Below are 57,671 nucleotides of genomic sequence, written 5' to 3'. Positions count from 1 at the left end.
CCAGCGAACTCAACGGTATTCCGCGCCTGGTGGATACCGATGAGCAGCCGCGCGTCGACCCCAGCGCAGAAGCGCTGGCCAGCCTGCTGCCGACCTTTGACCAGCAGGGCTCGGTCACCGCCGGCAATGCCTCAAGCATTAACGATGGCGCGGCGGCGGTGATGATGATGAGCGAAGCTAAAGCCGAGGAGCTGGGGCTGCCGATTCTGGCGCGGATCCGCGCTTTTGCCAGCGTGGGGGTCGATCCGGCGCTGATGGGGATCGCGCCGGTCCATGCCACCCGTCGCTGCCTTGAACGCGCGGGCTGGAAGCTGGATGAAGTCGATCTTATCGAAGCCAACGAAGCCTTTGCCGCTCAGGCCATTTCGGTGGGCAGGGTACTGGAATGGGACGAGCGGCGGGTGAACGTGAACGGTGGCGCCATTGCGCTGGGCCACCCGATTGGCGCTTCCGGCTGCCGCATTCTGGTTTCCCTGGTGCACGAGATGATTAAACGCGATGCCCGCAAAGGGCTGGCCACGCTATGCATCGGCGGCGGCCAGGGCGTGGCGCTGGCAGTTGAACGCGAATAAGCCCCTTCTGATATATGCGTTAACTGAGCCTCCCTGTGGAGGCTTTTTTTTGCTTCCCGCCAGCCGTTACCCTGCCAAAAATTCCTTTCTGACGCGCTATTTTGTTGAGCGTTGTCACGTCTTTCTGTGCCACCTTTTTTGAAACAAATATTTACGATCGCGATCACTAAAACATTATTGCCTAAAAAATAAAATACGGTTTTATAAAAACGAAACGATATTTTAATTATGAGGGGTAATTTATGTTCGCAAGATCTCTGGTCCTTGCTGCACTCTGTGGCATGTCTTTCGCGGCTTCAGCCGTCACGGTAGATTTACGTCACGAATTCATTGACGGCGGCAAATCGGATAAGAGCAACGCCGACCGCGTCTCCGTCTCCCATCGTTTCGCTAACGGCTTTGGCTTCTCCGTTGAGGCGAAGTGGAAGTCGGGCGGCGATAACACCAGCCAGCCTTATTCAGATTTCGTCGGTAATGGTCATGAAGAGAGCATTACCTGGCAGTGGAAGGCGAATAAAAACTTCTCGGTCACGCCGGGGTTCAATATTGAAAGTAACGATAGCCGCTCGATCTACAAGCCAAACCTGCGCGTGCAGTACAGCTTCGATAATGGCTTCTACGTCGCCGCCCGCTATCGTTACGACTATACCCGCTACCCGGCGAATGCAGGGAAAGATGATGACAAAGTTAACCGCGGCGATGCGTGGGCCGGTTACGTCTTCGGCGACTGGCGTACGGAGCTGAACTACGTTTATGCGCGCAGTACCGAAGGGGTTAAGCGCAACGACAACAAACCGTACTCGCAGGAGTACAATCTCAAGGTTGCCTACAAGCTGGATAAAAACTGGGCGCCGTACGGCGAGCTCGGCAACGTTGGCGTCAACGATCGCAGCGACCGCCAGACCCGTTTCCGCGTAGGTGTTGCCTACTCGTTCTAACTTAAAAAATGTCCTCATCGTTTACCCCGGAGCGGTCAGCCGGGGTTTTCCGTTGGTATGAATCCCTCTTCCCGGAGCGGCGCAATGCGCCCCATCGGCACGGAATGTAGCCCGGATAAGCGCAGCGCGATCCGGGGAAAACGCCGGGCATAAAAAAGCCCTCCGAAAGGAGGGCAAGGCCAGTTACAGAAACACTAACTCAAACAGTGGCTAACGCTATGCCTTCAGCATCTCAGGCTGGGGCGGCAGCTTCGCGATATACACGGCAGGTTTGCCGTCTTTATCGGAGCTGAACAAAATGGCGCTATCGTCCGGCGTAAAGGACGGGTGCGGGTGGGTAACCTGGCGACTATTGGCCACGGTTGCCCAGGAGGTATCGTGACGCGCAACGCGGAAATAGGCCTGCTTCGCGACATCGAAAGCGTACAGATACGGGTCGTTATCAATGGTGTAGCCGCTGGTGTCTTTGACGTCCACCGGTGTACCGGAACCATCGCCAACCAGCATCGTGCCGTCAAAGTTACTCATCAGATGCGAACAGGCCGGCATCTGCATCACCGCTTCATTAACGCCGGTATCCGGGTTGAAGCTGTAGATCGTCCGGCCCTGCTGGCCCTTCAGATAAGAGACGTACACCAGCGCGGAGCCGTTCGGTACCCAGAATTCGTGGGTGCAGCTTTCGCCTTCCGCATGCGCTTTGACTTTACGCACGTTGCTACCGTCTTCATTTACCATCCACATCCGCGCATCGACCAGGTCATGCGGCCCTTCATGGCAGAAGGCGACGGTATGGTCATCGAACGGACGATAAATCGGATGGCCCAGCCATTTCTTCTCTTCGTGGATCACGCTGCTTTCGCCGGTTTGCAGGTCGACGCGCAGCAGGCGGCAGTGGGGGCCTTTGTGGAAGAAATCATGGAAAATCTGCCAGTCGTTGAGCGGCGTCCAGTCGCTTTTGGCAATCTCGATGCCAACCAGTTTGGTGCAATCGCTGTTGGCCACCCAGGTACCGTAGCCCACCCAGTCATCGGCGACGCGATACACTTCACGCTCTTGCAGCGTGGTGAGGTTAACCTCCAGCAGCGTACGGTCGTTCTTCACGTAATAAAGGGATTTATCATCCGGAGAAAGGAAACCACCAAACGTGTTATCACCGGCGCCTTCCGTTAGCTGCACCGCCTCGGCCTTTGCGAGGTCCAGCAGATAGTAGTTCCAGTTGCCGTCGAATTCGCCGGCAAACAGCAGGTGGCTGCCATCGTTAAAAAAACACTTCTGATAGAAATAGTTACGATGACAGGTTACTTCCGGTGGGGTTAAGCGGGTGATCTCCGCGCCGGTGTCCGGATCGCGGCTGACGTCATAATTCAGTTTAACCCGCATGCCTTTAGCCATGATGTACTCCTTTTCCTTCCTGAGATGTTGCCCGCCTGCGTTGACCGGCCAGTGGAAGTAGATTTAAAAGATGGGTGTTAATTTATCAAAACATCGTTTCATTATTTGTGATGGCGGACGCAATTCGCAACAACTTCTTGCTATAGATCGCCTTTTTTTGCTGACAGTACGGCCGGCATCCCCGCTCTCTTTGTTTTCCTGCCGTTTTTTTTCGATCCGCCGTCTTTTTTTAAAGTTTGAATAACTCATTGTATTTTATTGAATTAAATAGGAGTTTCACGGTTTATCAATCACCGCTTCGTGATCTGTTTTGCATTTTTAACATTTAACAGTCTTAAAATTGAAACGATGTTTTAATAATAATTGAAAATGACTTTAGCCGGGGCTAAGATGTGCTCACTGTAAAACGGAACTCTGTTTTATTTTTAGAAGGGGCAATCCCTGCGAGTTCTTCAAACCATAAGGGTCTGCACAAGCCGCAGGCTGGACTATCAGAACCTTGCCTGTACCTACACAGGCTCTGAAAGATTAAGGAACCAAGTATGATTCTCGACGCATTCTCCCTGCAGGGCAAAGTAGCCGTGGTGAGCGGTTGTGATACGGGTCTGGGCCAGGGCATGGCGGTGGGCCTGGCGGAAGCCGGTTGCGATATCGTGGGTATCAATATTGTTGAACCGACGGAAACCATTGAGCGCGTCACGGCGCTGGGCCGTCGTTTTCTCAGCCTGACCGCCGATCTGCGCCAGATTGACGGTATCCCGCAGCTGCTGGAGCGCGCGGTGGCGGAGTTCGGCCATATCGACATCCTGGTTAACAACGCCGGCCTGATCCGTCGCGAAGACGCGATCGAATTCAGCGAGAAAAACTGGGACGACGTGATGAACCTGAACATTAAGAGCGTGTTCTTTATGTCTCAGGCGGCGGCGAAGCACTTTATTGCCCAGGGGACCGGCGGCAAGATTATCAATATTGCCTCGATGCTCTCTTTCCAGGGCGGGATCCGCGTACCTTCCTACACGGCGTCAAAAAGCGCGGTGATGGGCGTGACTCGTCTGCTGGCGAACGAGTGGGCGAAGCACGGCATCAACGTCAACGCGCTGGCGCCGGGCTATATGGCGACCAACAATACCCAGCAGCTGCGCGCCGACGAACAGCGCAGCAGCGAGATCCTCGACCGTATCCCGGCGGGACGCTGGGGTCTGCCGAGCGACCTGATGGGGCCGGTGGTCTTCCTGGCCTCCAGCGCTTCTGACTACATCAATGGCTACACCGTCGCGGTGGATGGCGGCTGGCTGGCGCGCTAATATTTGCCGCGTTATCAGCGCAAAATGGAACCCTGCTTCGGCAGGGTTTTTTTATGTCTGAATAACAATTGTCCATATGATGAAACTGAAATAGTCCATATGGTTTATTTGTTTTTGAGGTAAGCATCTATATGTAACAGGGGTTGTTGAAGATGAAATGCTTATTTTCTGCTCTTCTGAAAGTTGAATGTCCATCACAAAACCATTGCCTGTAGCAACTTAATCCATATCTTTGGCGTGTCCTGCCTGACACCTTACGCCGCCGATCCCGTAGTTTCATCGTATGTCTTACTTCGTCTGGCAGGAAAAAAATGACCACTCTCAGTCACGACTCTACAACCATGCCGCGTACGCAGCGCGATACCCGGCGCATGAATCAGTTTGTCTCCATTGCCGCCGCGGTGGCAGGGTTGCTGTTTGGCCTCGATATCGGGGTGATTGCCGGGGCGCTGCCCTTTATTACCGACCATTTTGTTTTATCCAGCCGCCTGCAGGAGTGGGTGGTGAGCAGCATGATGCTGGGAGCCGCCATCGGCGCGTTATTTAACGGCTGGCTCTCTTTCCGCCTCGGGCGCAAATACAGCCTGATGGTGGGGGCGGTGCTGTTCGTTGCCGGCTCCGTGGGCTCCGCGTTTGCGACCAGCGTCGAAATGCTGCTGGTGGCAAGGATCGTTCTCGGGGTCGCCGTGGGGATCGCCTCTTATACCGCGCCGCTGTACCTGTCGGAAATGGCGAGCGAAAACGTGCGCGGCAAGATGATCAGTATGTATCAGCTGATGGTGACGCTGGGTATCGTGATGGCGTTTCTCTCCGACACCGCGTTCAGCTATAGCGGCAACTGGCGGGCGATGCTTGGCGTACTGGCGCTGCCGGCGGTGGTGCTGATTATTCTGGTGATCTTCCTGCCGAACAGCCCGCGCTGGCTGGCGGAAAAAGGGCGTCACGTGGAAGCGGAAGAGGTGCTGCGGATGCTGCGCGACACGTCAGAAAAAGCCCGTGACGAGCTCAACGAGATCCGCGAAAGCCTGAAGCTGAAGCAGGGCGGCTGGGCGCTGTTTAAGGTCAACCGCAACGTGCGGCGGGCGGTATTCCTCGGCATGCTGTTGCAGGCGATGCAGCAGTTTACCGGTATGAATATCATCATGTACTACGCGCCGCGCATCTTTAAAATGGCGGGCTTCACCACCACCGAACAGCAGATGGTCGCGACCCTGGTGGTTGGCCTGACCTTTATGTTCGCTACCTTTATCGCCGTCTTTACCGTCGATAAGGCCGGACGTAAGCCGGCGCTGAAAATCGGTTTTAGCGTGATGGCCATCGGCACGCTGGTGCTGGGCTACTGTCTGATGCAGTTTGATAACGGCACCGCCTCCAGCGGTCTCTCCTGGCTGTCAGTGGGGATGACCATGATGTGTATTGCCGGCTATGCGATGAGCGCCGCGCCGGTGGTGTGGATCCTGTGTTCGGAAATTCAGCCGCTGAAGTGCCGCGATTTCGGCATCACCTGCTCAACCACCACCAACTGGGTGTCGAACATGATTATCGGCGCGACCTTCCTGACGCTGCTGGACGCGATCGGCGCGGCAGGAACCTTCTGGCTTTACACCGCGCTGAACGTCGCCTTTATCGGCGTGACGTTCTGGCTGATCCCGGAAACCAAAAACGTCACCCTGGAGCATATTGAACGCAGGCTGATGTCCGGCGAGAAGCTGCGCAATATCGGCAATTAATTACAACGACTCGCGCGGCAGCCACGGGCTGGTTACTTTCACCGTCTCCCGATGGCTGTCGCCGTTAATAATGTGCTGGGCGCTCAGGCGCCCGATATCATAGTGCGGTAGCTGCACCGTTGAGAGCGACGGGAAAAACAGATCGCCAATCCCCACCATATTGTCATAACCCACCACCGCCACATCCTGCGGAATGCGCAGCCCGCGCGCCAGCAGCGTCTGATAGACCATAAACGCGATGCGGTCGTTGCCGCAAATCACCGAGTCGAACTGCGGCTTGCGCTGTTGAATATGGGCCAGCACGACAGCGGGAATATCGCGATAGTGCTCATCGCCGTAGGCCATATAGCAGTGAGCGAGCGTATCCGGGTCAATACCCGCTTCCCGGCAGGCGCGTTCCAGCCCCTGACGGCGGCGGACGGTCGCCAGATGATTCGCCGGCAGATGCAGGCACAGCGGCCGGCGATAGCCCGCGGCCAGTAGAGCCTGCACCGCCGTATACTGACCCTGTTCGTCGTCCGGGATATAGCTGGCCACCGGGTCGTGCAGGCTTTCGCAGTTGGCCAGCACGCAGGGGAGGGTTAACAGCTTGGCCGGTAGCGGTACCTGACGCAGACCCATCGTGGTGTAGATAATGCCGTCCGGACGATGGGAGAGCAGCAGGTCGACGATAGCGTCCGGGCTATCGTCAGAGAACATGTTGACCACGAAGCTGTTCCAGCCGTGCGCTCGCGCGGTCTCTTCGATGGAGAGCGTAATCTCCACCGAAAACGGCGTGGTGACGGTATCCAGCGCCAGTACACCGATGGTGTTTGGCGTCGCGTGAGCGCCGCGGATTTTCTTCGCCGACAGGTCGGGGACGTAGTTGGTCTCTTCGATAGCCGCCTGGACCCGAGCCAGGGTCTCCGGCTTGAGCCTTTCCGGGCTATTAAGCGCCCGGGAGACCGTCATTAGCGAGACATTCGCCAGCTTTGCTACATCCTTCAGAGATGCCATATTAAGTGCTCCACCCTTGCCGCCAGCAGCGGGGTCAACTAAGTTACTGATGTAAAAGGATCATACAATATTCTATCGTACACGTAGCGCGAGCGAAGAAGGTGAATATTTGATCGAGATCTCATCTCCTTTATGTTAACGTTAACTTTTGTGATTAACATCATGAATCGCAACAAAACGAAGTGAGTTTCGCTTTTTGTTAACGTTACCATAATAGCATTACTCCAACATGAGAATGTCATGATGAAAGCGCATCACTCTCACAGCTATCCGTTACTCAGTGCGTTACTCTTTTTCTTTTTCGTGACCTGGTCCTCTTCAGGTTCGCTGCTCTCTATCTGGCTACATCAGGAAGTGGGACTTAAGCCGGGGGATACGGGAATTATCTTCTCAGTGCTTTCCGTCTCCGCGCTTTTCGCCCAGGTGTGCTACGGCTTTATTCAGGACAAACTCGGCCTGCGTAAAAATTTGCTCTGGTACATCACCGTACTGCTGATCCTCTCCGGCCCGGCCTATATGGCGTTTGGCTACCTCCTCAAAATTAACGTCTTACTCGGCAGCATCTTCGGCGGGATTTATATCGGACTGACCTTTAACGGCGGTATCGGCGTGCTGGAATCCTACACCGAGCGCGTCGCGCGCCAGAGCCAGTTTGAATTCGGCAAGGCGCGGATGTGGGGCTCGCTGGGCTGGGCGGTGGCGACCTTCTTCGCCGGTTTGTTGTTCAACATTAACCCGCACTTAAACTTCGCGGTGGCCAGCTGCTCCGGACTGGTCTTTTTTTTCCTACTGGCGCGACTGCGGGTCTCTTCCGCGCCGCATGCCATGCAGGAGGCGGTATCCGGCGGTAAAGTCACGCTGGAAGACGCCCTGCGTCTGCTGACCCTGCCGCGCTTTTGGGCGCTGGTCTTCTTCGTCATCGGCACCTGTATCTACGGCGTTTATGACCAGCAGTTCCCGGTCTACTTCTCTTCCCAGTTCCCGACCCTGCAGGAAGGCAACGCGATGTACGGCTACCTGAACTCGTTCCAGGTGTTCCTGGAAGCCGCCGGTATGTTCTGCGCACCGTGGCTGGTTAACCGCGTCGGCGCGAAAAACGGCCTGATTTTCGCCGGAATGGTGATGGCCATGCGTATGGTGGCTTCCGGGCTGGTGGAGGGGCCGCTGCTGATCTCCATCACCAAGCTGCTCCACGCCGTCGAACTGCCGGTACTGCTGGTATCTATCTTTAAATACAACAGCTTAAACTTCGACAAGCGTCTTTCATCCACGCTGTATCTGGTCGGCTTTGCCTGCACCAGCTCGGTTATCGCGACGGTTCTGTCGCCGCTCGCTGGCTATAGCTATGAGAAATACGGCTTCGCCCAGTCCTATCTGATTATGGGACTGCTGGTGTTCTGCACCACCTTTATCTCCATCTTCTTGTTGCGCTCCAGTAAGTCCTCTTCGGACCCGCTAATGCCGCAAACTTCCGCTATCTGAATCAAAAGAGTAATGAATATGACGTATTCAATTTCCCGGGCTGAGCAAGAACTGCAGGCTAAACATGAACAGCTGAACCTGCGCTGGTATCCGCGCTATCACCTGGCCGCCCGTGCGGGCTGGATCAACGATCCCAATGGCCTGGTCTGGTTTGACGGCTGGTACCACGCGTTTTACCAGCACCATCCGTACTCCACCAAATGGGGGCCGATGCACTGGGGCCACGCGCGCAGTAAAGATCTGGTGCACTGGGAGCATCTGCCGGTGGCGCTGGCCCCGGAAGGCCCGGAGGATAAAGACGGCTGCTTCTCCGGCTCCGCGGTGGTGGATGGCGATACGCTGGCATTGATTTATACCGGGCATAAATTTCATGGCGATCCCAGCGATGAAGCCAACCTGTATCAGGTGCAATGTCTGGCCACCAGCCGCGACGGCATTCACTTCGAGCGCCAGGGGATCGTGGTCGACACTCCGCCGGGCATGCACCATTTCCGCGACCCGAAAGTGTGGCGAGAAGGGGACAGCTGGTACATGATCGTCGGCGCTCGCGATGGCGACACCGGCCAGGTGCGGCTGTATCGTTCAGCCGATCTGCGCCAGTGGCAGGATGCTGGCGTCCTCGATGAGGCGGAAAAAGAGATGGGCTACATGTGGGAATGCCCGGACTTCTTCGCCCTCAACGGCAAGCATATTCTGATGTTCTCTCCGCAGGGGCTGGCGGCTAAAGGCTATCAAAACCGCAACCTGTTCCAGAGCGGCTATCTGCTCGGTGAATGGCGGCCGGGGCAGGCGTTTGTGCGTGAGGGCGAGTTTGTGGAAATGGATCACGGCCACGACTTTTATGCCCCGCAAAGCTTCCTCACTCCCGACGGCCGCCGCATTGTCATCGGCTGGCTGGATATGTGGGAGTCGCCGCTGCCGGAGCAGCAGGACGGCTGGGCAGGCATGCTGTCGCTGCCGCGTGAACTGAGCCTGAGCGCGGATAATCGACTGCAGATGCGTCCGGCGAAAGAGGTCGAGAGCATGCGCGGCGCCAGCTTCCCGTGGCCGGTGACGACCCTGAAAAACCAGCAGACCACGATGGTGGAGAACTGCGAAGCGATGGAGGTGATCCTGCACTGGGATGGCCTGAACAGCAGCGCCGAGCAGTATGGCCTGAGCTTCGGCGAAGGTTTGCGCGTTTACGTGGATGCGCAGATGCAGCGCCTGGTGCTCGAGCGGCACTATCCGCAGCATGGCCTGTGCGGCACCCGCAGCGTCCCGTTGAATGAAGGCGCCGATCTGAAGCTAAGGATATTCTTCGATAGCTCTTCCGTCGAAGTGTTTGTTAATGATGGCGAGGCCTGTCTTAGCAGTCGTATATATCCGGATGCCGATCGTCGCGAATTGGCTTTATTTGCCTGGAGCGGTTCGGCTTATTTAACCGAAGCCGGCGCCTGGCAGCTGGAATAAGTTTTACTGAATAGTTGTTAATAACCCGTCTTCGACGGTGGACGGGTTATTATTGTCGAGCTTTACCCATAAATAAAAAATACTATTTAACTAAATAATAAAGGGTTATTCCGATGAATAAAATCTGGGTCGGGTGTGTTCTGACGTCTTTATTTACCCCTCTGGCTAATGCACAGGCGCCGCTATCCCTTGAGGAGCGGCTGGCGCAAATGGAACAACGGCTAAAGGCGACAGAGCAGCGGGCGGCCAGCGCGGAGGCGGAAATCCGCGCGCTAAAAAAACAGGAGGCACAAGCGACGACGGTGGCCAGCGCCGCACCGGCTAAACCCGCTTTACAACTTAATGATTATGGTGAATTAAAATTCTATGGCGACGTTGAGTTTAATATGGACGGCGCCAGCCGCACCGGTAGCCTGACGTCGGTGAAAACCAGCGCCAATAAAAACTGGGCGCCGGGAGATAAAGAGCGCTGGGATATTAACGGCCGTATTCTTCTCGGCTTTGATGGATTACGCAAAGGGGCTAACGGTAAATATGCCGGATTCAGCGTGCAGCCGCTGGCGGATATGAACGGTAAAATGAATCTTGATGATGCGGCCTTTTTCTTCGGTAAGCAGGACGACTGGAAAATTAAAATAGGTCGCTTCGAAGCCTACGATATGTTCCCGCTTAATCAGGATACGTTTGTTGAATATTCCGGCAACACGGCGAACGATCTGTATAGCGACGGCTACGGCTATATTTATATGATGAAAGAGGGGCGCGGACGCAGCAGCAGCGGCGGCAACTTCCTGCTGAGTAAAAATCTCGATAACTGGTATTTTGAGGTGAATACGCTGGTGGAGGACGGTAGCTCGCTGTTTGTGGACCAGAATTATCACGGCAACGCGCTGGATAATCGTAAAAATGTGGTTTACGTGCGTCCGGTCGCGGCCTGGCAATCCGGCGCCTGGTCGGTGGCGGCGGCGATGGAGAGTAATCTTGTTAATAATGCTTACGGTTATGAGAATCAGAATGGACGTTGGGTCGACCAGTCCAGCCGCACCGGCTACGGCATGACGATGAGCTGGAACACGCTGAAAACCGATGCCGAGGACGGTGCGGTGGTGAACTTAAGCACCGCGTATCTGGACGCGGCGGACGAAAAGGATTTCAGCGCCGGTATCAATGCGTTATGGCATCGCGTGGAGCTAGGCTATATCTATGCGCATAACAAAATCGACCAGTTTAATATGTCCGGCGTCAACGCGGAGTGCGATAGCGACTGCGCGATTCTGGCTCCGGGGCGCTACGACATTCACACCATTCATACCTCATGGCATCTGCCGAATATTATGGATATGCCGAACTTTAATATTTATCTCGGGGCCTATGCGTCATGGCTCGATTCATCGGCAGCGAAAAGCGGCAATACCGATGAACGCTACGGCGCGCGGGTGCGGTTTAAATATTTCTTCTGACGGTCTTCCCGGGTCGCGGCGTAAACGCCTTACCCGGGCTACTGGATCGCAGACGGCTGTGAACATGTAGCCCGGCTAAGCACCGCGCGAGCCGGGACGTTGCAGAATCACTACACCTCCACCAGATACAGCGCTGGCATACCCTCTTTATCGGAGGTAAACAGCACCCAGCGGTTATCCGGTGAAAATGAGGGATGCGGATGCGTCGCCTGGCGCTCGCCTTCAATCACTTTCCAGGTGGAGTCGTGGCGGCACACCGCAGTCTGCTTATCGGCGGCAATATCAAACACCCAGATAAACGGATCGTTAAGCTGTATATCGCCGGTGCTGTGCGGCGCGCCGTCGCCGACCACCAGGCTGCCATCGTGATTGCTCATCAGATGTGAGCAGGGAGGAATGGCCATCAGCTGGCGATTTTCCAGCGTTGCCGGGTCGGCGCGATACAGATAGCGATGCGGATCGTTTTCCTGATGCGCGACATAGTAAAGCGCGGAACCATCCGGCACCCAGAATTCGTGGGTAAAGCTCTCTCCCGACCGGTGCTGGCGAACCTTGCGCATATGGCTGCTGTCAGCGTTGATAAGCCACATTCGGGCATCGATAGCATCGCGCGGGCCTTCGTGGCAGAAGGCGATGGTGCCGTCATCAAACGGGCGGTAAATCGGGTGGCCGAGCCAGCGTTTTTCCTGCAATACCACGCGCTGTTCGCCGCTGTGCAGGTCGATATTAATCAGCCGGCACTCCGGCTCGGTGAAGTAGAATGCGCGGAACTTGCCCCAGTCGGTCAGCGGCTGCCAGTCGCTTTTTTTGATTTCGATACCCACCATCTGGCTGCAATCGCTATTGGCGACCCAGGTCCCGTAGGCCACCCATTGGTCATCCACCTGATACACCACCTGCTCCTCCAGCGAGGCCAGATCCACGCGGCGCAGCTGCTGGTTGTTTTTCACGTACCACAGCGACCGGTCGTCGGCGGAAAGGAAACCGCCAAAGGTGTTATCGCCCGGCCCGTCGGTGAGCTGGGTGGCCTGCTGCCCGGCGATATCGAGTAAATAGTAGTTCCAGTGGCCTTCAAACGCGCCGCCGAAAATCAGCTTGCTGCCGTCCCGGGTAAAGCATTTTTGGTAGAAGTAGTTGCGGTGGCAGATAACATGCGGTGGCGTCATCCGGATCACCTGGTGACCGGTTTCGCTGTCCTGCGTATGCAGAAAGCTCAGCGGGATGATTTTGCCTTTCATGATTCATTCACTCCTTGCTAAAAAAATACCCCGCAGCCGGAGCTGCGGGGTAGGGACCGATAACGGGTTGTTAGCGCATCGCGCGGCGCAGGATACGGTCAGACTGACGCTGGAAGTCAATTGCCGTCTCTTCTACGGTTTTCTGCCCGTAGTCGATGTACTGCAGAGAGGTGCCGAACTGGGCCACGATCTGCGGGTCATCAAAGTATGGCGACACCGAGAGTTTGGCCGGCAGGGACTGCGCCAGGCGCAGGCCTGATACCGCCGGATCGTCCTCTTTAATAGCGCCGTTTTCGGTCAGGTATTGAACCGCGACTTTGCTCAGCGGCACGCCGCGCTCAAGTCCCAGCGTCTCAACGCCTTCTTTGCTGTTCAGCAGGAAGTTGATCACCTTCGCCGCCGCTTCCGGATTTTTGGTGGATTTACCAATGGAGAGCATCTGCGCAGGTTTAAAGAACAGACCCGCGTCGGTAGCGCCCGGCAGCATCGGATAGCTGCCCAGCTCCAGCTTCGCCGGCGGCTTCAGGTTGTCGGAGTATTTGTTAATGGTGGAGTTCCACATATAGGTCCCCGCCCACTCGCCCTGAATCCACGGCTTCATTTCATACATATTGCTCTTACCGAACGAGGCATAGTACTTGGTGTCCGGCATGACGTGGCTGTCGATAAGCTTTTTATACATCTGGAAAAATTCGACCCACTGCTCTTTGCTGTAAGAGAATTTCTTGGTTTTTTCGTCGATAGCCGGCTGGTTGTACTTCTGAATCATATATGAATTGAGCAGCGCCAGGGTGTCCTGGTGCTCCAGCACCACCGGGTAATACTGTTTACCCAGCTTGCTCTCAAAGGTTTTACCCGCCGCCATCAGCTCGTCCCAGGTTTTCGGGTACTCGACGCCGGCTTTTTTCCAGGTCTCGTCGTTGAAGTAGAACACGCGCGCGGTGACGGAAATAGGGATACCGTTAAGCTTGCCGTCCACCGTGGTGGTTTGCAGCTCTTTGGCATCAAACTGGCTCAGGTCGATTACGTCCTTCATCTTATTCAGATCGTAGAAGCCTTCGCCGTTTTTCGAGAAGATCGGCAGCCAGTTCCAGTTAGTTTGCATCACGTCCGGCTCCGTGCCGCCGGCGATTTGCGTGGTCAGGCGCGAAAGATGGCCATCCCAGCCGGTATATTCCGCTTTAACATTAATATCCGGGTTTTGTTTATGAAACTCTTCCAGCGCCTTCAGGGTTACCTGGTGGCGGCCGTTGCCGCCCCACCATGACATACGCAGGTCGACATCCTTCGCCATGGAAGGTAACGCGGTAAGGCCCAAAGTTGCGGAGATTGCGGCGCTTAAAAGCACTTTTTTCATTTTAATACTCCAGGGTTCACAGAGAGATGTTCTGTTCAGTTTTGGCGTCAAAGATATGACACTTGTTGAGATCGAACTTGAAATGCACCGTGCGATGAAGCCCTTTCTCAATCATTGGCTTCGCTTCATCGGACGGCACGCGGGCGGTCAGTTCATAATCGGCAACCTTCAGGTAGACGAAGAATTCATGGCCCATGTTTTCCACCCGCACCATTTCACCGGCGCAGGAGCCTTCAGCAAACGGTTCATCGGAGATGGAGACGAACTCCGGGCGGACGCCAAAGAACACCTGCTGGTTCTTATGGGTCTCGACCTTACTCTGCAATCTGTCGTTTAGCGGCAGCAGCCCGTCGCCAACGGTCAGATGCAGGCGACCCGCTTGCTCAACCAGCTTGCTGGGACGAATATTCATCTCCGGCGCGCCGATAAACCCGGCCACAAACATGTTTTTCGGCTTGTGATAGAGGTTGTCCGGGGTATCCACCTGCATGATATGGCCCAGCTTCATCACGCAGATGCGGTCGCCCATGGTCATCGCCTCGGTCTGATCGTGGGTAACGTACACGGTGGTCGCCGGTTTACCGGATTTCTTCAGCTGCTTATGCAGGTCGGAAATACGGATGCGCATCGAGGCGCGCAGCTTGGCGTCAAGGTTAGAGAGCGGTTCATCGAACAGGAATACATCCGGTTTCTTCACAATCGCGCGGCCAACCGCCACGCGCTGTGCCTGGCCGCCGGAGAGCTGACGCGGCAGGCGGTCCAGCAGCTCTTCCAGCTCAAGGATTTTCGCCGCTTCGTTTACCTGGGCCTCAATCTGATCTTTCGGCAGCTTGCTCAGCTTCAGGCCGAAGGCAAGGTTTTCGCGCACCGTCATATGCGGATAGAGCGCGTAGTTCTGGAAGACCATCGCGATACCGCGCGCTTTTGGCGCGAGGTTATTCACGATTTTCTCGCCAATCCGCACTTCGCCGCCGCTGATGGTTTCCAGACCGGCCAGCATGCGCAGGGTAGTGGATTTGGCGCAGCCGGACGGCCCAACGATAACCATAAACTCGCCGTCCGCGATTTTCAGATCGATACCATGTACCGCCTTGAAGCCGTTGGAGTAGACTTTTTCCAGTTTGTTGAAAATAACTTCAGCCATGATATTTCCCTCTTAACCTTTAATTCCGCTGCTGGTAACGCCCTGTACGAAGTAGCGTTGTGCCAGGAAGAACACGATGATGGACGGCAGAATGGAGATGCTCGCCATTGCCAGAATTTCGTTCCACGGAGCGCCTTCCGTGACGTCGATGGACATTTTCAGCGCCAGCGCGATGGGGTATTTATCCACGCTGTAGACGTAAATCAGCGGACCGATAAAGTCGTTCATGGACCACATGAACTGGAACAGCGCCACCGAGATAATCGCCGGTTTCAGAATCGGCACCACCACGTACCACAGCACCTGAATAGAGTTGCAGCCGTCAATCTGCGCCGCTTCTTCCATGTCGCGCGGAACGCCGCGCAGGAACTGAATCAGCATGAAGACGAAGAACCCCTGAGTGGCGAAGGCCAGCGGCAGGTACAGCGGCAGATAGCTGTTCAGCATGCCCATTTCACGGAACATCAGATACTGCGGGATCAGCAGTACGGTGCTCGGCAGGAGCATGGTGGTGATCAGCGTGGCGAACCAGAATTTCTTCCACGGAATTTCGAAGCGGGCAAAGCCGTAGGCCACGATGGTGGAGGAGATAATGGTCAGCAGCACTTTCGGGATCACATACTTGAAGGTGTTCAGCATGTAGTGGCCGAAGTTGTACTCGGTGCCGGTTTTCCAGCCGTTGATAAAGCCATCCCATGTCGCGTGGGCAGGCCACAGGCTCAGGGTGGTGAAGATCTCGTGGTTCGGTTTGAACGACGCCGAGAACATCCATACCAGCGGGTAGAGCATCAGCAGGCCGACGAACAGCAGGATCACGTAGCGAATTGAGCGGCTGACTTTTTCACGACGCAGCGTCCGCGCGACTTCACGTTCGGCGATGTCCCTTGCTTCAGAGATTTGTTGGATATCAGCCATTTTTGCCTCCCTTATCGGCGGAGTAGAACACCCAATATTTTGAAGACTTAAACGCAATGGCGGCAAAGACCGCGACCACCAGGAACAGTACCCACGCCAGCGCCGCGCCGTAGCCCATATCGAAGTACTTAAAGGCGGTGTCGTAGATATAGAGCGAGAACAGATAGGTGGAGTAGGTTGGGCCGCCGCCGGTGATGACGTACGGGCCGGTAAACTCCTGGAACGCCTGAGTGGTCTGCATGATGAAGTTGAAGAAAATCACCGGCGTGATTAGCGGCACCGTGACCTTCATAAACATCTGCCATTTTGACGCGCCATCGATCATCGCCGCTTCATATTGTGATTGCGGAACGTTCTGCAGCGCCGCAAGGAAGATGACCATCGCCGAACCGAACTGCCAGACGCGCAGCAGGGTGACGGACATCAGGGCCAGCGAAGGCTCGCCGAGCCAGTTGACCGGGTCGAAGCCAAGTACACCGATAAAGCTGTTCAGCAGGCCGTCGATAGCAAACAGCGCGCGCCACAGAACGGCGATCGCCACCGAGCTACCGAGAATGGACGGGATATAGTAGGCGGTACGGAAAAAACCGATGCCGCGCAGCTTAAAGTTGAGGACAAAAGCGATCCCCAGCGCGAAAGCCAGCTTTAACGGGATGGTTAAAAAGACATACGCAAACGTCACGCCCATTGATTTCCAGAAGAGGCCATCTTCGGTCAGCATGTAGCGATAGTTTTCGATGCCGTTAAACACCGGTGGACTCATCAAATCGTACTCAGTGAAACTGAGGAAGAAAGATGAAACAAAGGGAAAGGCGGTAAAGACTATCAACCCTATGATATAGGGGGATATCCATGCCAATCCCAGCATTCTGTTTTCATTCATACATACCTACCTGGCTTACGAGTTTGTAATACGGATTCGGGGTTACTGCCTTTCCCGCGGCCCGTGCCGCCGGAAAGTTAATGCGTTCCTGGTATGTCAGCGGTAAATCATTCCTTGTTAACGGTGCGTGTGTTGAGCGCTTTTGCGCGCTTGTCGTCCCTGGAGAACATCTGTTTTTTGATTTTGTCTTACCCGGCGTCCTGATTTTGTAAAACGCCGTTTTAATTTTATTTTATTGCTATTTATTACGGAGTCATTCGGTTGATCGCGGAAATGTGATCAAAGTCGAAACGATGTTTCAAAAAGGTGCTGGCGCGCGCATTTTGCAGGAAGCCAAGTCATAGAAAAGGATGAGCGGCAGGCGCAGTGAGGCTATTCAGGCGGGATTAATTGCTCTGCTAATCATTATGCTACGACATACTTTATGACAATTATTATTAGCGGAAAAGTTCAGAAAATGGTGGGCACGCCTGGCATGCCCTGGGGCAGGAGAAATTACTTTTGCAGAAAATCCTGACGAACGGGAGTAAAGGTATCAAGAAGCGTGCCCGGCTTCAGGCAGACGCAGCCGTGCATAATTTCCGGCTTCTTATAGAGCGTATCGCCGGCGCTGACCACGTGCTTTTCATCACCGATGGTGAACTCAAACTCGCCGGAGAGCACATAGGTGAGCTGCTCGTGCGGGTGATTATGCATCGGCCCGATAGCGCCCGCTTCGAAGTTCACTTCAACCGCCATCATCTTGCCATCGTGCGCAAGGATGCGGCGGGTGACGCCATTGCCCAGATCTTCAAGGGTGGTCTCTTTATGAAAAATAAACATCCGCTGGTCCTGTAATTAAATGAAACAATGTTTCATTTAATCTATCGCATAATCTTCTAAAAGGAAACGATCGTCGGGAGAAGTGGAAAGTCGATCACAACTTTGTTTTACTGAAAACCTCACACAAGGAGGGATGATGAAAACGATTGGTCTGTTAGGCGGCATGAGCTGGGAATCGACGATTCCTTACTACCGGCTGATTAACGAAGGTATTAAAGCGCGCCTCGGCGGCCTGCACTCCGCCAGCCTGCTGCTGCACAGCGTGGATTTCCACGAAATTGAAGCCTGCCAGTCAAGCGGCGACTGGCAGCGCGCGGGCGAGATCCTCGCCCAGGCGGCGGCCGGCCTGCAGCAGGCGGGCGCCGAGGGGATTGTCCTGTGTACCAACACTATGCATAAAGTCGCGCAGGCGATTGAAACGCGCTGCGATGTGCCGTTTTTGCATATTGCCGACGCGACCGGACGGGCGATTACCGCGAAAGGGCAGAACCGCGTTGCGCTATTAGGGACCCGCTATACCATGGAGCAGGATTTTTATCGCGGGCGCCTGCAGCAGCAGTTCGCTATCGACACGCTGATCCCGGAGGCTGAAGATCGTGAGCGGATTAACCAGATCATTTTTGATGAACTGTGCCTCGGCGTCTTTAGCGAGCATTCACGCGACTACTATCTTCAGGTCATCGAGCTCCTGGCGGAGCAGGGGGCGGAAGGGGTGATTTTCGGCTGTACCGAAATCGGTCTGCTGGTGCCGGAAGAGAGCAGCCCGCTGCCGGTGTTTGATACGGCCGCGATCCACGCGGCGGACGCGGTGGCGTTTATGCTGTCGTGAGTACCGCTTCGAGCGGCGTCAGGATACGCGACATGCTGTTTTGCAAATGCAGGGCGAAGGCATCGACCAGCGCGGAGCCGGGGCGGTGCAGCGGGCGCACCAGGCTAACGGTAAAAGGCACTTCAACGCTAAAGCGGCGTACCACCACGCCGTTCCCGGCATAATCGAGGGCGGTGAGCGGGTTAACCACCGAAATGCCGACCCCGGCTCTTACCATCGCGCAGATGGAGGCGGCGCTGTGCGTCTCCACCACCATCCGCCGTTTGACCTGATGTTCGACAAACAGGGCATCGAGCAGCTGGCGATAGCTATCGGTGCGCGACAGGCTAATGTAGTTTTCGCCGTGAAAATCCGCAGGCGTCAGCATCGGCTTAGCCGCTAACGGATGGCCCTGCGGCAGTACGCACACTTCATTCAGGGTCAGCAGCGGCGTACGCTCGGTTCCGGCGGGGGTATGCAGGGTTTCCGTCAATCCCAGATCGTGGCGCTGGGCCGACAACCACTCCTCCAGCAGCGGTGATTCCTGGGGGACAATTTGCAGGCTGACGTCCGGGTAGCGCGCTAAAAACGGCGCCAGCAGCAGCGGCAATAGCGATTGGGAGAAGACCGGCAGACAGGCTATCGACAGCTCGCCCTGGCGGAACTCGCGCAGGCTTTCTGCGGCGCTGACGATTCTGTCCAGACCGTACCAGGATCGCTGCACCTCTTCAAACAGACGTAATCCCTGAACCGTAGGCTGCAGGCGCCCGCGCGTGCGGGAGAATAGCGTCAACCCCAGCACCTTTTCAAAACGCGCCAGCTCGCGGCTGACGGTGGGCTGCGAGGTATGCAGCATGCGTGCGGCCTCGGTCAGATTGCCGGTGGTCATCACCGCATGAAAGATTTCAATATGACGCAGGTTGACGGCGGGCATGGGGGTTCCTTAAGTGGCGCAAGCCATATCATTTTTGCATAGAGTGGCAATAAAACGATATTTTTTATTGCGTACGCGCTGTGGCGTAATCGTAAAAAACAGAAATAACGCACACACAGCACCGGAGTTCCTTATGCCACACTCGCTTTACGCTACCGATACCGACCTGAGCGCAGAAAACCTGCTGCGTCTGCCCGCCGAATTCGGCTGCCCGGTTTGGGTTTACGACGCGCAGATTATCCGCCGCCAGATTGCCCAATTGAGCCAGTTCGACGTGGTGCGTTTTGCGCAGAAGGCCTGCTCCAATATCCACATTCTGCGCCTGATGCGCGAGCAGGGCGTGAAGGTGGATTCGGTGTCGCTGGGCGAGATCGAGCGCGCGCTGGCGGCCGGGTACGATCCGCATCAGCATCCGGAAGATATCGTCTTTACCGCCGATCTGATCGACGATGCAACCCTGGCGCGGGTTAAAGAGCTGCAGATCCCGGTCAACGCCGGCTCAATTGATATGCTGAGCCAGCTGGGCGAAGTCTCTCCGCGCCACCGCGTCTGGCTGCGGGTTAACCCGGGCTTCGGCCACGGCCACAGCCAAAAAACCAATACCGGCGGCGAGAACAGCAAGCACGGGATCTGGCACAGCCATTTAACGGCGGCGCTGGAAGTGATGCGTCGCTATCAGCTCCAGCTGGTGGGGATTCACATGCATATCGGTTCTGGGGTCGACTATGGTCACCTGGAACAGGTCTGCGGCGCGATGGTGCGTCAGGTTGTTGAATTCGGGCAGGATCTGCAGGCGATCTCCGCCGGCGGCGGACTGTCGATCCCGTATCACGAAGATGAAGAGGCGATCGATACCGATCACTACTTCGGCCTGTGGAACGCGGCGCGCGAGCAGATCGCTAAACATCTGGGCCATCCGGTCGCGCTTGAGATCGAACCGGGTCGCTTCCTGGTGGCGGAGTCCGGCGTGCTGGTTTCTCAGGTTCGCAGCGTGAAGGAGATGGGCAGCCGCCACTTCGTGCTGATTGACGCCGGTTTTAATGATTTGATGCGCCCGGCGATGTACGGCAGCTATCACCATATTACCGCTCTCGCCGCGGACGGCCGCGATCTGCGCGCCGCGGCGGAGGTTGAAACCGTAGTGGCCGGGCCGCTGTGCGAATCGGGCGATGTATTTACCCAGCAGGAGGGGGGGAAAGTGGAAACCCGCCTGCTGCCTGCGGTGGCGCCGGGGGATTATCTGGTGCTGCACGATACCGGCGCTTACGGCGCGTCGATGTCTTCTAACTACAACAGCCGTCCGCTGCTGCCGGAAGTGCTGTTCGACAACGGCAAAGCGCGGCTGATCCGCCGTCGCCAGACCATTGAAGAGCTGCTCGCGCTCGAGCTGCTGTAAGGCGCTGCCCGATGGCGCTTCGCTTATCGGGCCCGCTAATTATGCGTAATACGGCCCGGTGGTGACCGACTCGCGCAGCACCAGCTTGCCGGTAAACGGCGGTATGGTCTCGATCGGCTGGCCGTTGGCCAGCTTGATGGCCTGATCGATAGCGGTGGTGATCATGTTATCGATCGGCAGATAGACCGTCGACAGCCCCGGCTCCAGCCATTTCGCGCTCGGCGCGTCATCAAAACCAAACAGCGAAATATCCTGCGGGATCCGCAGCCCTGCCTGATGCAGCGCTTTCGACGCGCCCAGCGCCATATCATCGTTACAGGAAAACAGCGCGCTAAACGGCGTTTTCTCTTCCAGCAGCTCGCAGCAGAGTTCATAGCCGCGGCTCATGGTGGAGTCGCCGTATTTCACCTTCGCCGGATCCCACTTGATGCCGTGCTTCTTCAGCGCGTTGCGATAGCCTTCCAGGCGAGCTTTACCCGTCGGCGTGTGCATCGGCACGGTCAAACAGGCAATATCGCGATGGCCCTGGGCAATGAGGTACTCAACCGCCTGAAACGCCGCGTCCTGCTGTTCGAAGAACACGCAACGCTCCCGGGCCTGGCTAACGTCGCGGTTGATCACCACCAGCGGCATGGCGATAGACTCAATAAGCGACATAATCTTCTTTTCGCTCATATGGCGCGTGTAGAGCACGATGGCATCGCACTGGCGATCGGCCAGCATCTGCACTGCCTCTTCTTCACGCTCCGGCGCATCGTGGCCGTCGGTGACGATCAGCTGTTTGCCCCAGGCTTCCGTCTGGCGAGAAGCTTGCTGCAGCAGGCGGCCAAAATAGAAGCCGTCAAAGGTGGAAACCACCAGACCGATGCTGTTGCTCGTGCGGTTCGCCAGCGAGCGGGCGAGAAAGTTAGGCCGGTAGCCCAGCTCTTCCATCGCCTTAAAAACCTGTTGGCGGGTGCTCTCTTTCACCTGACCTGTGCCGTTCAACACGCGGGAAACCGTCGCTTTAGAGACGCCTGCGCGAATTGAGACATCCAGCATTGTAGCCATTCATCCGATTCCTGATATCACGTGGTGAACCGCAGTTTATCACAGACATTCAGGGGGATATGGCTTCATGGCGCGGTAAAAAACCATCGCGATCACGCTTTTACAGGAATTGATCGCAGGGAAAAGAAAATCGCAAATGCGGTATGCCAATTATCGCCTTTCTGGAATGCCAATGAACGGGTTGGGAGCTTAATCACAGAACTTATTCTCCTCAGTGGCTATTTTTTGGTATGCCAATAGGTGTTTGGCTGTACACCTGGTGCGCTAAAAGCCCTTAAACCTGAGGTATCCTCTATGGCATTGCAGGACAAACTGATCGACTCACTGGGGAGTTTCGCCACGAAATTCAACAGCTACCGCTACATCATGGCGATAAAATCCGCTTTTATTACCCTGATGCCGGTGATCATCGTCGGCGCCTTTTCGGTGCTGATCTCCAATATGGTGCTGGATCCGAAAAACGGACTCGCCAGCTTTCAGGCGCTCTCTTTTCTGGCGGCGCTGAAACCCATTACCAGCGCGATCAACTACGCCACCCTTAACTTTCTCAATATTGGCGCGGTCTTTCTTATCGGCATCGAGCTGGGGCGGATTAACGGCATCAAGAGCCTGTTCCCCGGTCTGCTGGCGGTGATCTGCTTTATCTGCGTGACGCCGACCACCGTCGAAATGATGGTCGACGGGCAAATGCATGAAGTGAAAGATGTGCTGCTGCGCCAGTTTTCCGATACCCGTAGCCTGTTCCTCGGTATGTTTATCGCCATTCTGTCGGTGGAGATCTACTGCTGGCTGGAGGGCCGCAAGGGGCTGAAGATCAAGATGCCGGATACCGTGCCGCCCAACGTATCGGCGTCGTTCTCCGCCCTGATCCCGGCCATTATCACCACCACGGTGATTGCCACCTTTGGCTTTATTTTCCATCAGGCCACCGGCATGTACCTGTATGACGCGGTCTATCAGGTGGTGCAGCAGCCGCTGGAGCGGGTGGTGCAAAGCCTGCCGGGGATCCTGCTGCTGATGTTTGTCGCGCAGCTGTTCTGGGTTATCGGTATCCACGGCAACCAGATGATCAAACCGATCCGCGAACCGCTGCTGCTGGGAGCCATCACCGTCAATATGAGCGCCTTTGAGCAGGGCAAAGAGGTGCCTAATATCATCACCATGCCATTCTGGGACGTTTATATGAGCATCGGCGGATCGGGGCTGACGATTGGCCTGCTGATCGCGGTCATGATCGCCACCAAACGCAAAGAGATGAAAGAGATCGCCAAGCTGTCGATTGGGCCGGGTCTGTTCAATATTAACGAACCGGTGATTTTCGGCATGCCGATCATGCTCAATCCGATCCTCGCGATCCCTTTTATCATCACGCCGCTGGTGACCGGCAGCATCGGCTACTTCGCGACCGCCGCCGGCTTTGCCGGTAAAGCGGTGGTGATGGTGCCGTGGACCACCCCGCCGCTGATCAACGCCTGGCTCTCTACGGCGGGTTCGATGGGGGCGGTGGTGACGCAGCTTATCTGCATCCTGACCGCGGTGCTGATCTATCTGCCGTTCGTCAAAATAGCCTCCCGCCGCGCGGAAAACGCTCAGCGCCAGGCGGAGAACGAGCAGGCCAGCCAACAGATATGAGGACACAATGACGACAGTAAAGATGGCGATCCCCCGCGACTTTATCCTCGGCGCCGCCGCTTCCGCGTGGCAAACCGAGGGCTGGAGCGGTAAGAAAGCGGGCCAGGATTCCTGGCCGGATCTCTGGTACAAGAACGACCGCCGCGTCTGGCATAACGGCTACGGCCCGGCGGTGGCGACCGATTTTATCAACCGCTTCCGCGAAGACGTGCAGTTGATGAAGCTGGCGGGGCTGACCCACTACCGCACGTCGATTAACTGGTCGCGCTTTCTCACCGATTATGAAAACGTCACGGTCGATGAAGACTATGCGGCGTACTACGATCAGTTGTTCGATGAACTGCTGGCCAACGGCATCGAGCCGATGATCTGTCTTGAACACTATGAACTCCCCGGCTATCTGCTGGAGCAGTACGGCGGCTGGGCGTCAAAAAAGGTGGTTGAGCTGTTTGTGCAGTACGCGGAGAAAGTGTTCGCCCGCTATCACCACAAAGTCACGCGCTGGTTTACCTTCAATGAACCGATCGTGGTGCAGACCCGCGTTTATCTGGATGCGCTGCGCTGGCCTTACGAGCAGAACACCGGCACCTGGATGCAGTGGAATCACCACAAGGTGCTGGCGACGGCAAAAGTGGTCCGGCTGTTTCGCGAGAAAGGCTATCGCGGCACGGTAGGCTGCATTCTTAACCCGGAGGTCACCTACCCGCGCTCAAAAGCGTCGCACGATGTACGCGCCGCCGAACGCTACGATCTGTTTTATAACCGGGTTTTCCTCGATCCGCTGGTCCACGGCCTCTACCCGCCTGAGCTACTGGCCCTGCTCGAACAGCACGGGGTCTCCTGGGATTATGACGCGGAGGAGCTGGCGATAATCCGCGACAACACCGTTGATGAGCTGGGGATTAATCTCTACTACCCGCATCGGGTTAAGGCTCCATCGCGCGCCTGGCATCCGCAGACGCCGTTCCATCCGGCTTACTACTATGAGCCCTTTGAGCTACCGGGGCGGCGGATGAATCACTCCCGCGGCTGGGAAATTTATCCGCAAATCGTTTTTGATATGGCGATGCGGATCAAGCAGGACTACCGCAATATTGCGTGGTTCGTGGCGGAAAGCGGCATGGGCGTGGAAAACGAAGGGCAGTTTCGCAATGGCGAAGGCACCATCGCCGACGACTACCGGATCCGCTTTATCAGCGAGCATCTGTGGCAAACGCTGCGCGCGCGGGAAGCGGGGGCCAACTGTCACGGCTACATGCTGTGGGCGTTTACCGACAACGTTTCGCCGATGAACGCGTTTAAAAATCGCTACGGGCTGATTGAAATCGATCTGCAAAATAATCGTGCGCGGCGGCCCAAGGCGTCCGCCAGCTGGTTCCGTAAGCTAGGCGAGAGCCGGGAATTGACGCTGGATATTGACGATGAGTGGCGCTAGCCGGGCTGAAATTTTGCTAAGATAGCGGCCGATATTGACTCGCAGGCTCATAACGCACAGGTGATATTGTGGAGAAGGCTATCATTCCGCCGGAAAAGAAACCCTACCAGGAAATAGGTGATGATTTACGCGCACAGATTGCGCAGGGGCGCTATCCCATCGGGTCGCGCCTGCCGCCGGAACGCAATATCGCCGAGACCTACGGCGTGAGCCGGACCATCGTCCGCGAAGCGCTGCTGATGCTGGAGCTGCAGGGGACGGTCGACATTCGCCAGGGCTCCGGGGTGTACGTGATGCGCATCCCGCACGAGGACGATAGCGAGGAAGAACAGATGCTAAGCAGCGACGTCGGGCCGTTCGAAATCCTGCAGGCCCGCCAGCTGCTGGAGAGCAATATCGCCGCTTTTGCCGCCAAAATGGCCACCCGCGCCGATATCGATAACCTGAAGCGGATTATCGAGCAGGAACAGCGGGCGATTGCCGCCAACGATACCAGCCAGGATAACGCCCGGCTGTTTCACCTGGTGATGGCCGGCGCGACGCAAAATCAGATGCTGCTGGCGACGGTTGAGCGCATCTGGCTGCAGATGGACAGCAGCCCGCTGTGGCAGCAGTTCAACGTGCATATCGCCAGCCGGGCGTACCGGCTGAAGTGGCTCGGGGACCGGCAAACGCTGCTCGCCGCCCTGCGCCGACGCGATGTGATGGGGGCCTGGCAGGCAATGTGGCAGCATCTTGAAAATGTCAAAAACAGCCTGCTGGAGCTCTCCGATGAAGACGCGCCGGACTTTGACGGCTATCTCTTTGAATCGGTACCGATTTTTCAGGGAAAGCTGGTATGATTATTCACCCCCTCTACGCTGCGCCGCAGCACGCTTCATGCGTGACGGAGTGGCTCTGGCGAGAGTTTGGCGCTGACGCGCTGCCGCGGGCGTTCTTCGCCAGCATTGTCGAACATAGCCAGACGCCGGGAGCGTTGCCCATTACCTTTGTGGCCGTGGAGGGCGAGAGGCTGCTGGGCACCGTCGGCCTGTGGCGCTGCGATTTAATCAGCCGCCAGGATCTCTATCCGTGGATGGCGGCGCTCTACGTGGCGCCTGAGGCGCGCGGGCAGGGGCTGGCGGGAAAACTACAGCAGCACGTCATCGGATATGCCAGAGCGCAGGGCTATACCGAGCTATTTCTCTACTCCGCCTGCCGCGATTTTTATGAGCGTTTTGGCTGGCAGTATATCGGCGAAGGCCTGGATTATCCGGCCAGCGCCGTCAGTTTATACCGCTACGATTTATCGCTGTCGAGGGGCGCAATCACCGAGTGACGGCGGACCAGCGTGGGGCTGAAAAGGTGGGTAATCTCCGGCGGCGGGCGATGCTCCGCCAGCGCTAACGCCAGCTCCGCGGCCTGCGTCGCCATGGTGACAATCGGATAGCGTACGGTGGTCAGACGCGGGCGCACGTAGCGCGAAATCAGCACGTCATCAAAGCCAATCAGCGAAATCTCACGCGGCACATCAATCCCGTTATCGTTTAATACGCCCATCGCGCCGGCGGCCATCGAGTCGTTATAGCAGGCGACGGCGCTGAAGTTCCTGCCGCGGCCCAGCAGCTCGGTTATCGCCTGTTCTCCGCCGCTCTCATCGGGCTCGGCAAAGGTCACCAGGCGATCGTTGCACGGCAGATCGCTCTCTTTTAACGCTGCCCAGTAGCCCTGCAGCCGGTCTTCAGCATCGGAAATAGCGTGATTAGAGCAGAGATAGCCGATGCGGGTGTGCCCCTGCTGAATCAGGTGGCGGGTCGCGAGCCATGCGCCGTAGCGGTCATCCAGCGCCACGCAGCGCTGCTCGAAACCGGGCAGGATGCGGTTAATCAGTACCATGCCGGGGATTTGCTGCATCAGCGAGGCCAGTTCGTCATCGGGGATCATTTTGGCGTGGACCACCAGCGCCGCGCAGCGGTGGCGAATCAGCTGTTCAATCGCCTGGCGCTCTTTATGGAGGTTGTGATAGCCGTTACCGATCAGCAAAAAATTGCCGGTATTGTAGGCGACCTGCTCGACGGCTTTCACCATCGCGCCGAAGAAGGGGTCGGAGACATCGCCCACCACCAGGCCGACGGTTTCCGTTGACTGCTGCGCCAGCGCGCGGGCGTTGGCGTTGGGGTGATAATTTAGCGTTTCCATCGCGGCGCCTACCGACTGGCGCGAGGCTTCGCTGGCTTTCGGTGAATTGTTAATAACGCGGGAGACGGTAGCGACGGAGACTCCTGCGAGCCGGGCTACATCCTTAATAGTCGCCATACCAGGCCTTTTTTAGGGTAAGCGTTTACATGGCATTTATGTTACGGGAAAGCGCGGCAGATTCAAGGGTTGGTACTTTTGGGTTAATGCAATTGTGACGCAGATTAGCGTTGCGGGTGAAATAGTTACCCACAGGGGTGCGGAGAATGATTCCGGGAACGGACAATTCACACCTTTGCTTACACTTTGCGATTGGCTGTTGCGAATGTTCGCTGGTTTACCCATTCATTGCATTGATACTCTGGCTATCCCAGAGGTATTGATAGGTGGAGTCAACTTCAGGTTGACCACTTAATTACACCAGCCTGCGCAGATGCGCAGGTTTTTTTTTGCCCGCCGTTAGCCGTTGTTACAGTTCACGAAAAAAGTAATAACTGGTTGCACTTAGGCTCATTCCCTTGCGTTTTATGGCTGGCGCCGGCGGCGGGAAAAACGAGACAATCAGGATCCCAGAGGTATTGATTGGTGAGTTTTTTAAGTACGCTTTTCGTACTGATTATCTTGCACCGACCTGCGCGGATGCGCAGGTTTTTTTTGTCCTGAATTCCGCTCCTCCTGGTGCATTTCCCGTCCCTTCTCATGTAACCTGCTTTGACTGATTAACCGGTCAAACGGAGTTGTTATGCTTTTGGGATTTTTCAGACTACTTTTCAAAGGATTGTACCGGGTCAAGTTAACCGGTGACCCCCAGGCGCTGCAGCAGCAGAAGGTGCTGATTACGCCAAACCATGTCTCCTTTATTGACGGCGTACTGCTGGCGCTTTTCCTGCCGGTGCGCCCGGTGTTTGCGGTCTATTCCTCAATCAGCGATCGCTGGTTTATGCGCGCGCTAAAGCCGATTATTGATTTTGTGCCGCTGGACCCGACCAAACCGATGTCGATAAAACATCTGGTCCGCCTGATTGAGCAGGGGCGCCCGGTGGTGATTTTCCCGGAAGGGCGGATCTCGGTGAGCGGTTCGCTGATGAAAATTTACGACGGCGCCGCCTTTGTGGCGGCGAAGTCGCAGGCGACCATCGTGCCGCTGAGAATCGAAGGCGCTGAATTAACCCCCTTTAGCCGCCTGAAGGGGCTGGTTAAGCGCCGCCTGTTCCCGCGCATTCAGCTGCATCTGCTGCCGCCGACGCATCTGCCGATGCCCGATGCGCCGCGCGCCCGCGACCGGCGTAAAATTGCCGGTGAAATGCTGCATCAGATCATGATGGAAGCGCGGATGGCGGTGCGCCCGCGCGAAACGCTGTATGAGTCGCTGCTGGCGGCCCAGGACCGCTTCGGCGCGCGCAAACGCTGCGTGGAAGATATCAATTTTCAGCCGGACACCTACCGTAAGCTGCTGACCAAAACCCTCTTCGTGGCGCGCATTCTGGAAAAATACAGCACCCAGGGCGAAAAAATCGGCCTGATGCTGCCGAACGCCGGAATAAGCGCGGCGGTGATTTTTGGCGCGATCGCCCGCGGACGAATCCCGGCGATGATGAACTATACCGCCGGGGTCAAAGGCCTGAGCAGCGCCATTACCGCGGCGGAAATCAAAACCATCTTTACCTCCCGCACCTTCCTCGATAAAGGCAAGCTCTGGCACCTGCCGGAGCAGTTGACGCAGGTACGCTGGGTATTTCTCGAAGATTTAAAAGGTGAGGTTACCGCCGCCGATAAGCTGTGGATTTTTGGCCATCTGCTGATGCCGAAGCTGGCTCAGGTTACGCAGCAGCCGGAAGACGCGGCGATGATTCTGTTTACCTCCGGCTCGGAAGGCAATCCGAAAGGGGTAGTGCATAGCCATAAAAGCCTGCTGGCCAACGTCGAGCAGATTAAAACCATTGCCGACTTTACCGCCAACGACCGCTTTATGTCGGCGCTGCCGCTGTTTCACTCCTTTGGCCTGACGGTCGGCCTGCTGACCCCGCTGTTTACCGGCGCGGAGGTCTTCCTCTATCCCAGCCCGCTGCACTACCGCGTGGTGCCGGAGCTGGTATATGACCGCAACTGTACCGTGCTGTTCGGCACCTCCACCTTCCTTGGCAACTACGCCCGTTTTGCGAATCCGTATGATTTTTATCGCCTGCGTTACGTTGTCGCCGGGGCGGAGAAGCTGCAGGAAAGCACAAAGCAGATCTGGCAGGACAAGTTTGGCCTGCGCATTCTTGAAGGCTACGGCGTCACTGAATGCGCGCCGGTGGTATCGATCAACGTGCCGATGGCGGCGAAAGTGGGCACCGTTGGCCGCATTCTGCCGGGGATGGACGCGCGTCTGCTGGCCATGCCCGGTATTGAAGAGGGGGGCCGTTTACAGCTTAAAGGGCCGAACATCATGAACGGCTATCTGCGGGTGGAGAATCCCGGCGTGCTGGAAGCGCCCGCGGCGGAAAATCAGCACGGCGTAGTCGAGGCCGGCTGGTATGACACCGGGGATATCGTCAGCTTTGACGAACAGGGCTATGTGCGGATTCAGGGCCGCGCGAAGCGCTTTGCCAAAATCGCCGGTGAGATGGTGTCGCTGGAGATGGTCGAGCAGGTGGCGCTGGCGGTTTCGCCGGACAAAATGCACGCCACGGCGATTAAACAGGATGCCAGCAAAGGCGAGGCGCTGGTGCTGTTTACCACCGATAATGAACTGAATCGTGAAAAACTGCTGCGCTATGCCCGTGAACACGGCGTACCGGAGCTGGCGGTACCGCGCGACATTCGCTGGCTGAAGCAGCTCCCGGTACTGGGCAGCGGCAAGCCGGACTTTGTCACCCTTAAAGGCATGGTTGAACAGGCGGAAGGTTCGGATGAGTGAGTCGGTACACACTAACACATCGCTGTATTCGAAAGGGATGATGGCGGTTATCTGCGCCCAGTTTCTTTCGGCGTTTGGCGATAACGCGCTGTTGTTCGCCACCCTGGCGCTGATGAAGCAACTGTTCTACCCGGAGTGGAGCCAACCGGTATTACAGATGTTGTTTGTGGGCGCTTACATTCTCTTCGCGCCGTTTGTCGGACAGTTTGCCGATAGCTTTGCCAAAGGGCGGGTGATGATGGTGGCGAACGGCCTGAAGCTGGTTGGCGCGGGGTGCATCTGCTTTGGCGTGAATCCGTTTGTTGGCTATACGCTGGTGGGCATCGGCGCTGCCGCCTATTCTCCGGCTAAATACGGCATTCTCGGCGAGCTGACCACCGGCGATAAGTTAGTGAAAGCGAACGGCCTGATGGAGTCCTCGACCATTGCGGCGATCCTGCTCGGCTCGATGGCGGGCGGTATCCTGGCGGACTGGCATATCATGGCGGCGCTCGGCGTCTGCGCGGTGGTGTACGCCGGCGCGGTGGTCGCCAACCTGTGGATCCCGAAGCTGCCGGCGGCGCGTCCCGGGCAATCATGGCGTTTCAGGCCGATGACCCACAGCTTCTTTAGCGCCTGTACGACGCTATGGCGCAACGGTGAGACCCGCTTTTCGTTAGTCGGCACCAGCCTGTTCTGGGGGGCGGGCGTGACGCTGCGCTTCCTGCTGGTGCTGTGGGTGCCGGCGGCGCTGGGCATTACCAGCAACGCCATGCCGACCTACCTTAACGCGATGGTGGCGGTGGGGATTGTGCTGGGAGCCGGCGCGGCGGCGAAGCTGGTGACGCTGGAAACGGTGTCGCGCTGCATGCCCGCCGGGATATTGATTGGCGTGGCGGTCATCTTTTTCGCCATCCAGCAGGCGCTGCTGCCGGCGTTTGCTCTGCTGCTGCTGCTCGGCGCGTTCGGCGGCTTCTTTATCGTGCCGCTTAACGCCCTGCTGCAGGAGCGAGGGAAACATACGGTCGGCGCGGGCAACGCTATCGCGGTGCAGAACCTCGGCGAAAACGTGGCGATGCTGCTGATGCTGGGCCTCTATTCGCTGGCGGTGAGCATCGGTATTCCTGTCGTCGGCGTAGGGATTGGCTTTGGCGTGGTGTTCGCCCTGGCGATTACTGCCCTGTGGATTTGGGGACGGCGTAAATAATCTCCCGGAGGCGGCGCGTAGCGCCTGTCCGGGCTACAAACCGCACGAACTTGTAGCCCGGACAGATGCGTAGCATCGCCTCCGGGAGCTTTTACGGCCTTACGGTGCCGGGTAGGTATAAACCTGATGCACCGCTTCAATCTCGGCTAAAACCTCTGCGCTCAGCTCCAGATGCAGGCTTTCGACGTTGGTTTTCAGCTGCTCCATGGTGGTCGCGCCCAGCAGGGTGCTGGCGACAAACGGCTGACGACGTACGAAGGCCAGCGCCATCTGCGCCGGGTCAAGGTTGTGCCGCTTCGCGATATCGACATAGGCTGCCACCGCTTTTTGCGTCTGCTCGCCGCTGTAGCGCGTAAAACGGCTGAACAGCGTATTGCGTGCGCCTGCCGGTTTTGCGCCGTTGAGGTATTTCCCGGTCAGCGTGCCGAACGCCAGGCAGGAATAGGCCAGCAGCTCCACGCCTTCATACTGGCTGACTTCCGCCAGGCCCACTTCAAAGCTGCGGTTCACCAGGCTGTACGGGTTCTGGATCGTCACGATGCGCGGCAGGTCGTGCTTGTCCGCCAGATGAAGATAGCGCATCACGCCAAACGCCGTTTCGTTAGAGACCCCGATATAGCGAATCTTGCCGGCGCGCTGGAATTCGGCCAGCGCGTCCAGCGTATCCAGCAGGGTGACGACCGGGGCGGAATCGGCCCAGGTGTAGCCCAGCTTGCCGAAACAGTTGGTCGGGCGCTGCGGCCAGTGTACCTGATAGAGGTCGAGATAATCGGTCTGCAGGCGCTTCAGGCTGTCGTGCAGCGCCTCGCGGATATTTTTACGATCCAGCTTGTGGTCAGGACGAATGCTGCTGTCGTTATTGCGGGCAGGGCCGCTCACTTTAGAGGCGATAATCAGCTTTTCGCGATTGCCGCGCTTCGCCAGCCAGTTACCGATGTAGGTTTCCGTCAGGCCCTGGGTTTCCGGGCGCGGCGGGACGGGATACATTTCCGCGACGTCAATCAGGTTAATGCCCTGACTCACCGCGTAATCGAGCTGCTCGTGCGCGTCTGCCTCGCTATTCTGCTCACCAAACGTCATTGTGCCCAGCCCCAGCGTGCTGATTTCAAGAGAACTGTGTGGGATACGGTGATACTGCATAGCCGGCTTCCTTTTTTATCAACAAGGTCAGGCGTTCCCCGACAAAGGAATATAAAAATGGCAGAGGGGGAGAAAAAGGGGAAGTAAAAAAATCAAAAAAGCCGGGCTGACGGAATCCGGCCTGATGAATCCTCGCGGACAGATCAGGTGTATCCCGACTTTTCTCTGAATGCTGAAGAATAAAGAACGCTGCTCAACGGTGCGATAAAACGCTAAATCGCGACCTGACGGCGGGACTTAACGTTTAATAATCTGCGAAACGTCGTCACGATTGATCTGCATTTTATTACCCTGCTGATCTTCGTAGCTGATAAGGCCGGTGTCGTCGTCTATGGCGGGTTTGCCGTCGGTCAGAATCATGCGACCATCTTTGGTTGCCATGACGTAATCGCTGCTGCAACCGGAAACCGAGAACGCCAGTCCTACGGCGGAAATCAATACTGCCCATTTTTTCATCGCTATCACCCCTATTATAGCCGCACCTCGTACCAGTATATTAATAGCCTGATTTGTGAGACATAAAAAGCAGTTAAGTCTTAAAAAAGAATTGCAGCCCGTTTCAGGGCTGCATTTTAGCGGGCTACAGCGGATTTTTTTTATTGCGCAGCAGGTTGAGACTTTCAACCGCAATCGAAAAGAACATCGCGAAATAGATGTAGCCTTTCGGCACGTGCACGTCGAAACTTTCGAGCATCAGCGTAAAGCCGACGAGGATCAAAAACGACAGCGCCAGCATTTTCACCGAAGGATGGCGGTCAACAAAATCGCCTATCGAACGGGCGGCAACCATCATCACCAGCACCGCGATAACCACTGCCGCCATCATAATAAACAGATGATCCGACAGCCCGACGGCGGTGATCACCGAATCGAGGCTGAAAATAATATCCAGCAGCATAATCTGCACGATGGCGCCCATAAATGAATGGACGTTGGTTTTCAGCCCTTCTTCTTCGCCTTCAATGGATTCGTGAATTTCTTTACTCGCCTTCCAGATCAGGAACAGCCCGCCCAGCAGGAGGATCAGATCGCGAAACGAGATCTCCTGGCCTAGCACGGTAAAGAGAGGATTAGTGAGCTTGACGACCCACGCGATTGACGCCAGCAGCGCCAGACGCATGATCATCGCCCCCATCAGCCCAATACGGCGGGCGTGTGCCCGTTGCGCAGTGGGCAGTTTTGCCACCACCAGAGAGAGGAAAATAATATTATCGATCCCGAGCACTATCTCCAGCAGCGTCAGCGTACCAAGCGCCAGCCAGGCGTTAGGATCGGTTACCCATGCAAATAACATCGTTCAAAGTCCTGCAAAATAGAAAGATGCGATTATATGCAACCGCCACGGCAGAACAAAAAATTAATCATCTCCAGGCCGTTATTTCGAGGAGAGAAGGAAATGGCGGGCGAGCAGGGCGGCGGTAAAGTTTTTCTTCAGATAGAAACCGCGCGGTAGGGTGAGGATCGGTTCGCCGCGGGCGCCCACCGCCTCGGTCAGCGCTTTGCTGTTGGCCGCTTTCGGGCGCAGCTGCAGCACTTCGCCGTGGCGGGCGGTGATACGCTCGACCTGGCCGAGGACGATCAAATCCATCAGCTCTTCCCAATCCATACGCAGCTGGCGATCTTCTTCTTCGCTGGGGCTCCACAGCAGCGGTGCGCCGACGCGGCGTTCGGCCAAAGGAATCGCGCGATCGCCCTCTACCGGTACCCACAGTACCCGCTTGAGCTTATGACGCACGTGGCTGCTCTCCCAGGTGACGCCGCTGTTGCCGGTCAGCGGCGCGACGCAGACGAAGGTGGTTTCCAGCGGGCGACCTGATGAATCGATGGGGATGGTTTTCAGCTCGACGCCGAGGGCGGCGAAATCCTGCTCCGGCTTGCTGCCTGCGCTGGCGCCAAGCCATATCTCCAGCAGGATGCCGATCCAACCTTTATCACGTTTTAAATCGCGCGGAATCGGAATCCCGGCAAGCTGGGCCAGCTCCCCCAGCGAATAGCCTGCCAGCTGCTGCGCCTGGGCCAGAAGCTGCTCCTGGCTTTGCGGGGGGGATAAGAGCGGCGCGATGGTCGGCATAGCGTAAAACCTCTGACTAAAAAGTGAGCAGTAATTTCATCCGTTGTGGATAGAGTTTACCTTTTCTTGAGTAAGTATGACAATTTGATGATTCATATGGTTTTTTTTGCGATTTTTTGCCGCGGTGAAAATGGTGAAACCGGGTTTTCCAGAACTGGTCACCGACAATGAACAGGATCTTACACCCTGTTATCCACAGAAAAATGGGATAACTGGGGAAAAGCCCCACTACTGTTTCCATTTACAGCCTTGACGTGAGATGAAAATCGAGTTTTTAGACAAAATATGCCCAGAGCACATGCGTAATCTGTGGATAAAACCAACATTGCTCGATCTTTCATCAGTTCCAGGATCTCTTATGTGATGATCGTCACGTTATACTGTGAATTATGAAATTTTAACATGCTAACTTTATGAAAATTAGGTCATTATAATCAGGTGCTATCGCTACGCTGTTCGGATGATTCCGGGTTTTCCCTGGTTAATTCCGTACTTCTTCACAACTCTATCCACAGAAAAAGTGAATAAAATCGTCCGGGTATGGCTTTCGCTGTTTATAACTCCGGGTATTACTGTGAGTTATTCAAATGTTATTCGATCTCATCCCCCTCACAGAGTGGTTTACCGTTTCCAACGAGTGTGAAACAATCATTCACATTGAAGCTTATTTTGAGGTAGTCCGGTGATTGATGACGATGGCTACCGCCCAAATGTCGGTATTGTAATCTGTAATCGCCAGGGCCAGGTTATGTGGGCCAGGCGCTATGGTCAGCACTCGTGGCAGTTCCCGCAAGGGGGCATAAATCCAGGGGAATCAGCAGAGCAGGCGATGTATCGGGAATTGTTCGAAGAAGTTGGGCTAAGCCGTAAAGATGTGCGGATCCTTGCTTCAACCCGTAACTGGTTGCGTTACAAATTGCCTAAACGTTTGGTGCGTTGGGACACAAAGCCGGTATGTATCGGCCAGAAACAGAAGTGGTTTCTCCTGCAATTGATCGGCAGCGATGCGGATGTCAATATGCAAACCAGCAGTACACCTGAGTTTGATGGCTGGCGATGGGTAAGCTACTGGTACCCGGTGCGTCAGGTGGTGTCGTTTAAGCGCGACGTATACCGCAGGGTGATGAAAGAGTTTGCCAGCGTCACCATGGCGCTGGCGGAAAGCACGCCTAAGCCGCAAAGCGCGCCTGCATATCGACGTAAAAGAGGTTAAGCCACGCACATTATGCTCACTCGGTTGCGAGAAATAGTCGAGAAGGTCGCGAGTGCGCCGCGTTTAAACGAGGCGCTGGATATCCTGGTCACCGATATCTGCGCCGCGATGGAGACGGAAGTCTGTTCGGTTTATCTGGCTGACAATGACCGACGCTGTTATTACCTGATGGCGACGCGCGGGTTGAAAAAGCCGCGCGGGCGCATCGTTGCGCTCGCTTTTGACGAAGGCCTCGTGGGCCTGGTTGGCCGCCTGGCCGAACCTATTAACCTCGCCGACGCGCAAAAGCACCCCAGCTTTAAATATATTCCCGCGGTCAAAGAGGGCCGCTTTCGCGCCTTCCTCGGCGTGCCGATTATCCAGCGGCGTCAGCTGCTCGGCGTGCTGGTTGTGCAGCAGCGCGAACTGCGCCAGTTTGACGAAAGCGAAGAGTCCTTCCTGGTCACCCTGGCCACGCAAATCGCCGGCATTCTCTCTCAATCCCAGCTGAACGCGCTGTTTGGTCAATATCGTCAGACCCGCATCCGCGCGCTGCCCGCCTCGTCAGGCGTGGCGATTGCCGAAGGCTGGATGGACGTCAGCCTGCCGCTGATGGAGCAGGTTTATGAAGCCTCGACGCTCGATACCGCTTCCGAGCGCGAGCGGCTGACCGGTGCGCTGGAAGAGGCGGCGAATGAGTTTCGCCGCTACAGCAAACGCTACTCTGCCGGCGCGCAGAAAGAGACGGCGGCCATCTTTGACCTCTATTCGCACCTGCTTTCCGACGCGCGCCTGCGCCGCGAGCTGTTCGCTGAAGTGGATAAAGGCGCGGTGGCCGAATGGGCGGTGAAGAAGATCATCGAGAAATTCGCCGAACAGTTTGCCGCGCTCAGCGACGGCTATCTGAAAGAGCGCGCGGGCGATCTGCGCACGCTGGGCCAGCGGCTGCTTTTCCATCTCGATGACAGTATCCAGGGGCCCAATACCTGGCCGGAACGCATCGTGCTGGTGGCGGATGAACTGTCGGCCACCACCTTAGCGGAGGTTCCTCAGGATCGTTTAGCCGGCGTGGTGGTGCGCGATGGCGCGGCGAACTCCCACGCCGCGATTATGGTGCGCGCGCTGGGCATTCCGACGGTGATGGGGGCGGATATTCAGCCTTCGCTGCTGCACGGCCATACGCTGATTGTCGACGGCTATCGCGGCGAGCTGCTGGTCGATCCCGAACCGGTGCTGCTGCAAGAGTATCAGCGCCTGATCAGCGAAGAGAACGAGCTTAGCCGCCTGGCCGAGGACGATCTTGAACGCGCTTCCGAACTGAAAAGCGGCGAGCGGGTAAAAGTCATGCTCAACGCGGGCCTGAGCCCCGAGCATGAAGAAAAACTCGGCAATTTCGTCGACGGTATCGGTCTTTACCGTACCGAAATCCCCTTTATGCTGCAAAGCGGCTTCCCTTCCGAAGAGGAGCAGGTTGCCCAGTATCAGGGCATGCTGCAGATGTTCAACGAGAAATCGGTGACGCTGCGCACGCTGGACATCGGCGCGGATAAACAGCTGCCGTATATGCCGATCAGCGAAGAGAATCCGTGCCTTGGCTGGCGCGGTATTCGGATCACGCTCGATCAGCCGGAGATCTTTCTGGTACAGGTCCGCGCGATGCTGCGGGCCAACGCGGCGACCGGAAACCTCAGCATCTTGCTACCGATGGTCACCAGCCTGGATGAAGTGGATGAGGCTCGTCGCCTGATCGATCGCGCCAGCCGCGAAGTGGAAGAGATGATCGGCTACGCCATTCCCCGCCCGCGTCTTGGCGTGATGCTGGAAGTGCCGTCGATGGTCTTTATGCTGCCGCAGCTGGCGAACCGCGTTGATTTTATCTCCGTTGGCACCAACGATCTGACCCAGTACATTCTGGCGGTGGATCGCAACAACACCCGGGTCGCGAGTATGTATGACAGCTTGCATCCGGGGGTACTGCGGGCGCTGGCGATGATTGCCCGCGACGCCGAGCGTTTTGGTATCGACCTGCGCCTGTGTGGCGAAATGGCGGGCGATCCGATGTGCGTGACGATCCTGATTGGTATGGGCTATCGTCATCTGTCGATGAACGGTCGTTCGGTGGCGAGAGTGAAGTATTTGCTGCGGCGCATCGATATCAATGAAGCCCAGGAGCTTTCCCAGCGTAGCCTGGAAGCGCAGATGACCGCCGAAGTGCGCCATCAGGTCGCGGCTTTTATGGAGCGACGCGGACTCGGCGGCCTGATTCGCGGTGGCCGCTAGCGCGGGCTACGGTTCATGAATTTGTAGCCCGGGTAAGGCGTTAGCCGTGACCCGGGACTACGCTGACGAGCTTCGAGCGGCCTGAGGGTTGGGTAGCCCGGACAGGCGCAGCGCGCCGCCTCCGGGAATGCTCAGCCGCGAATTCGCATTCGTATACATATCTTTTACATGTCCGGCGCGGATCGCCCTTCGCGCTTATGCTATCATTCGCAGCCTTTGGAGCGCCCGTTTCTGACGCGCGCGAACGATCCCCGCTGTCCACTTTCGGCGGAATAACAAGTGTTTATGGTGACAGATGAATAGTGGCTACCTGCATTTTCCGGAGTTTGATCCGGTAATTTTTTCCATTGGACCGGTCTCCCTCCACTGGTACGGTCTGATGTACCTGGTTGGGTTTGTTTTTGCGATGTGGTTGGCCACCCGTCGGGCCAATCGTCCGGGCAGCGGTTGGACAAAAAACGAAGTTGAAAACCTGCTGTACGCCGGCTTCCTCGGGGTTTTCCTCGGCGGGCGTCTTGGCTATGTCTTCTTCTACAACCTGCCGGTGTTCCTCGACGATCCGCTCTATCTGTTCCGCGTCTGGGACGGCGGTATGTCCTTCCACGGCGGCCTGATCGGCGTGATTCTGGTGATGATCATTTTCGCCAAACGCACGAAGCGCACCTTCTTCCAGGTTTCCGACTTCATTGCGCCGCTGATTCCGTTTGGCCTCGGCGCCGGGCGTCTGGGCAACTTTATCAACGGTGAACTGTGGGGCCGCGTCGATCCGAACTTCCACTACACCATGATTTTCCCCGGCTCTCGGGCGGAAGATCTGGCGCTGCTGCCGTCGCATCCTGAGTGGCAATCGCTGTTTGATACCTACGGCGCGCTGCCGCGTCATGCTTCGCAGCTCTATGAGCTGGCGCTGGAAGGCGTCGTGCTGTTCCTGATACTGAACCTGTTTATCCGCAAGCCGCGTCCGGCCGGTTCGGTTTCCGGCCTGTTCCTCATTGGCTACGGTCTGTTCCGCATCATCGTGGAGTTCTTCCGTCAGCCCGATGCCCAGTTTACCGGCGGCTGGGTACAGTACATCAGCATGGGGCAGATTCTTTCGATTCCGATGGTGCTTGCGGGTATCATCATGATGGTCTGGGCGTACCGTTGTCGTCCGCAGCAACAAAATTCTTGAGGAACCATGAAACAGTATCTTGATTTGATGCAGAAAGTGCTCGATGAGGGCACGCAAAAAAATGACCGCACCGGTACCGGCACCGTCTCCATCTTCGGTCACCAGATGCGTTTTAACCTGCAGGAAGGATTCCCGTTGGTGACGACCAAGCGCTGTCATTTACGCTCCATCATCCATGAACTGCTGTGGTTCCTGCAGGGTGACACCAACGTGGCGTATCTGCACGAAAACAACGTCACTATCTGGGACGAATGGGCTGATGAAAACGGCGATCTGGGGCCGGTTTACGGTAAGCAGTGGCGCTCCTGGCCCGCGCCGGACGGCCGTCATATCGACCAGATCAGCACGGTGATGGAACAGCTGAAAAACGACCCGGATTCTCGCCGGATTATCGTCTCGGCATGGAACGTCGGCGAGCTGAACAAAATGGCGCTGGCCCCGTGCCACGCGTTCTTCCAGTTCTACGTCGCCGACGGCAAGCTCTCCTGCCAGCTCTATCAGCGCTCGTGCGACGTATTCCTCGGCCTGCCGTTCAATATCGCCAGCTACGCGCTGCTGGTGCATATGGTGGCGCAGCAGTGCGACCTCGAAGTGGGCGATTTTGTCTGGACCGGCGGCGATACGCACCTGTACAGCAACCACATGGAGCAGACGCACCTGCAGCTGAGCCGCGAACCGCGGGCGCTGCCGAAGCTGGTGATCAAACGTAAGCCGGCATCGATTTTCGACTACCGTTTTGAAGACTTCGAAATCGAAGGCTACGACCCGCATCCGGGAATTAAAGCGCCGGTGGCCATTTAACCCGGAAGTGACGACGCAAAACCGGCGCCTGCGAGCGCCGGTTTTTTTATGCCTCAGCCGAGCCGACGGCCAGCTTTATTCCGCCGACGGAACGCTTTTTTGCGAGCAGATTTCCTGCACTGTTGAAACCCGCTGCAACGCCTTTAATACTCTCCGGCGCGCGCCGCAAACCCGCATTTTACCGTTCGAATAAAGCCTCAATGCTCCGCATACTCGGCCCATGAACAGAGAACATGGCTATACCCTGATTGAAACCCTGCTCACCATGGTCGTGGTCGTCATTCTCGGCGCCAGCGGGCTGTACGGCTGGCAGAGCTGGCAACGGCAGCAGCGCCTGTGGCAAACCGCCTGCCAGGTCCGCGACTACCTGGTGCTGCTACGCGATGACGCCAACTGGCACAACCGCGACAGGGTATTAAGCGTCGGCCAAAGCGCGGAGGGCTGGTGCCTGAGCGCCAGCGGGGCGATGGCCGACTGTCTCCGCAGGGACGCTTTCACGCTGCAACCGCTATGGCCGGAGGTTTCGCTCAGCGCGATGACGCCGGGGCTGGGGTTTTATGGCCTGCGTAATACCGCCTGGGCCGGGCATATCCGCCTGCAAAGCGCGGCGGGCGGCTGGAACATTATCGTTTCTCACTGGGGGCGCATCCGCCTGTGTCGCGGCGAGGAGACGGCATCGTGTCTGTAAAACAGCGCGGCTTTTCCCTGCCGGAAACGCTGATCGCGATGGCCATCAGCTCCGTGCTGCTGCTCGGCAGCGCGCGTTTTCTTCCGGCGCTGCAGTGGGCCGCGCTTCGCCAGACCCGGCAGCAGTCGCTGGAAAATGAGCTCTGGCAGCGAATCTACACCGTCGCGAAGCATCTGCAGCGCGCCGGATACTGCCGCGGCCGCTGTTACGGGCAGGCGCTGTATATCGCAGAGGGCGGTGATTGCCTGCTGGTGAGCTGGGATAGCAACAGCGATGGCGTCTGGAATAGCGCGCCGTCATCGGAATCGGATACCACCGGGTTTCGCCTGCGCGATGGCGCGCTGGAAACCCTGCGCGGCGCAAGCGCCTGCAGCGGCAAAGGCTGGGAGAAAATGACCAACCCGGCGGCGATTCAGGTCACCGCGTTTCAGGTTACGCGCCTGGAGAGGGCGGGCTTCGCGCCTGAATTATCGATTACCCTTGCGGCGCACTCGGTCGCCGACCCGCAAATCCGCGCGCGGGCGGAATACGGCGTAACGGGATATAACCTGTGAATCGCCAGCGCGGGCTCTCTTCGCTGCTGATGGTGCTGCTGCTGTTAGCGCTCGGCACGCTATTACTCCAGGGGCTGCACCAGCAGCAGCGTTCGCTGTTAGCGCAGACGGCCAGCGAAACGCGGGCGCTTGGCGATGCCGCTGATGCGCATTCCGCGCTGCAGTGGGGAAAGGGGCTCGTCTGGCCGCTTCAGGAAACGGTTAGCTGCCAGCAGAACGCGGCGCTCGGCTGGCGCGCCTGCCTGCGAGTCTTTAGCGACGCCTCGGTATTGCTGATTGGCGGCAGCGATGGCGGCGGCATACTGCTGTGGCAGTCAGGCGTAATCGAACAAAACCGCGTCCGCTTTTCGCCTCACGGCTGGAGCGATTTTTGCCCGTTAAAGGAGGCAAGCCTATGCCAGATGCCCTGAGGCGGCAGAGAGGGTTTAGCCTGCCCGAAACGCTGCTGGCTTTAGTCTTGCTTATCGCAACCGTGACCGCGCTGGCGGGCTATCAGCGTGGGCTGGCCAACGGCTTTATGCAGCTCAACCAGTACCGTCAGCTGTGGCGCGATGCGTGGCGATTCAGTCAGCTTAGCCCACCGGTGATTCCCGCGAATCGCCAGGTATCCCGCATGCAGACATCGGTGCAAAGATGTGTCAGCATCACGGTAACGATCACGATGCCCGCAGCCAGGCGGGCGCAGATGACCCGGCTGCACTGCCCGGTCAGTCAGTAGCCAGGAGCGAATATGTTAAGGGTGTACCACTCAAACCGTCTGGATGTGCTTGAAGCCTTGATGGAGTTTATCGTCGAGCGCCAGCGGCTGGATGACCCTTTTATGCCGGAAATGGTGCTGGTACAGAGTACCGGGATGGCGCAGTGGCTGCAGATGACGCTGGCGCAGCGCTTCGGGATTGCGGCCAACATTGAGTTCCCGCTACCCGCCAGTTTTATCTGGGACATGTTCGTGCGGGTGTTAAAAGATATTCCCGGAGAAAGCGCGTTCAGTAAGCAAAGTATGAGCTGGAAACTCATGACCCTGCTACCGCAGCGGCTGAACGATGAAGCCTTTACGCTACTGCGCCACTATCTGCACGACGATAGCGACAAGCGCAAGCTGTTTCAGCTGGCCGCCAGAGTGGCGGATCTCTATGACCAGTATCTGGTTTATCGCCCCGAGTGGCTGATGCGCTGGGAGGCCGACCAGCGCGTTGACGGGCTTGGAGACGCGCAGGAGTGGCAGGCGCCGCTGTGGAAAGCGCTGGTGGAATATACCGCTGAGCTGGGCCAGCCGCTGTGGCATCGCGCCAATTTATACCAACGCTTTATCAGCGCGCTTGAGGCCGCCGAACAGCCGCCCGCCGGGCTACCGTCGCGGGTGTTTATCTGCGGGATTTCGGCGCTGCCGCCGGTATACCTGCAGGCGCTCCAGGCGCTGGGTAAGCATGTCGATGTATATGTTCTCTTCACTAACCCGTGCCGCTACTACTGGGGCGACATTAAAGATCCGGCATTTCTGGCAAAGCTGCTCTCCCGCCAGCGCCGCCACCACCGCGAAACGACGCGAGAGCTGCCCCTGTTTCGCGATACGCAACAGGCTCCGGGGTTATTCAACGATGCCGGGGAACAGGATGTCGGCAATCCGCTGCTGGCCTCCTGGGGCAAGCTGGGGCGCGACTATATCTACCTGCTGGCGGGTCTTGAGCGCTATGAAGAGCTGGACGCCTTTGTCGATATCGCGCCGGATAACCTGCTGCATAATCTTCAGGCGGATATTCTCGAACTGCGTAATGCGGCGGTGGCCGGGCGCAGCGCCGAGGAGTTTGCCAACAGCCGCAGCAAGCGGCTGCTGGCGGCGAACGACCGCAGCCTGTCGATTCATGTCTGCCATAGCCCGCAGCGCGAGGTTGAGGTACTGCATGACCGGCTGCTGGCTATGCTCGAAGAGAATCCCGAGCTCACGCCGCGCGATATTATCGTCATGGTGGCGGATATCGATAGCTACAGCCCCTATATTCAGGCGGTCTTCGGCAGCGCCAGCGGCGAGCGCTGGCTGCCGTGGGCGATATCCGACCGGCGGGCCCGCGAATCGCATCCGGCGCTGCAGGCGTTTATCACCCTGCTTTCGCTGCCCGACAGCCGCTTTGCCAGCGAAGACGTGCTGGCGCTGCTGGATGTGCCGGTGCTGGCCGCGCGCTTTAACATTAACGAAGAGGGGCTACGCTACCTGCGCCAGTGGGTTAACGAATCCGGCGTACGCTGGGGAATGGATGACGACAACGTGCGTGAACTCGATCTCCCGGCTACCGGCCAGCATACCTGGCGCTTTGGCCTGACGCGTATGCTGTTGGGCTACGCCATGGACAGCAGCGAAGGGGAGTGGCGCTCGGTGCTGCCTTATGATGAGTCGAGCGGGCTTATCGCCGAGCTGGTGGGCAACCTGGCATCGCTGCTGATGCAGCTTAATCTCTGGCGCCGCGGGCTGGCCCAGGATCGCCCATTAGCCGAGTGGCTGCCGGTATGCCGCGACCTGCTGAACGACTTCTTCCTTCCGGACAGCGAAACGGAAGCCGCCCTGGCGCTGATAGAACAGCAGTGGCAGGCGGTGATTGACGGCGGCGTCGACGCGCGGTATGGCGAAACGGTACCGCTCTCTTTGCTGCGCGATGAGCTGTCCCAGAGGCTCGATCAGCAGCGCATCAGCCAGCGCTTTCTCGCCGGCCCGGTTAACATTTGTACCCTGATGCCGATGCGTTCGATTCCTTTCAAGGTGGTCTGCCTGCTGGGGATGAACGACGGCGTTTATCCGCGCACCCTGGCGCCGCTGGGCTTCGATTTAATGAGCCAGAAGCCGCAGCGCGGAGACCGTAGCCGTCGCGACGACGACCGCTATCTGTTCCTTGAAGCCCTGATGTCGGCCGAGCAGAAGCTCTATATCAGCTATATCGGCCGTTCCATTCAGGACAATAGCGAGCGCTATCCCTCCGTTCTGGTTCAGGAGCTGGCGGACTACATCGGCCAGAGCCACTGTCTGGAAGGGGACGAAGAGCTGGACTGCGATGCCAGCGAACGGCGGGTCAAAGAGCACATCACGCATCTGCATACCCGCATGCCTTTCGATGCCGCCAATTTTCTGGCTAATGAAGATCAAAGCTATGCCCGGGAATGGCTGGCGGCCGCCAGCCAGCAGGGGGAAGCGCACGGCGCGTTCATCCAGCCGCTACCGGTACCGGACATCGATCACTTACCGTTCGAACAGCTGCTGCGCTTTTGGCAGCATCCTGTGCGCGCGTTCTTTCAGCAGCGGCTGCGGGTGAATTTCCGCTCGGAGGAGAGCGAGATCCCCGACGATGAACCTTTTACCCTCGAAGGGCTGAGCCGCTATCAGCTGAACCAGCAGCTGCTCAATACGCTGATTGAGCAGCAGGACGCCTCGGCAATGTATCGCCGCTTCCGTGCCGCCGGGGAGCTACCCTATGGCGCGTTCGGCGAACTGGCCTGGGAGACCCAGCGTCAGGAGATGCAAAATCTGGCCGAACGGGTGATCGCCTGCCGCCAGCCGGGGCAGAGCATGGAAATCGATCTGCAATGCAGCGGAGTCAACATCACCGGCTGGCTGCAGCAGGTACAATCCGACGGTTTGCTGCGCTGGCGGCCTTCGCTATTAAGCGTGGCGCAGGGGATGCAACTTTGGCTGGAGCATCTTGTCTATTGTGCTAGCGGCGGTACCGGCGAAAGTCGGCTCTTTGTGCGCAAAGAGGGCGAGTGGCGTTTTCCACCGCTGGCGCAGGAGCAGGCCCAGGGCTACCTCAACGATCTGGTTGACGGTTACCTGCAGGGAATGTCCAAACCGCTGCTGCTGCTGCCGGAAAGCGGCGGCGCATGGCTAAAAGTCTGTTATGACGCCGAAAAGGATGTCATGTTAATGGACGAAGAGACGCAGCAAAAAGCGCGCAGTAAATTTCTTCAGGCTTATGAAGGGAACATGGTGGTCAGCGGCGAAGGTGCCGACGTCTGGTATCAGCGCCTGTGGCGCACGCTGGAAGCGGAATACTATGAAGAGATCCTGACGCAAACGCAGCGTTATTTGCTACCGGTGTTTCGTTTCCATCAGTCCGAATAACATTGTAATAGTATAAAAATTGCGCACTGGATGGCAGTTCATTTATGATGCGCAACGAATCACGGACTGATGTTTATAAAGGCTGCCAATTATGCAGCGCCAGGTTTGTTAATGATGAGGTCCGTGAATGCCCCGCAGTTTATGGTTCAAGGTTATTGTTTTACTGGCCGCCCTTTGGGCGCCGTTAAGTCAGGCAGACACCGGATGGCAACCGATCCAGGAAACCATCCGTAAAAGCGAAAAAGATACCCGTCAATATCAGGCGATCCGCCTCGATAACGGCATGGTAGTGCTGCTGGTTTCCGATCCCCAGGCGGTAAAATCGCTGTCGGCGCTGGTCGTTCCCGTGGGATCGCTGCAGGATCCCGCCGAGCATCAGGGGCTGGCCCACTTCCTGGAGCATATGACGCTGATGGGCTCGAAAAAGTATCCCCAGCCTGACAGCCTCGCCGAGTATCTCAAAATGCACGGCGGCAGCCACAACGCCAGCACCGCGCCGTATCGCACCGCCTTCTATCTTGAAGTGGAAAACGATGCCCTGGACGGCGCGGTCGATCGCCTGGCCGACGCCATCGCCGCGCCGCTGCTGGATAAAAAATATGCCGACCGTGAGCGTAATGCGGTTAACGCCGAGCTCACGATGGCGCGAACCCGGGACGGGATGCGAATGGCGCAGGTTAGCGCGGAAACCATTAACCCGGCGCACCCCGGCTCGCAGTTTTCCGGCGGTAACCTTGAAACGTTGAGCGACAAGCCCGGCAAACCGGTGCTTGATGCCCTGCACGCCTTTCGCGATAGCTGGTATTCCGCCAACCTGATGAAAGCGGTGATCTACAGCAACAAGCCTCTGCCGGAGCTGGCGAGCATCGCGGCGGCCACCTACGGTCGCGTGCCGAACCACGATATCAGCAAACCGGAGATTACCGTCCCGGTGGTGACCGATGCGCAAAAGGGCATCATCATTCACTACGTTCCGGCGATGCCGCGTAAAGTGCTGCGCGTGGAGTTCCGCATTGATAACAATAGCGACCAGTTCCGCAGCAAAACCGACGAGCTGGTGACCTATATGATCGGTAATCGCAGTCCCGGCACGCTCTCAGACTGGCTGCAAAAGCAGGGGCTGGTTGAAGGGATTCGCGCGGACTCCGACCCGGTGGTGAACGGCAACAGCGGGGTGCTGGCTATATCCGCGACCCTGACGGACAAAGGTCTGGCGCACCGCGATGAAGTGACCGCGGCCATCTTCAGCTACCTCAATCTGCTGCGCAGCCAGGGAATCGATAAGCGCTATTTTGATGAGCTGGCCCACGTGCTGGCGCTCGACTTCCGCTACCCGTCCATCAACCGCAATATGGATTACGTCGAATGGCTGGCGGACACCATGATCCGCGTGCCGGTGGAGCATACGCTGGACGTTGTCAACATTGCCGATCGCTACGATCCGCAGGCAATCGAAGACCGCCTGGCGATGATGACGCCGCAAAACGCCCGCATCTGGTACATCAGCCCGAAAGAGCCGCATAACAAGACCGCCTACTTCGTCAATGCGCCCTATCAGGTGGATAAGATCAGCGAGCAGACCTTTGCCGACTGGCAGCGGAAGTCCAGCGCCATCGACCTCAAGCTGCCGGTGCTGAACCCCTATATTCCGGATGATTTCAGCTTAATCAAAAGCGACAAGGCTTACCCGCATCCGCAGCTGATTGTAGATGAACCGACGCTGCGGGTGATTTACGCGCCGAGCCAGTACTTCGCCAGCGAACCGAAAGCGGATATTTCGCTGGTTCTGCGTAACCCGCAGGCAATGGACAGCGCCCGCCGGCAGGTGATGTTTGCGCTCAATGATTATCTGGCGGGCATTGCGCTCGACCAGCTCAGCAACCAGGCGGCGGTCGGGGGGATTAGCTTCTCTACCGGCGCGAATAACGGCCTGATGGTTAACGCCAACGGCTATACGCAGCATCTGCCTGAGCTGTTTAACGCTCTGCTCGACGGTTACTTCAGCTATACGCCAACCGAAGAGCAGCTGGAGCAGGCTAAATCCTGGTACGCCCAGATGATGGATTCGGCGGATAAAGGTAAAGCCTACGATCAGGCGATCATGCCGATTCAGATGGTTTCTCAGGTGCCGTACTTCCAGCGCGAAGAGCGTCGGGCGCTGCTGCCATCGATCACCCTGAAAGAGGTGCTGGAATACCGCGATAATCTCAAGGCGAAAGGGCGACCGGAGCTGATGGTCATCGGTAATCTTACCGCCGATCAATCCACCGCCATGGCGCGGCAGATTCAAAAACAGCTGGGCGCTGACGGCAACGAGTGGTGCCGTAACAAAGACGTTCTGGTCGATCGTAAACAGCTGGCGATTTTTGAAAAAGCGGGCAACAGTACCGATTCCGCGCTGGCCGCCGTCTTCGCGCCGCCGAACGTGGACGAATACGCCAGTTCTGCCGCCAGCTCGCTCCTCGGGCAAATCGTACAGCCGTGGTTCTATAACCAGCTACGTACGGAAGAGCAGCTGGGCTACGCGGTCTTCGCCTTCTCGATGAACGTTGGCCGCCAGTGGGGGATGGGCTTCCTGCTGCAAAGCAGCGATAAGCAGCCGGCTTACCTCTGGCAGCGTTTCCAGGCCTTCTTCCCCACGGCGGAAGCCAAACTGCGGGCAATGAAGCCGGAAGAGTTTGCGCAGATTCAGCAGGCGGTGATCGGTCAGATGCTGGAAGCGCCGCAAACGCTGGGCGATGAAGCGTCGAAGCTGAGCAAAGATTTCGATCGCGGTAATATGCGCTTCGATTCACGTGATAAAGTAGTGGCTCAGATTAAACTGCTGACGCCGCAAAAGCTTGCCGACTTCTTCCATCAGACGGTGGTGGATCCGCAGGGCATGGCAATTCTCTCCCAGGTTTCCGGTAGCCAGAACGGCAAGGCGGAATATGCGCATCCGCAGGATGGCAAAGTCTGGGAGAACGTCAGCGCATTGCAGAAATCCTTACCCCTGATGCGAGAGAATGAATGACCGACACCGCCGAGTCTCTTGACCCCCTGCGCTTGCCCCTGACGGGCGAGCGCCTGATAGAAGCCTCTGCGGGCACAGGAAAAACCTTTACCATTGCCGCCCTCTATCTGCGGCTGCTGCTGGGGCTGGGCGGGGAATCCGCCTTTCCCCGCCAGGTCAGCGTGGAAGAGCTGCTGGTAGTGACCTTTACCGAAGCGGCGACCGAAGAGCTGCGCGGACGTATTCGCAGCAATATCCACGAGCTGCGTATCGCCTGCCTGCGCGAAAGTACCGACAATCCTCTCTACGCCGGGCTGCTGGCGGAAATCGCCGATAAAACCCAGGCGGCGCAAACGCTGCTGCTGGCCGAACGGCAGATGGACGAAGCGGCGGTATTTACCATTCACGGCTTCTGCCAGCGGATGCTGAGCCTTAACGCCTTTGAGTCCGGCATGCTGTTCGAACAGCAGCTGATTGAAGATGAATCCCGGCTGCGCTATCAGGCCTGCGCCGACTTCTGGCGTCGCCACTGTTACCCGCTGCCGCGTGACATCGCGGCGGTTATCCACGAAGCGTGGAAAGGGCCGCGCGATCTGCTGAAATCCATCGACCGCTGGCTACAGGGAGAGGCGCCGCAGCTCAAATCGCCGCCGCCGGCTGACGAAACGCTGGCCGAACGCCATCAGCAAATTATCGAACGCATCAACGCGCTGAAGCAGCAGTGGCTGGCACAGGTGGGCGAGGTTGAGGCGGTGCTGGAAAACTCGGGCCTCGACCGGCGCAAGTTTAATCGCGGCAATCAGGGGAAATGGCTGGAGAAAGTGACCGCCTGGGCCCAGGAAGAGACCCTCAGCTACCAGCTTCCGGATGCGCTGGAGAAGTTCTCCCAGGCCTTCTTGCTTGAGCGCACCAAAGCGGACGGCGCGCCGCCGGTACACCCGCTGTTCAGCGCGGTAGAAGCGCTGCTGGCGACACCGTTAACCTTGACCGATCTGGTGATTGCCAGGGCGATGGTTGAAATCCGCGAAGCGGTCGCGCGGGAGAAACGCCGCCGCGGCGAGCTGGGCTTTGACGATATGCTTAGCCGCCTGGATGACGCCCTGCGCGGGGAGAGCGGCGAAGCGCTGGCCAGCGCGATTCGCCAGCGCTTTCCGGTGGCGATGATCGACGAATTTCAGGATACCGACCCGCAGCAGTACCGCATCTTTCGCCGCATCTGGCGGCGCCAGGCAGACACCGCGCTGCTGCTGATTGGTGACCCCAAACAGGCCATTTACGCCTTCCGCGGCGCGGATATCTTTACCTACATGAAAGCGCGTGGGGACGTCACCGCCCACTATACGCTCGATACCAACTGGCGCTCTGCGCCGGGGATGGTTGATAGCGTCAATCGCCTGTTTAGCCTCAGCGATAACCCCTTTATGTTCCGCGAAATCCCGTTTATGCCGGTGAAGTCGGCCGATAAAAACCAGGGGCTGCGCTTTACCGTCGATGATGCTGCGGTACCGGCGATGAATATCTGGCTGATGTCGGGCGAGGCCGTCGGGGCGGGGGATTACCAGGCGTTTATGGCCCAGCTGTGCGCGGCGCAAATTCGCGACTGGCTCAGCGCGGGCCAGCAGGGCAAGGCGCTGCTGTGGCGCGGTGAAAAAGCTGAACCCGTGCGGGCTTCGGACATCACGGTGCTGGTGCGCAATCGTCAGGAGGCGTCGTTAATTCGCGATGCCCTTCAGCTGCTGTCGATTCCCTCCGTCTATCTCTCCAACCGCGATAGCGTGTTTGAAACCCCCGAGGCGCAGGAGCTGCTGTGGGTGCTGCAGGCGGTGCTGGCCCCCGAGCGGGAAAATACCCTGCGCAGCGCGCTGGCGACCGCAATGTTCGGCCTAAACGCGCAGGACATTGAAAACCTCAACCAGAGCGAACGGGCCTGGGATGAGCTGGTAGAGGAGTTTAGCGGCTACCGGCAAGTCTGGCGGCAGCGCGGCGTGATGCCGATGCTGCGCGCGCTGATGACCGCGCGGCGCATTGCCGAAAACCTGCTGGCGACCAGCGGCGGCGAGCGGCGCCTGACCGATATCCTGCATATCAGCGAGCTGCTACAGGAGGCGGCGAACCAGCTGGAGAGCGAACATGCGCTGGTGCGCTGGCTGGCGCAGCATATCGCCGAGCCGGATAGCAACGCCTCCAGCCAGCAGATGCGCCTGGAGAGCGATAAGCACCTGGTGCAGATCGTCACCATCCATAAATCGAAAGGGCTGGAGTATCCGCTGGTCTGGCTGCCGTTTATTGCGCGTTTCCGTAAACAGGATCAGGCGTTTTATCACGACAGAACCTCCTTTGCCGCCGTTCTCGACCTGGGGCAGGCTGAGGGCAGCATGGAGCTGGCGGAGGCCGAACGCCTGGCCGAAGATCTGCGCCTGCTTTACGTCGCGCTGACCCGTGCGGTCTGGCACTGCAGCCTTGGCGTTGCGCCGCTCAGCACCCGGCGCAGCGACAAGCCCGGCGCCAGCGATTTTCACCACAGCGCGCTGGGCCGCCTGCTGCAGGGCGGGGAAGCGATGGATGCCGCAGGGCTGATGGCGCGCCTGCAGGCGTTCTGCAGCGGGGAGATCGCCCTGCAGCTCCCGGATACGGCTGCGCCAACTCCGTGGCAGGCTCCGCAGGCGGCGCTTCCGCCGCTTTCAGCCCGTTTGCTCGCGCGTTCGGTGACCGATGACTGGCGGGTCACCAGCTACTCCGGCCTGCAGCAGAATGGACACAGCGCGGCGCAGGATCTTCTGCCGCGTCTGGATGTCGATGCCGCCGGCGTCGGTGAGGTCGCGGAAGAGCCGCAGCTTACTCCGCACCAGTTCCCCCGCGGCGCGTCGCCGGGGACGTTTCTCCACAGTTTGTTCGAAGATCTCGATTTTACCCAGCCGGTTCCCGCCGACTGGATGGCGGCCAGGCTCCAACTGAGCGGCTTCGAGGAAAAGTGGACCCCGGTACTGACCGCATGGCTCGACGGCGTGCTGCGTACCCCTCTGCCCGGCGCGGGGATTGCCCTTAATCAGCTGAGCGAAGGCGATAAACAGGTGGAGATGGCGTTTTATCTGCCCATCGAACAGCCGCTGGATCCCCTGCGTCTGGATGCGCTGATTCGTCAGTACGATCCGCTCTCCGTGGATACCCCAACGCTCGATTTCCGCCAGGTGCGGGGGATGCTGAAAGGCTTTATCGACCTGGTGTTTCGTCACAACGGTCGCTATTACCTGCTGGATTACAAATCCAACTGGCTGGGGGAAAATCGCGAGGCCTATACCCAGGACGCGATGCGGCAGGCAATGCGTTCGCACCGTTACGATTTGCAGTACCAGCTCTATAGCCTGGCGCTGCACCGATATTTACGCCACCGCATTGCCGATTATGATTACGAACGCCACTTCGGCGGCGTTATTTATCTCTTTTTACGCGGCATGGACGGGCAGGACGGCGGGCAGGGTATCTTCACCACCCGGCCGGCGCTGCCGCTGATTAACGGCCTCGATGCGCTGTTTGCCGGGGAAACCCAGGAGGTTGTGCTATGACCATGGATGAACTGTTACTGCAGGCGGTTGAACAGCGCCTGCTGCGCCCGCTGGACGTCCAGTTTGCGCTCATGGTGGCGCAGGAGGCGCATCCGGCGGTGAAGCTCACCGCCGCCATTCTCAGCCGCGATGCCGGTGAAGGCCACGTCTGCCTGCCGATTTCGCGTCTCGCCGAGGATGAGCTGCTGAGCGCAAAAGCGGCAGGCCTGAGTGAGCAGATCCTTGAGCTGACCGGCGCCCCGGACGGCTGGCTGCCGCTGCTTAACGATGCTGAGGCGGTCAGCGGCGGTGAGCGCCCGACGCCGATGATCCTCTGCGGCGAACGGCTTTACCTCAACCGCATGTGGCGCAACGAATTAACCGTCGCGCGCTTTTTCAATGAGGCCAATCAGGTTCTGGAGGTGGATGAAGCCCGGCTGGCTTCGACGCTCGACGCGCTGTTTCCGCCCGCTGAGGAAACGGACTGGCAAAAAGTGGCGGCTGCGGTCGCCCTGACCCGACGGATTTCGGTGATTTCCGGCGGTCCGGGCACCGGTAAAACCACGACCGTCGCTAAACTGCTGGCCGCGCTGATCCAGACGTTCTCCAGCCCGCGCTGCCGGATTCGCCTGGCGGCGCCGACCGGTAAAGCCGCGGCGCGCCTGACCGAGTCCCTCGGTGCGGCGCTGCGCCGCCTCCCTCTCAGCGACCAACAAAAGGCGCTGGTGCCCACCGAAGCCAGCACCCTCCATCGCCTGCTGGGCGCGCAGCCCGGCAGCCAGCGGATGCGCTATCACGCCGGCAACCCGCTGCATCTTGACGTGCTGGTGGTGGATGAAGCCTCAATGATTGACCTGCCGATGATGTCGCGCCTGATCGACGCGCTGCCTGAGCACGGAAGGGTGATTTTCCTTGGCGACCGCGATCAGCTGGCGTCGGTAGAGGCCGGAGCGGTGCTGGGGGATATTTGCGCCTGGGTTAATGCAGGCTATACCCCGGCGCGGGCGGCGCAGCTCGCCCGGTTGACCGGCCAGCCGGTGCCGGCGGGCGAGGGCAACGTTGCCGGTGCGCTGCGCGACAGCCTGTGCCTGCTGCAAAAAAGCTACCGTTTTGGTCGCCATTCCGGTATCGGCCATCTGGCGTGGGCGGTGAACAGCGGCGAGCGCAGCGCGGTACGCGCAACGCTGCGTCAGTCGTTCGACGATATCGCCCTGTATCCGCTGAGCGCCACCGAAGAGTATGAAGCGATGCTGAATCAGGCGCAGGCGGGCTATGGCCGCTTCCTGCAACTGCTGCGCGAGCGGGCTGAGCCCGAAGAGATGATCGCCGCCTTTGGCGAATTCCAGCTGCTGTGCGCGCTGCGCGAGGGGCCGTATGGGGTCAGCGGCGTGAACGAACAGCTGGAGCAGATGCTGAACCGCAAGCGGGCGATCGCGTTACCGCGGCATTCGCGCTGGTATGAAGGACGGCCGGTGATGATCTCCCGCAACGACAGCGCGCTGGGGCTGTTTAACGGCGATATCGGCATCGCGCTGGAAAGAGGCGATGGCCTGCGCGTCTGGTTCCCGATGCCCGATGGCAGCATCAAGTCGGTACAGCCAAGTCGTCTGCCGGAGCACGATACCGCCTGGGCGATGACGGTGCATAAATCGCAGGGGTCGGAGTTCGATCACGCGGCGCTGATCCTGCCTTCGCGCAGCGTGCCGCTGGTAACCCGCGAGCTGGTTTATACCGCTATTACGCGTGCGAAACGGCAGCTGTCGATCTATGCCGATGAGCAGGTGCTGACTCAGGCGGTGGCTGCGCGTACCGAACGACGCAGCGGCCTGACGGATATCTTTTCCGCCCAGTGAGGTTTTCCCCGGTCGGCCGCGCGCTTTCCGGGGAGAAGGGATCAGGCCAGGTCTGCCATCAGCACCTTGGAGCGGCGCTGATAGTTGTACATCTCTTTTTTGCTCTCCGGCAGCAGGTCGACGTCGACCGGCGTAAATCCGCGCTCCTGGAACCAGTGAATGCTGCGGGTCGTAAGAACAAACAGCTTGCTGAGGCCCATTTGCTTCGCCTGCGCGGCAATACGTTCGAGCAGCACTTCGCCGCGCGATGAGCTGCGGTAATCCGGATGCACCGCCACGCAGGCCATTTCGCCGATCTTCTCTTCCGGGAAAGGATAGAGCGCGGCGCAGGCGATGGTGGTGTTGTCGCGCTGAATAATGGTGAATTTATCGATTTCCATCTCCAGCTGTTCGCGCGAACGCCTGACCAGAATGCCCTGCTGCTCCAGCGGGCTAATCAGCTCGAGGATGCCGCCGATATCGTTAATGGTGGCGCGGCGGATCTGCTCGGCGCTCTCCATCACTATCTGGGTACCGATACCGTCGCGTGAGAACAGCTCCTGCAGCAGGGTGCCGTTTTCCTGATAGCTGATCAGGTGGCAGCGGCGCACGCCGCTGCGGCAGGCTTTTACCGCGCCGCGCAGAAAGCGCACGGTGCCGGAGCTGTAGTCTTCGTCCGCTTCCATCTCTTCCACCCGCGCCTGGGCTTCGTTGGGGAACAGCTCGGGGACGATCTCGCCATCCTGATTGTGAACCCCCTGCGATGAGCAGAAGCCGATCATCTTTTCGGCCTTCAGCTTAATCGCCAGCTGGGTCGCAATCTCTTCGGAGGTCAGGTTAAAACTTTCGCCGGTGACCGACACCGCAACCGGGCCCATCAGCACGATCGCGCCGTTATCCAGCTGGCGGTGAATGGCTTCTTCATCGATGCGCCGGATGCGCCCGCTGTGACAGTAATCCACGCCGTCGTCCACGCCTAACGGCTGCGCGATAATGAAGTTGCCGCTGACCACGTTGATATGGGCGCCCTGCAGCGGCGTGTTGTTGAGGCTCATCGACAGGCGAGCGGTAATTTCCAGCTGCAGCATGCCCGCCGCCTGCTTAACCAGCTCGAGCGTTTTGGCGTCAGTCACTCGGGTTTGTTTATGATAAACCGGCTCGTGACGATGCTCCGCCAGGTTGGCATCGATCTGCGGGCGGGCGCCATAGACCACCACCAGACGAATTCCCAGGCTGTGAAGCAGGCCAATGTCATTGACTATACTAGAGAAATTATCATGCTCGATGGCTTCCCCGCCCAGCATGATGACAAACGTTTTACCCCGATGGGCATTAATATAGGGGACAGAATGGCGGAATCCCTCTACCAGTTCGGTGCGACGTTCCTTCACCATGACACAACCTCAATGCATGATTATTCGTAATTACTGTATTTTTATTCTGTTTCGCCGGCAAACGCAAGCCCCAATTTTTGGCTGAGCCGGGAAAACAGTGTGAGCCAAATCAGGGTGTCAAAGATTGTTTACCCTTTTATAGATGACAGGTTATGCGCCTTTCGTTAAAGTTTCCGGTCAATCTGTTTGTTTTAAATACGAATGATTTCTTACTGCTTGGGAGTGGCATGTCGGGATACAAGTCAGGATTAAGCCGCCGCCGATTTTTACAGGGGGCGGGCGCCATGTGGTTAATGAGTGTGAGTCCGGTTGGGTTGGCTGCCGCGGCGCAGGTGGTTGCCGTACGCGTCTGGCCATCATCGACCTACACGCGCGTCACCGTGGAGTCCAACCATATCCTGAAATATCGGCAGTTTGCGCTCAGCAATCCTGAACGTGTGGTGGTGGATCTGGAAGGGGTTAATCTCAACTCCGTACTGAAAGGTATGGGGAGTCAGATTCGCGGTGACGATCCCTATATTCAATCCGCTCGCGTGGGGCAGTTCGATCCGCAAACCGTGCGCATGGTGTTTGAGCTCAAACAGAACGTGAAACCGCAGCTGTTTGCGCTGGCTCCGGTCGCCGGGTTTAGAGAGCGTCTGGTCATGGACCTCTATCCCGCTAACGCCACCGACGTGCAGGATCCGCTGCTGGCGCTGCTCGAAGATTACAACAAAGGCGATCTTCAGCGGCAGGTTCCGCCTGCGGAGAGCGGGCCTAAACCGGGTAAAGCCGGGCGCGATCGGCCCATTGTTATCATGCTCGATCCCGGCCACGGCGGCGAAGACTCCGGCGCGGTGGGAAAATACCGCACCCGCGAGAAAGACGTGGTGCTGCAGATTGCCCGATGGCTGCGCGCGCTGATCGAGAAAGAGGGCAATATGAAGGTCTATATGACCCGCAACGAGGATGTCTTTATCCCGCTGAAGGTCCGCGTCGCCAAAGCGCAGAAGCAGCGCGCCGACCTGTTTGTCTCTATTCACGCCGACGCGTTTACCAGCCGCCAGCCCAGCGGATCGTCGGTGTTTGCCCTGTCAACCAAAGGGGCCACCAGTACCGCGGCTAAATATCTGGCGCAGACCCAGAACGCCTCGGATCTGATTGGCGGCGTCAGCAAAAGCGGCGATCGCTACGTCGACCACACGATGTTCGACATGGTGCAGTCGCTGACCATCGCCGACAGCCTGAAGTTCGGCAAGGCGGTGCTGGAAAAGATGGGCAACATTAATAACCTGCACAAGAACCGGGTTGAGCAGGCGGGCTTCGCGGTGCTGAAGGCGCCGGATATTCCATCGATTCTGGTGGAAACCGCGTTTATCAGTAACGTCGAAGAAGAGCGTAAATTGAAAACGGCGAAATTCCAGCAGGAAGTTGCAGAGTCGATTCTGGCAGGGATTAAAGCCTACTTCGCCGACGGCGCGACGCTGGCAAGGCGAGGGTAACGCAACAGGAAAGGTAAATGGCTCTACTTAAGAGCGCGCACGGCGGCAATATTCGCGAGGCCGCCGCGCTGTTGGGCATCTCTGCGGAGCAGCTGCTGGATTTTAGCGCCAATATTAATCCGCTGGGGATGCCGGAAAGTTTAAAGCGCGCCATCCTCGACAATATGGCCTGCGCCGAACGCTACCCTGACGTTGAGTATCAGCAGCTGCACCTTGCGCTGGCGGAACACCATCAGATCCCCGCCTCGTGGATCCTCGCCGGAAACGGCGAAACCGAAGCGATCTTTACGCTGGTTCAGGGGCTGAAGCCGCGCCAGGCGATGATCGTCACCCCGGGCTTTGCCGAATACCGCCGGGCGCTGCAGTCGGTGGACTGCGCGGTGCGGGAATTTCTGCTGCGCGAGGCGGATGGCTGGCAGCTCACCGGGGCGATTCTTGACGCCCTGACGCCGGATCTGGACTGCTTATTTCTCTGCACGCCGAACAATCCTACCGGCCTGCTGCCCGAGCGCCGTCTGCTGGAGATGATTGCTGAACGCTGTCGGTCGCTGGGCATTGCCCTGATTCTCGATGAAGCGTTTATCGATTTTATCCCCGACGAGCCGGGATTTATTCCGCTGCTGGGCCACAACCCGCACGTGTGGGTACTGCGTTCGCTGACCAAGTTTTATGCTATTCCCGGCCTGCGTCTGGGGTATCTGGCCAATGGCGATGCGCGGGCGGTGGCGAGAATGCGCGAGCGCCAGATGCCGTGGTCGATAAACGCGTTTGCCGCCCTGGCGGGGGAAATCATTCTCCAGGATAGCGCCTACCAGCAGCAAACCTGGCAGTGGCTGGCGGAGGAGGGGCAGCGCTTTTACCATCAGCTGCGCCATATTCCCGGCCTGACGGTCTATCCCGGGCGGGCAAACTATCTGTTTCTGCGCTGCGACGTGGCGGATCTGGATCTGCAATACGCGATGCTGCAACAGCACATCCTGATCCGCAGCTGCGCCAACTACCCGGGGCTCGACGGGCGCTACTTCCGCGTCGCGATCCGCAGCCAGCAGGAAAATACCCGGCTGCTGACGGCCTTCAGGCGGGTATTTAACGAGTAGATGTCTGCCGCCATTGTTCGTCTGCGGTTCTTCCCGGTGGCGCTGCGCTGACCGGGCTACGGGTTTACAGCCATCTGCGGACCGGTAGCCCGCCTCCGGGGAAGGTGCACAGCATGAGGTTTTGTTGC

45 protein-coding genes and 1 pseudogene (1 of these 46 running past the window's edge) are annotated in these 57,671 nt (G+C 57.8%); 29 read left to right on the top strand and 17 right to left on the bottom strand.

The window, feature by feature from the left end:
* Both ABLU67_RS24240 and ABLU67_RS24235 read left to right on the top strand, forming a co-directional pair.
* Positions 1–572, top strand: the 3' portion of a protein-coding gene (locus ABLU67_RS24240) for an acetyl-CoA C-acetyltransferase (protein ID WP_009651683.1). 607 nt of this gene lie to the left of the window's left edge; the window shows 572 of its 1,179 coding nt (coding positions 608–1,179); its start codon lies beyond the left edge, outside the window; its stop codon occupies positions 570–572.
* A 242-nt stretch (positions 573–814) separates the two neighbouring features.
* Positions 815–1,510: a porin gene (locus tag ABLU67_RS24235; protein ID WP_348852569.1), complete on the top strand. Its 696-nt coding sequence runs from the start codon at positions 815–817 to the stop codon at positions 1,508–1,510.
* 216 nt (positions 1,511–1,726) lie between these two features.
* Here the strand turns inward: ABLU67_RS24235 and ABLU67_RS24230 are convergent, their stop codons facing one another.
* Positions 1,727–2,902, bottom strand: a complete 1,176-nt coding sequence (locus ABLU67_RS24230; protein ID WP_004853909.1) for an oligogalacturonate lyase family protein — start codon at positions 2,900–2,902, stop codon at positions 1,727–1,729.
* A 542-nt stretch (positions 2,903–3,444) separates the two neighbouring features.
* Between ABLU67_RS24230 and kduD the strand changes: the two genes are divergently transcribed.
* The gene (gene kduD / locus ABLU67_RS24225) at positions 3,445–4,206 is read left to right on the top strand and encodes a 2-dehydro-3-deoxy-D-gluconate 5-dehydrogenase KduD (RefSeq protein WP_004124661.1); all 762 of its coding nucleotides are present in this window, start codon (positions 3,445–3,447) and stop codon (positions 4,204–4,206) included.
* Between the two features lie 311 nt (positions 4,207–4,517).
* Positions 4,518–5,936 carry a sugar porter family MFS transporter gene (locus tag ABLU67_RS24220; protein ID WP_014226687.1) on the top strand — a complete coding sequence of 473 codons (1,419 nt, stop codon included), beginning with the start codon at positions 4,518–4,520 and terminating at the stop codon, positions 5,934–5,936.
* On the opposite strand, the gene ABLU67_RS24215 is transcribed toward ABLU67_RS24220, so the two are convergent.
* The gene (locus ABLU67_RS24215) at positions 5,937–6,932 is read right to left on the bottom strand and encodes a LacI family DNA-binding transcriptional regulator (protein ID WP_049083394.1); all 996 of its coding nucleotides are present in this window, start codon (positions 6,930–6,932) and stop codon (positions 5,937–5,939) included.
* A 240-nt stretch (positions 6,933–7,172) separates the two neighbouring features.
* Between ABLU67_RS24215 and ABLU67_RS24210 the strand changes: the two genes are divergently transcribed.
* The 3 genes from ABLU67_RS24210 to ABLU67_RS24200 all read left to right on the top strand — a co-directional run bounded on the left by ABLU67_RS24210 (position 7,173) and on the right by ABLU67_RS24200 (position 11,326).
* On the top strand, positions 7,173–8,414 hold the full coding sequence (locus tag ABLU67_RS24210; RefSeq protein ID WP_014226685.1) for an MFS transporter: 1,242 nt from the start codon (positions 7,173–7,175) through the stop codon (positions 8,412–8,414).
* An 18-nt stretch (positions 8,415–8,432) separates the two neighbouring features.
* A complete protein-coding gene (locus ABLU67_RS24205; protein ID WP_025107404.1) occupies positions 8,433–9,866 on the top strand; it encodes a glycoside hydrolase family 32 protein in 1,434 nt (477 codons plus the stop codon).
* A gap of 113 nt (positions 9,867–9,979) precedes the next feature.
* Positions 9,980–11,326, top strand: coding sequence for a carbohydrate porin (locus tag ABLU67_RS24200; RefSeq protein ID WP_148849925.1), 1,347 nt, complete (start codon positions 9,980–9,982; stop codon positions 11,324–11,326).
* A gap of 110 nt (positions 11,327–11,436) precedes the next feature.
* Here the strand turns inward: ABLU67_RS24200 and ABLU67_RS24195 are convergent, their stop codons facing one another.
* From ABLU67_RS24195 to ABLU67_RS24170, 6 genes are all read right to left on the bottom strand, one after another.
* Positions 11,437–12,564, bottom strand: a complete 1,128-nt coding sequence (locus ABLU67_RS24195; protein ID WP_116279881.1) for an oligogalacturonate lyase family protein — start codon at positions 12,562–12,564, stop codon at positions 11,437–11,439.
* A 70-nt stretch (positions 12,565–12,634) separates the two neighbouring features.
* A complete protein-coding gene (locus ABLU67_RS24190; RefSeq protein WP_004105307.1) occupies positions 12,635–13,921 on the bottom strand; it encodes an ABC transporter substrate-binding protein in 1,287 nt (428 codons plus the stop codon).
* A 16-nt stretch (positions 13,922–13,937) separates the two neighbouring features.
* Positions 13,938–15,065 (bottom strand): ABC transporter ATP-binding protein, encoded by a 1,128-nt coding sequence (locus ABLU67_RS24185; RefSeq protein ID WP_014226681.1) that lies wholly within the window; start codon positions 15,063–15,065, stop codon positions 13,938–13,940.
* Between the two features lie 12 nt (positions 15,066–15,077).
* Complete coding sequence (locus tag ABLU67_RS24180; protein WP_014226680.1) at positions 15,078–15,980, bottom strand: carbohydrate ABC transporter permease; 903 nt, start codon at positions 15,978–15,980, stop codon at positions 15,078–15,080.
* Complete coding sequence (locus tag ABLU67_RS24175) at positions 15,973–16,863, bottom strand: sugar ABC transporter permease (protein ID WP_014226679.1); 891 nt, start codon at positions 16,861–16,863, stop codon at positions 15,973–15,975. Before ABLU67_RS24175 ends, ABLU67_RS24180 begins: the two co-directional genes overlap by 8 nt.
* A gap of 495 nt (positions 16,864–17,358) precedes the next feature.
* Positions 17,359–17,685 (bottom strand): cupin domain-containing protein, encoded by a 327-nt coding sequence (locus tag ABLU67_RS24170; protein ID WP_004853896.1) that lies wholly within the window; start codon positions 17,683–17,685, stop codon positions 17,359–17,361.
* Positions 17,686–17,821: 136 nt separating this feature from the next.
* On the opposite strand from ABLU67_RS24170, the gene ABLU67_RS24165 reads away from it, so the two are divergent.
* On the top strand, positions 17,822–18,514 hold the full coding sequence (locus ABLU67_RS24165; protein WP_049103136.1) for an aspartate/glutamate racemase: 693 nt from the start codon (positions 17,822–17,824) through the stop codon (positions 18,512–18,514).
* On the opposite strand, the gene ABLU67_RS24160 is transcribed toward ABLU67_RS24165, so the two are convergent.
* Positions 18,501–19,427: a LysR family transcriptional regulator gene (locus tag ABLU67_RS24160; protein ID WP_025107408.1), complete on the bottom strand. Its 927-nt coding sequence runs from the start codon at positions 19,425–19,427 to the stop codon at positions 18,501–18,503. The two genes, ABLU67_RS24165 and ABLU67_RS24160, sit on opposite strands and share 14 nt — an antisense overlap.
* 133 nt (positions 19,428–19,560) lie before the next feature.
* On the opposite strand from ABLU67_RS24160, the gene lysA reads away from it, so the two are divergent.
* Entirely contained in the window at positions 19,561–20,823 is a 1,263-nt protein-coding gene (gene lysA / locus ABLU67_RS24155; protein ID WP_348852568.1) for a diaminopimelate decarboxylase, read from the top strand.
* Positions 20,824–20,862: 39 nt separating this feature from the next.
* Here lysA and ABLU67_RS24150 read toward each other — a convergent pair whose 3' ends face one another.
* The gene (locus ABLU67_RS24150) at positions 20,863–21,864 is read right to left on the bottom strand and encodes a LacI family DNA-binding transcriptional regulator (RefSeq protein ID WP_162140818.1); all 1,002 of its coding nucleotides are present in this window, start codon (positions 21,862–21,864) and stop codon (positions 20,863–20,865) included.
* A gap of 303 nt (positions 21,865–22,167) precedes the next feature.
* Between ABLU67_RS24150 and ABLU67_RS24145 the strand changes: the two genes are divergently transcribed.
* From ABLU67_RS24145 to ABLU67_RS24130, 4 genes are all read left to right on the top strand, one after another.
* On the top strand, positions 22,168–23,505 hold the full coding sequence (locus ABLU67_RS24145) for a PTS transporter subunit EIIC (protein WP_014226668.1): 1,338 nt from the start codon (positions 22,168–22,170) through the stop codon (positions 23,503–23,505).
* Positions 23,506–23,512: 7 nt separating this feature from the next.
* Complete coding sequence (locus ABLU67_RS24140) at positions 23,513–24,940, top strand: glycoside hydrolase family 1 protein (RefSeq protein WP_201162163.1); 1,428 nt, start codon at positions 23,513–23,515, stop codon at positions 24,938–24,940.
* Positions 24,941–25,008: 68 nt separating this feature from the next.
* Positions 25,009–25,782, top strand: coding sequence for a GntR family transcriptional regulator (locus ABLU67_RS24135; protein WP_348852567.1), 774 nt, complete (start codon positions 25,009–25,011; stop codon positions 25,780–25,782).
* On the top strand, positions 25,779–26,258 hold the full coding sequence (locus tag ABLU67_RS24130) for a GNAT family N-acetyltransferase (protein ID WP_049078713.1): 480 nt from the start codon (positions 25,779–25,781) through the stop codon (positions 26,256–26,258). The genes ABLU67_RS24135 and ABLU67_RS24130 overlap by 4 nt, the downstream gene beginning before the upstream one ends.
* On the opposite strand, the gene galR is transcribed toward ABLU67_RS24130, so the two are convergent.
* Positions 26,219–27,235 (bottom strand): HTH-type transcriptional regulator GalR, encoded by a 1,017-nt coding sequence (gene galR, locus ABLU67_RS24125; protein ID WP_014839434.1) that lies wholly within the window; start codon positions 27,233–27,235, stop codon positions 26,219–26,221. The two genes, ABLU67_RS24130 and galR, sit on opposite strands and share 40 nt — an antisense overlap.
* Before the next feature lie 622 nt (positions 27,236–27,857).
* On the opposite strand from galR, the gene aas reads away from it, so the two are divergent.
* Together aas and lplT are read left to right on the top strand one after the other, a co-directional pair.
* A complete protein-coding gene (gene aas / locus ABLU67_RS24120) occupies positions 27,858–30,017 on the top strand; it encodes a bifunctional acyl-ACP--phospholipid O-acyltransferase/long-chain-fatty-acid--ACP ligase (RefSeq protein WP_348852566.1) in 2,160 nt (719 codons plus the stop codon).
* A complete protein-coding gene (lplT, locus tag ABLU67_RS24115; protein ID WP_032751086.1) occupies positions 30,010–31,203 on the top strand; it encodes a lysophospholipid transporter LplT in 1,194 nt (397 codons plus the stop codon). The genes aas and lplT overlap by 8 nt, the downstream gene beginning before the upstream one ends.
* Positions 31,204–31,302: 99 nt before the next feature.
* On the opposite strand, the gene ABLU67_RS24110 is transcribed toward lplT, so the two are convergent.
* The 5 genes and pseudogenes from ABLU67_RS24110 to ABLU67_RS24090 all read right to left on the bottom strand — a co-directional run.
* The gene (locus ABLU67_RS24110; protein WP_109240830.1) at positions 31,303–32,343 is read right to left on the bottom strand and encodes an NADP(H)-dependent aldo-keto reductase; all 1,041 of its coding nucleotides are present in this window, start codon (positions 32,341–32,343) and stop codon (positions 31,303–31,305) included.
* 237 nt (positions 32,344–32,580) lie between these two features.
* Positions 32,581–32,799, bottom strand: a complete 219-nt coding sequence (locus ABLU67_RS24105; protein WP_004105255.1) for a YgdI/YgdR family lipoprotein — start codon at positions 32,797–32,799, stop codon at positions 32,581–32,583.
* Between the two features lie 124 nt (positions 32,800–32,923).
* Positions 32,924–33,637 carry a TerC family protein gene (locus tag ABLU67_RS24100; protein WP_004105253.1) on the bottom strand — a complete coding sequence of 238 codons (714 nt, stop codon included), beginning with the start codon at positions 33,635–33,637 and terminating at the stop codon, positions 32,924–32,926.
* 81 nt (positions 33,638–33,718) lie between these two features.
* Positions 33,719–34,414 (bottom strand): DNA mismatch repair endonuclease MutH, encoded by a 696-nt coding sequence (gene mutH / locus ABLU67_RS24095; RefSeq protein ID WP_014226661.1) that lies wholly within the window; start codon positions 34,412–34,414, stop codon positions 33,719–33,721.
* An 88-nt stretch (positions 34,415–34,502) separates the two neighbouring features.
* A pseudogene (locus tag ABLU67_RS24090) lies at positions 34,503–34,643 on the bottom strand (hypothetical protein); the annotation flags it as partial.
* 453 nt (positions 34,644–35,096) lie between these two features.
* Between ABLU67_RS24090 and rppH the strand changes: the two are divergent.
* From rppH to recD, 12 genes are all read left to right on the top strand, one after another.
* Positions 35,097–35,627, top strand: a complete 531-nt coding sequence (rppH, locus tag ABLU67_RS24085) for an RNA pyrophosphohydrolase (protein ID WP_004124593.1) — start codon at positions 35,097–35,099, stop codon at positions 35,625–35,627.
* A 12-nt stretch (positions 35,628–35,639) separates the two neighbouring features.
* Entirely contained in the window at positions 35,640–37,886 is a 2,247-nt protein-coding gene (gene ptsP / locus ABLU67_RS24080) for a phosphoenolpyruvate--protein phosphotransferase (RefSeq protein ID WP_004853863.1), read from the top strand.
* A 295-nt stretch (positions 37,887–38,181) separates the two neighbouring features.
* Positions 38,182–39,057, top strand: coding sequence for a prolipoprotein diacylglyceryl transferase (gene lgt, locus ABLU67_RS24075; protein WP_014226659.1), 876 nt, complete (start codon positions 38,182–38,184; stop codon positions 39,055–39,057).
* Positions 39,058–39,063: 6 nt separating this feature from the next.
* On the top strand, positions 39,064–39,858 hold the full coding sequence (gene thyA / locus ABLU67_RS24070) for a thymidylate synthase (protein WP_004124584.1): 795 nt from the start codon (positions 39,064–39,066) through the stop codon (positions 39,856–39,858).
* A gap of 220 nt (positions 39,859–40,078) precedes the next feature.
* Positions 40,079–40,546 carry a prepilin peptidase-dependent protein gene (locus ABLU67_RS24065; RefSeq protein WP_025107415.1) on the top strand — a complete coding sequence of 156 codons (468 nt, stop codon included), beginning with the start codon at positions 40,079–40,081 and terminating at the stop codon, positions 40,544–40,546.
* The gene (locus ABLU67_RS24060) at positions 40,537–41,100 is read left to right on the top strand and encodes a prepilin peptidase-dependent protein (protein ID WP_014226658.1); all 564 of its coding nucleotides are present in this window, start codon (positions 40,537–40,539) and stop codon (positions 41,098–41,100) included. The genes ABLU67_RS24065 and ABLU67_RS24060 overlap by 10 nt, the downstream gene beginning before the upstream one ends.
* Positions 41,097–41,510 carry a DUF2509 family protein gene (locus ABLU67_RS24055; RefSeq protein WP_014226657.1) on the top strand — a complete coding sequence of 138 codons (414 nt, stop codon included), beginning with the start codon at positions 41,097–41,099 and terminating at the stop codon, positions 41,508–41,510. The genes ABLU67_RS24060 and ABLU67_RS24055 overlap by 4 nt, the downstream gene beginning before the upstream one ends.
* Entirely contained in the window at positions 41,495–41,818 is a 324-nt protein-coding gene (locus ABLU67_RS24050; RefSeq protein ID WP_014226656.1) for a prepilin-type N-terminal cleavage/methylation domain-containing protein, read from the top strand. Before ABLU67_RS24055 ends, ABLU67_RS24050 begins: the two co-directional genes overlap by 16 nt.
* A 12-nt stretch (positions 41,819–41,830) precedes the next feature.
* Positions 41,831–45,205 carry an exodeoxyribonuclease V subunit gamma gene (gene recC, locus ABLU67_RS24045; RefSeq protein WP_064378377.1) on the top strand — a complete coding sequence of 1,125 codons (3,375 nt, stop codon included), beginning with the start codon at positions 41,831–41,833 and terminating at the stop codon, positions 45,203–45,205.
* Positions 45,206–45,332: 127 nt separating this feature from the next.
* Positions 45,333–48,218, top strand: a complete 2,886-nt coding sequence (gene ptrA, locus ABLU67_RS24040) for a pitrilysin (RefSeq protein ID WP_064378378.1) — start codon at positions 45,333–45,335, stop codon at positions 48,216–48,218.
* Positions 48,215–51,760, top strand: coding sequence for an exodeoxyribonuclease V subunit beta (gene recB / locus ABLU67_RS24035; protein ID WP_014226653.1), 3,546 nt, complete (start codon positions 48,215–48,217; stop codon positions 51,758–51,760). The genes ptrA and recB overlap by 4 nt, the downstream gene beginning before the upstream one ends.
* Entirely contained in the window at positions 51,757–53,592 is a 1,836-nt protein-coding gene (gene recD, locus ABLU67_RS24030) for an exodeoxyribonuclease V subunit alpha (protein ID WP_102803915.1), read from the top strand. Before recB ends, recD begins: the two co-directional genes overlap by 4 nt.
* A gap of 41 nt (positions 53,593–53,633) precedes the next feature.
* Here the strand turns inward: recD and argA are convergent, their stop codons facing one another.
* Positions 53,634–54,965 carry an amino-acid N-acetyltransferase gene (gene argA / locus ABLU67_RS24025; protein ID WP_004853841.1) on the bottom strand — a complete coding sequence of 444 codons (1,332 nt, stop codon included), beginning with the start codon at positions 54,963–54,965 and terminating at the stop codon, positions 53,634–53,636.
* A gap of 227 nt (positions 54,966–55,192) precedes the next feature.
* Here argA and amiC point away from each other — a divergent pair, with 227 nt between their 5' ends.
* Together amiC and cobD are read left to right on the top strand one after the other, a co-directional pair.
* Positions 55,193–56,446: an N-acetylmuramoyl-L-alanine amidase AmiC gene (gene amiC, locus ABLU67_RS24020; RefSeq protein WP_348852565.1), complete on the top strand. Its 1,254-nt coding sequence runs from the start codon at positions 55,193–55,195 to the stop codon at positions 56,444–56,446.
* A 17-nt stretch (positions 56,447–56,463) separates the two neighbouring features.
* Positions 56,464–57,543: a threonine-phosphate decarboxylase CobD gene (gene cobD / locus ABLU67_RS24015; RefSeq protein ID WP_064378381.1), complete on the top strand. Its 1,080-nt coding sequence runs from the start codon at positions 56,464–56,466 to the stop codon at positions 57,541–57,543.
* The last annotated feature ends 128 nt before the right edge of the window (positions 57,544–57,671 follow it).

The sequence above is a fragment of the Klebsiella sp. GN_Kp190 genome, assembly GCF_040061795.1.
Lineage (GTDB): Bacteria > Pseudomonadota > Gammaproteobacteria > Enterobacterales > Enterobacteriaceae > Klebsiella > Klebsiella michiganensis.
Note: the sequence above shows the minus strand (reverse complement) of the source record. Positions and strands in the feature narration are given on the sequence as shown.

What these genes read in the sequence shown, in the direction of transcription:
- ABLU67_RS24235 (WP_348852569.1), top strand. Translation starts at nt 815, where the DNA reads ATGTTCGCAAGATCTCTGGTCCTTGCTGCACTCTGTGGCATGTCTTTC.
- ABLU67_RS24230 (WP_004853909.1), bottom strand. Translation starts at nt 2,902, where the DNA reads ATGGCTAAAGGCATGCGGGTTAAACTGAATTATGACGTCAGCCGCGAT.
- kduD (WP_004124661.1), top strand. Translation starts at nt 3,445, where the DNA reads ATGATTCTCGACGCATTCTCCCTGCAGGGCAAAGTAGCCGTGGTGAGC.
- ABLU67_RS24220 (WP_014226687.1), top strand. Translation starts at nt 4,518, where the DNA reads ATGACCACTCTCAGTCACGACTCTACAACCATGCCGCGTACGCAGCGC.
- ABLU67_RS24215 (WP_049083394.1), bottom strand. Translation starts at nt 6,932, where the DNA reads ATGGCATCTCTGAAGGATGTAGCAAAGCTGGCGAATGTCTCGCTAATG.
- ABLU67_RS24210 (WP_014226685.1), top strand. Translation starts at nt 7,173, where the DNA reads ATGATGAAAGCGCATCACTCTCACAGCTATCCGTTACTCAGTGCGTTA.
- ABLU67_RS24205 (WP_025107404.1), top strand. Translation starts at nt 8,433, where the DNA reads ATGACGTATTCAATTTCCCGGGCTGAGCAAGAACTGCAGGCTAAACAT.
- ABLU67_RS24200 (WP_148849925.1), top strand. Translation starts at nt 9,980, where the DNA reads ATGAATAAAATCTGGGTCGGGTGTGTTCTGACGTCTTTATTTACCCCT.
- ABLU67_RS24195 (WP_116279881.1), bottom strand. Translation starts at nt 12,564, where the DNA reads ATGAAAGGCAAAATCATCCCGCTGAGCTTTCTGCATACGCAGGACAGC.
- ABLU67_RS24190 (WP_004105307.1), bottom strand. Translation starts at nt 13,921, where the DNA reads ATGAAAAAAGTGCTTTTAAGCGCCGCAATCTCCGCAACTTTGGGCCTT.
- ABLU67_RS24185 (WP_014226681.1), bottom strand. Translation starts at nt 15,065, where the DNA reads ATGGCTGAAGTTATTTTCAACAAACTGGAAAAAGTCTACTCCAACGGC.
- ABLU67_RS24180 (WP_014226680.1), bottom strand. Translation starts at nt 15,980, where the DNA reads ATGGCTGATATCCAACAAATCTCTGAAGCAAGGGACATCGCCGAACGT.
- ABLU67_RS24175 (WP_014226679.1), bottom strand. Translation starts at nt 16,863, where the DNA reads ATGAATGAAAACAGAATGCTGGGATTGGCATGGATATCCCCCTATATC.
- ABLU67_RS24170 (WP_004853896.1), bottom strand. Translation starts at nt 17,685, where the DNA reads ATGTTTATTTTTCATAAAGAGACCACCCTTGAAGATCTGGGCAATGGC.
- ABLU67_RS24165 (WP_049103136.1), top strand. Translation starts at nt 17,822, where the DNA reads ATGAAAACGATTGGTCTGTTAGGCGGCATGAGCTGGGAATCGACGATT.
- ABLU67_RS24160 (WP_025107408.1), bottom strand. Translation starts at nt 19,427, where the DNA reads ATGCCCGCCGTCAACCTGCGTCATATTGAAATCTTTCATGCGGTGATG.
- lysA (WP_348852568.1), top strand. Translation starts at nt 19,561, where the DNA reads ATGCCACACTCGCTTTACGCTACCGATACCGACCTGAGCGCAGAAAAC.
- ABLU67_RS24150 (WP_162140818.1), bottom strand. Translation starts at nt 21,864, where the DNA reads ATGCTGGATGTCTCAATTCGCGCAGGCGTCTCTAAAGCGACGGTTTCC.
- ABLU67_RS24145 (WP_014226668.1), top strand. Translation starts at nt 22,168, where the DNA reads ATGGCATTGCAGGACAAACTGATCGACTCACTGGGGAGTTTCGCCACG.
- ABLU67_RS24140 (WP_201162163.1), top strand. Translation starts at nt 23,513, where the DNA reads ATGACGACAGTAAAGATGGCGATCCCCCGCGACTTTATCCTCGGCGCC.
- ABLU67_RS24130 (WP_049078713.1), top strand. Translation starts at nt 25,779, where the DNA reads ATGATTATTCACCCCCTCTACGCTGCGCCGCAGCACGCTTCATGCGTG.
- galR (WP_014839434.1), bottom strand. Translation starts at nt 27,235, where the DNA reads ATGGCGACTATTAAGGATGTAGCCCGGCTCGCAGGAGTCTCCGTCGCT.
- aas (WP_348852566.1), top strand. Translation starts at nt 27,858, where the DNA reads ATGCTTTTGGGATTTTTCAGACTACTTTTCAAAGGATTGTACCGGGTC.
- lplT (WP_032751086.1), top strand. Translation starts at nt 30,010, where the DNA reads ATGAGTGAGTCGGTACACACTAACACATCGCTGTATTCGAAAGGGATG.
- ABLU67_RS24110 (WP_109240830.1), bottom strand. Translation starts at nt 32,343, where the DNA reads ATGCAGTATCACCGTATCCCACACAGTTCTCTTGAAATCAGCACGCTG.
- ABLU67_RS24105 (WP_004105255.1), bottom strand. Translation starts at nt 32,799, where the DNA reads ATGAAAAAATGGGCAGTATTGATTTCCGCCGTAGGACTGGCGTTCTCG.
- ABLU67_RS24100 (WP_004105253.1), bottom strand. Translation starts at nt 33,637, where the DNA reads ATGTTATTTGCATGGGTAACCGATCCTAACGCCTGGCTGGCGCTTGGT.
- mutH (WP_014226661.1), bottom strand. Translation starts at nt 34,414, where the DNA reads ATGCCGACCATCGCGCCGCTCTTATCCCCCCCGCAAAGCCAGGAGCAG.
- ptsP (WP_004853863.1), top strand. Translation starts at nt 35,640, where the DNA reads ATGCTCACTCGGTTGCGAGAAATAGTCGAGAAGGTCGCGAGTGCGCCG.
- lgt (WP_014226659.1), top strand. Translation starts at nt 38,182, where the DNA reads ATGAATAGTGGCTACCTGCATTTTCCGGAGTTTGATCCGGTAATTTTT.
- thyA (WP_004124584.1), top strand. Translation starts at nt 39,064, where the DNA reads ATGAAACAGTATCTTGATTTGATGCAGAAAGTGCTCGATGAGGGCACG.
- ABLU67_RS24065 (WP_025107415.1), top strand. Translation starts at nt 40,079, where the DNA reads ATGAACAGAGAACATGGCTATACCCTGATTGAAACCCTGCTCACCATG.
- ABLU67_RS24050 (WP_014226656.1), top strand. Translation starts at nt 41,495, where the DNA reads ATGCCAGATGCCCTGAGGCGGCAGAGAGGGTTTAGCCTGCCCGAAACG.
- recC (WP_064378377.1), top strand. Translation starts at nt 41,831, where the DNA reads ATGTTAAGGGTGTACCACTCAAACCGTCTGGATGTGCTTGAAGCCTTG.
- ptrA (WP_064378378.1), top strand. Translation starts at nt 45,333, where the DNA reads ATGCCCCGCAGTTTATGGTTCAAGGTTATTGTTTTACTGGCCGCCCTT.
- recB (WP_014226653.1), top strand. Translation starts at nt 48,215, where the DNA reads ATGACCGACACCGCCGAGTCTCTTGACCCCCTGCGCTTGCCCCTGACG.
- recD (WP_102803915.1), top strand. Translation starts at nt 51,757, where the DNA reads ATGACCATGGATGAACTGTTACTGCAGGCGGTTGAACAGCGCCTGCTG.
- argA (WP_004853841.1), bottom strand. Translation starts at nt 54,965, where the DNA reads ATGGTGAAGGAACGTCGCACCGAACTGGTAGAGGGATTCCGCCATTCT.
- amiC (WP_348852565.1), top strand. Translation starts at nt 55,193, where the DNA reads ATGTCGGGATACAAGTCAGGATTAAGCCGCCGCCGATTTTTACAGGGG.
- cobD (WP_064378381.1), top strand. Translation starts at nt 56,464, where the DNA reads ATGGCTCTACTTAAGAGCGCGCACGGCGGCAATATTCGCGAGGCCGCC.